At 48.7% G+C, this 52,779-nt stretch carries 50 protein-coding genes and 2 pseudogenes; 26 read left to right on the top strand and 26 right to left on the bottom strand.

Annotated features, from left to right (window positions below; genetic code table 11):
• Positions 1-253: 253 nt before the first annotated feature.
• Complete coding sequence (locus tag FTE26_RS10090) at positions 254-1,117, bottom strand: YicC/YloC family endoribonuclease (protein ID WP_000621345.1); 864 nt, start codon at positions 1,115-1,117, stop codon at positions 254-256.
• Between the two features lie 126 nt (positions 1,118-1,243).
• Between FTE26_RS10090 and rph the strand changes: the two genes are divergently transcribed.
• Both rph and pyrE read left to right on the top strand, forming a co-directional pair.
• Entirely contained in the window at positions 1,244-1,960 is a 717-nt protein-coding gene (rph, locus tag FTE26_RS10095) for a ribonuclease PH (RefSeq protein ID WP_001247093.1), read from the top strand.
• A 65-nt stretch (positions 1,961-2,025) separates the two neighbouring features.
• Entirely contained in the window at positions 2,026-2,667 is a 642-nt protein-coding gene (gene pyrE / locus FTE26_RS10100) for an orotate phosphoribosyltransferase (RefSeq protein WP_000806161.1), read from the top strand.
• Between the two features lie 36 nt (positions 2,668-2,703).
• Here the strand turns inward: pyrE and slmA are convergent, their stop codons facing one another.
• The 3 genes from slmA to coaBC form a co-directional block, all read right to left on the bottom strand.
• Positions 2,704-3,300: a nucleoid occlusion factor SlmA gene (gene slmA / locus FTE26_RS10105; protein ID WP_000818601.1), complete on the bottom strand. Its 597-nt coding sequence runs from the start codon at positions 3,298-3,300 to the stop codon at positions 2,704-2,706.
• 106 nt (positions 3,301-3,406) lie between these two features.
• Positions 3,407-3,865 (bottom strand): dUTP diphosphatase, encoded by a 459-nt coding sequence (gene dut, locus FTE26_RS10110; RefSeq protein WP_000976070.1) that lies wholly within the window; start codon positions 3,863-3,865, stop codon positions 3,407-3,409.
• Positions 3,843-5,063: a bifunctional phosphopantothenoylcysteine decarboxylase/phosphopantothenate--cysteine ligase CoaBC gene (gene coaBC, locus FTE26_RS10115; RefSeq protein WP_000050139.1), complete on the bottom strand. Its 1,221-nt coding sequence runs from the start codon at positions 5,061-5,063 to the stop codon at positions 3,843-3,845. The genes dut and coaBC overlap by 23 nt, the downstream gene beginning before the upstream one ends.
• 171 nt (positions 5,064-5,234) lie before the next feature.
• Here coaBC and radC point away from each other — a divergent pair, with 171 nt between their 5' ends.
• The 4 genes from radC to mutM all read left to right on the top strand — a co-directional run bounded on the left by radC (position 5,235) and on the right by mutM (position 7,451).
• On the top strand, positions 5,235-5,903 hold the full coding sequence (gene radC / locus FTE26_RS10120) for a RadC family protein (RefSeq protein ID WP_001297375.1): 669 nt from the start codon (positions 5,235-5,237) through the stop codon (positions 5,901-5,903).
• Positions 5,904-6,119: 216 nt separating this feature from the next.
• Positions 6,120-6,356, top strand: coding sequence for a 50S ribosomal protein L28 (gene rpmB / locus FTE26_RS10125; RefSeq protein ID WP_000091955.1), 237 nt, complete (start codon positions 6,120-6,122; stop codon positions 6,354-6,356).
• A 20-nt stretch (positions 6,357-6,376) separates the two neighbouring features.
• On the top strand, positions 6,377-6,544 hold the full coding sequence (gene rpmG, locus FTE26_RS10130; RefSeq protein WP_001051798.1) for a 50S ribosomal protein L33: 168 nt from the start codon (positions 6,377-6,379) through the stop codon (positions 6,542-6,544).
• Positions 6,545-6,641: 97 nt separating this feature from the next.
• A complete protein-coding gene (gene mutM / locus FTE26_RS10135; protein ID WP_001114533.1) occupies positions 6,642-7,451 on the top strand; it encodes a bifunctional DNA-formamidopyrimidine glycosylase/DNA-(apurinic or apyrimidinic site) lyase in 810 nt (269 codons plus the stop codon).
• Positions 7,452-7,489: 38 nt separating this feature from the next.
• On the opposite strand, the gene coaD is transcribed toward mutM, so the two are convergent.
• Together coaD and waaA are read right to left on the bottom strand one after the other, a co-directional pair.
• Positions 7,490-7,969, bottom strand: coding sequence for a pantetheine-phosphate adenylyltransferase (gene coaD / locus FTE26_RS10140; protein ID WP_001171866.1), 480 nt, complete (start codon positions 7,967-7,969; stop codon positions 7,490-7,492).
• 7 nt (positions 7,970-7,976) lie between these two features.
• Positions 7,977-9,254, bottom strand: a complete 1,278-nt coding sequence (waaA, locus tag FTE26_RS10145; protein ID WP_000891564.1) for a lipid IV(A) 3-deoxy-D-manno-octulosonic acid transferase — start codon at positions 9,252-9,254, stop codon at positions 7,977-7,979.
• Between the two features lie 412 nt (positions 9,255-9,666).
• Here waaA and rfaQ point away from each other — a divergent pair, with 412 nt between their 5' ends.
• From rfaQ to FTE26_RS10190, 9 genes are read left to right on the top strand one after another with little or no spacing between them, the layout of a single operon-like run.
• Positions 9,667-10,725, top strand: a complete 1,059-nt coding sequence (gene rfaQ / locus FTE26_RS10150) for a lipopolysaccharide core heptosyltransferase RfaQ (protein ID WP_000360413.1) — start codon at positions 9,667-9,669, stop codon at positions 10,723-10,725.
• Positions 10,722-11,846: a glycosyltransferase family 4 protein gene (locus FTE26_RS10155; RefSeq protein ID WP_000634246.1), complete on the top strand. Its 1,125-nt coding sequence runs from the start codon at positions 10,722-10,724 to the stop codon at positions 11,844-11,846. The genes rfaQ and FTE26_RS10155 overlap by 4 nt, the downstream gene beginning before the upstream one ends.
• Positions 11,839-12,636, top strand: coding sequence for a lipopolysaccharide core heptose(I) kinase RfaP (gene rfaP / locus FTE26_RS10160; RefSeq protein WP_001295235.1), 798 nt, complete (start codon positions 11,839-11,841; stop codon positions 12,634-12,636). Before FTE26_RS10155 ends, rfaP begins: the two co-directional genes overlap by 8 nt.
• A gap of 15 nt (positions 12,637-12,651) precedes the next feature.
• Positions 12,652-13,668: a lipopolysaccharide 3-alpha-galactosyltransferase gene (gene waaO, locus FTE26_RS10165; protein WP_001272734.1), complete on the top strand. Its 1,017-nt coding sequence runs from the start codon at positions 12,652-12,654 to the stop codon at positions 13,666-13,668.
• Between the two features lie 16 nt (positions 13,669-13,684).
• Positions 13,685-14,680 carry a glycosyltransferase family 8 protein gene (locus tag FTE26_RS10170; protein ID WP_001001720.1) on the top strand — a complete coding sequence of 332 codons (996 nt, stop codon included), beginning with the start codon at positions 13,685-13,687 and terminating at the stop codon, positions 14,678-14,680.
• Between the two features lie 9 nt (positions 14,681-14,689).
• Positions 14,690-15,382: a lipopolysaccharide core heptose(II) kinase RfaY gene (gene rfaY / locus FTE26_RS10175; protein WP_000633089.1), complete on the top strand. Its 693-nt coding sequence runs from the start codon at positions 14,690-14,692 to the stop codon at positions 15,380-15,382.
• Positions 15,383-15,407: 25 nt separating this feature from the next.
• The gene (locus FTE26_RS10180; protein ID WP_000364781.1) at positions 15,408-16,436 is read left to right on the top strand and encodes a UDP-galactose--(galactosyl) LPS alpha1,2-galactosyltransferase; all 1,029 of its coding nucleotides are present in this window, start codon (positions 15,408-15,410) and stop codon (positions 16,434-16,436) included.
• Positions 16,437-16,467: 31 nt separating this feature from the next.
• Positions 16,468-17,241, top strand: a complete 774-nt coding sequence (locus FTE26_RS10185) for a glycosyltransferase family 25 protein (protein WP_001052918.1) — start codon at positions 16,468-16,470, stop codon at positions 17,239-17,241.
• 34 nt (positions 17,242-17,275) lie between these two features.
• On the top strand, positions 17,276-18,529 hold the full coding sequence (locus FTE26_RS10190; RefSeq protein ID WP_000453195.1) for an O-antigen ligase family protein: 1,254 nt from the start codon (positions 17,276-17,278) through the stop codon (positions 18,527-18,529).
• A 47-nt stretch (positions 18,530-18,576) separates the two neighbouring features.
• On the opposite strand, the gene rfaC is transcribed toward FTE26_RS10190, so the two are convergent.
• Genes rfaC through rfaD form a run of 3 tightly spaced genes read right to left on the bottom strand, consistent with a single transcriptional unit; the run spans position 18,577 to position 21,528 of the window.
• The gene (rfaC, locus tag FTE26_RS10195) at positions 18,577-19,536 is read right to left on the bottom strand and encodes a lipopolysaccharide heptosyltransferase RfaC (protein ID WP_001264550.1); all 960 of its coding nucleotides are present in this window, start codon (positions 19,534-19,536) and stop codon (positions 18,577-18,579) included.
• A 3-nt stretch (positions 19,537-19,539) separates the two neighbouring features.
• Complete coding sequence (rfaF, locus tag FTE26_RS10200) at positions 19,540-20,586, bottom strand: ADP-heptose--LPS heptosyltransferase RfaF (protein WP_000699228.1); 1,047 nt, start codon at positions 20,584-20,586, stop codon at positions 19,540-19,542.
• A gap of 9 nt (positions 20,587-20,595) precedes the next feature.
• Positions 20,596-21,528, bottom strand: a complete 933-nt coding sequence (gene rfaD / locus FTE26_RS10205; RefSeq protein WP_000587750.1) for an ADP-glyceromanno-heptose 6-epimerase — start codon at positions 21,526-21,528, stop codon at positions 20,596-20,598.
• Positions 21,529-21,741: 213 nt separating this feature from the next.
• On the opposite strand from rfaD, the gene kbl reads away from it, so the two are divergent.
• From kbl to waaH, 3 genes are all read left to right on the top strand, one after another.
• Positions 21,742-22,938, top strand: coding sequence for a glycine C-acetyltransferase (gene kbl / locus FTE26_RS10210; protein WP_001213834.1), 1,197 nt, complete (start codon positions 21,742-21,744; stop codon positions 22,936-22,938).
• 9 nt (positions 22,939-22,947) lie between these two features.
• Positions 22,948-23,973, top strand: coding sequence for an L-threonine 3-dehydrogenase (gene tdh / locus FTE26_RS10215; protein WP_000646014.1), 1,026 nt, complete (start codon positions 22,948-22,950; stop codon positions 23,971-23,973).
• A gap of 238 nt (positions 23,974-24,211) precedes the next feature.
• Complete coding sequence (gene waaH, locus FTE26_RS10220) at positions 24,212-25,246, top strand: UDP-glucuronate:LPS(HepIII) glycosyltransferase (protein WP_000982091.1); 1,035 nt, start codon at positions 24,212-24,214, stop codon at positions 25,244-25,246.
• Here the strand turns inward: waaH and FTE26_RS10225 are convergent.
• The 3 genes from FTE26_RS10225 to gpmM are packed head-to-tail and all read right to left on the bottom strand — an operon-like array spanning position 25,233 to position 29,033.
• Complete coding sequence (locus tag FTE26_RS10225) at positions 25,233-26,192, bottom strand: divergent polysaccharide deacetylase family protein (protein ID WP_000483856.1); 960 nt, start codon at positions 26,190-26,192, stop codon at positions 25,233-25,235. The two genes, waaH and FTE26_RS10225, sit on opposite strands and share 14 nt — an antisense overlap.
• A 3-nt stretch (positions 26,193-26,195) precedes the next feature.
• The gene (gene envC / locus FTE26_RS10230; protein WP_000196256.1) at positions 26,196-27,455 is read right to left on the bottom strand and encodes a murein hydrolase activator EnvC; all 1,260 of its coding nucleotides are present in this window, start codon (positions 27,453-27,455) and stop codon (positions 26,196-26,198) included.
• A gap of 33 nt (positions 27,456-27,488) precedes the next feature.
• Positions 27,489-29,033: a 2,3-bisphosphoglycerate-independent phosphoglycerate mutase gene (gene gpmM, locus FTE26_RS10235; RefSeq protein WP_000116565.1), complete on the bottom strand. Its 1,545-nt coding sequence runs from the start codon at positions 29,031-29,033 to the stop codon at positions 27,489-27,491.
• Positions 29,034-29,277: 244 nt separating this feature from the next.
• Here gpmM and FTE26_RS10240 point away from each other — a divergent pair, with 244 nt between their 5' ends.
• The 5 genes from FTE26_RS10240 to cysE all read left to right on the top strand — a co-directional run bounded on the left by FTE26_RS10240 (position 29,278) and on the right by cysE (position 32,552).
• Positions 29,278-29,709: a rhodanese-like domain-containing protein gene (locus FTE26_RS10240; protein ID WP_001297451.1), complete on the top strand. Its 432-nt coding sequence runs from the start codon at positions 29,278-29,280 to the stop codon at positions 29,707-29,709.
• A gap of 141 nt (positions 29,710-29,850) precedes the next feature.
• Complete coding sequence (grxC, locus tag FTE26_RS10245) at positions 29,851-30,102, top strand: glutaredoxin 3 (protein WP_000024392.1); 252 nt, start codon at positions 29,851-29,853, stop codon at positions 30,100-30,102.
• Between the two features lie 62 nt (positions 30,103-30,164).
• The gene (gene secB, locus FTE26_RS10250; RefSeq protein WP_000003377.1) at positions 30,165-30,632 is read left to right on the top strand and encodes a protein-export chaperone SecB; all 468 of its coding nucleotides are present in this window, start codon (positions 30,165-30,167) and stop codon (positions 30,630-30,632) included.
• Entirely contained in the window at positions 30,632-31,651 is a 1,020-nt protein-coding gene (gene gpsA, locus FTE26_RS10255; protein ID WP_001076194.1) for an NAD(P)H-dependent glycerol-3-phosphate dehydrogenase, read from the top strand. The genes secB and gpsA overlap by 1 nt, the downstream gene beginning before the upstream one ends.
• A 79-nt stretch (positions 31,652-31,730) precedes the next feature.
• Positions 31,731-32,552, top strand: coding sequence for a serine O-acetyltransferase (gene cysE, locus FTE26_RS10260; protein ID WP_001277561.1), 822 nt, complete (start codon positions 31,731-31,733; stop codon positions 32,550-32,552).
• 52 nt (positions 32,553-32,604) lie between these two features.
• Here cysE and trmL read toward each other — a convergent pair whose 3' ends face one another.
• From trmL to FTE26_RS10295, 7 genes are all read right to left on the bottom strand, one after another.
• Positions 32,605-33,078, bottom strand: a complete 474-nt coding sequence (trmL, locus tag FTE26_RS10265) for a tRNA (uridine(34)/cytosine(34)/5-carboxymethylaminomethyluridine(34)-2'-O)-methyltransferase TrmL (RefSeq protein WP_000932342.1) — start codon at positions 33,076-33,078, stop codon at positions 32,605-32,607.
• Positions 33,079-33,263: 185 nt separating this feature from the next.
• Positions 33,264-34,454: a quinone-dependent L-lactate dehydrogenase gene (gene lldD / locus FTE26_RS10270; RefSeq protein ID WP_000586964.1), complete on the bottom strand. Its 1,191-nt coding sequence runs from the start codon at positions 34,452-34,454 to the stop codon at positions 33,264-33,266.
• Positions 34,451-35,227: a transcriptional regulator LldR gene (lldR, locus tag FTE26_RS10275; protein WP_001297449.1), complete on the bottom strand. Its 777-nt coding sequence runs from the start codon at positions 35,225-35,227 to the stop codon at positions 34,451-34,453. Before lldR ends, lldD begins: the two co-directional genes overlap by 4 nt.
• Positions 35,227-36,882 (bottom strand): L-lactate permease, encoded by a 1,656-nt coding sequence (lldP, locus tag FTE26_RS10280; RefSeq protein WP_001295233.1) that lies wholly within the window; start codon positions 36,880-36,882, stop codon positions 35,227-35,229. Before lldP ends, lldR begins: the two co-directional genes overlap by 1 nt.
• Positions 36,883-37,250: 368 nt before the next feature.
• The gene (locus FTE26_RS10285; RefSeq protein ID WP_001615741.1) at positions 37,251-41,867 is read right to left on the bottom strand and encodes a YadA-like family protein; all 4,617 of its coding nucleotides are present in this window, start codon (positions 41,865-41,867) and stop codon (positions 37,251-37,253) included.
• A 43-nt stretch (positions 41,868-41,910) separates the two neighbouring features.
• Positions 41,911-42,594, bottom strand: a complete 684-nt coding sequence (locus FTE26_RS10290) for a DUF3251 domain-containing protein (protein WP_001049544.1) — start codon at positions 42,592-42,594, stop codon at positions 41,911-41,913.
• A 542-nt stretch (positions 42,595-43,136) separates the two neighbouring features.
• Positions 43,137-43,499, bottom strand: coding sequence for a YibL family ribosome-associated protein (locus tag FTE26_RS10295; RefSeq protein WP_000665680.1), 363 nt, complete (start codon positions 43,497-43,499; stop codon positions 43,137-43,139).
• A gap of 284 nt (positions 43,500-43,783) precedes the next feature.
• On the opposite strand from FTE26_RS10295, the gene yibT reads away from it, so the two are divergent.
• A complete protein-coding gene (gene yibT, locus FTE26_RS10300; RefSeq protein WP_000517100.1) occupies positions 43,784-43,993 on the top strand; it encodes a protein YibT in 210 nt (69 codons plus the stop codon).
• Between the two features lie 11 nt (positions 43,994-44,004).
• Here the strand turns inward: yibT and mtlR are convergent, their stop codons facing one another.
• The 3 genes from mtlR to mtlA form a co-directional block, all read right to left on the bottom strand.
• Positions 44,005-44,592, bottom strand: a complete 588-nt coding sequence (mtlR, locus tag FTE26_RS10305) for a mannitol operon repressor MtlR (RefSeq protein ID WP_000228271.1) — start codon at positions 44,590-44,592, stop codon at positions 44,005-44,007.
• The gene (gene mtlD, locus FTE26_RS10310; protein WP_000645430.1) at positions 44,592-45,740 is read right to left on the bottom strand and encodes a mannitol-1-phosphate 5-dehydrogenase; all 1,149 of its coding nucleotides are present in this window, start codon (positions 45,738-45,740) and stop codon (positions 44,592-44,594) included. Before mtlD ends, mtlR begins: the two co-directional genes overlap by 1 nt.
• A 229-nt stretch (positions 45,741-45,969) precedes the next feature.
• Positions 45,970-47,883 (bottom strand): PTS mannitol transporter subunit IICBA, encoded by a 1,914-nt coding sequence (gene mtlA, locus FTE26_RS10315; protein ID WP_000093258.1) that lies wholly within the window; start codon positions 47,881-47,883, stop codon positions 45,970-45,972.
• A 536-nt stretch (positions 47,884-48,419) separates the two neighbouring features.
• Between mtlA and FTE26_RS10320 the strand changes: the two genes are divergently transcribed.
• Positions 48,420-48,782, top strand: a complete 363-nt coding sequence (locus tag FTE26_RS10320) for a DUF3302 domain-containing protein (RefSeq protein WP_085674828.1) — start codon at positions 48,420-48,422, stop codon at positions 48,780-48,782.
• A gap of 2 nt (positions 48,783-48,784) precedes the next feature.
• The gene (locus FTE26_RS10325) at positions 48,785-49,921 is read left to right on the top strand and encodes an HlyD family secretion protein (protein ID WP_000364939.1); all 1,137 of its coding nucleotides are present in this window, start codon (positions 48,785-48,787) and stop codon (positions 49,919-49,921) included.
• Positions 49,922-50,380: 459 nt separating this feature from the next.
• Here the strand turns inward: FTE26_RS10325 and FTE26_RS10330 are convergent.
• The 4 genes and pseudogenes from FTE26_RS10330 to FTE26_RS10340 form a co-directional block, all read right to left on the bottom strand.
• Positions 50,381-50,901, bottom strand: a pseudogene (locus FTE26_RS10330) (Imm57 family immunity protein).
• 371 nt (positions 50,902-51,272) lie between these two features.
• Positions 51,273-51,491: pseudogene (locus tag FTE26_RS20285) on the bottom strand (RHS repeat-associated core domain-containing protein); the annotation flags it as partial.
• 33 nt (positions 51,492-51,524) lie between these two features.
• Positions 51,525-51,986: a sel1 repeat family protein gene (locus tag FTE26_RS10335; protein ID WP_000642490.1), complete on the bottom strand. Its 462-nt coding sequence runs from the start codon at positions 51,984-51,986 to the stop codon at positions 51,525-51,527.
• 11 nt (positions 51,987-51,997) lie between these two features.
• Positions 51,998-52,779 (bottom strand): RHS repeat-associated core domain-containing protein (locus tag FTE26_RS10340; RefSeq protein ID WP_050439524.1); only part of this gene is annotated, 782 nt, incomplete at its 5' end.

Here is a 52,779-nt window from a genome sequence, read left to right on the forward strand (position 1 = left end):
CGCTTTAAACTGGGGGTGATGTTCCACTACGGAAAGCTGAATATGGCGTTCTGAGCCTTCCCACCATGATCGGGGAAGACCCATTTATATACAGTTGTGAGTATCTCACGTTCTCAGTGTGCTGGGCAAAAAAACATCGCAAAATCTGGAGCAGGCACGCAAAACAGAATTGAAGTTGCGGGGAAGAAAAATGCCGCTCTGTTTGAGTGGGCGGCATTTGTGAAGGCTGAAAAGTAAGAATTGGCGTTACGAGTTATTCAATGTTCTGAATCTGCTCGCGCATCTGCTCAATCAACACTTTCAGCTCAATCGCGGAGTTTGTCACTTCGGCATTGATAGACTTCGACGCAAGAGTGTTCGACTCGCGGTTGAATTCCTGCATCATAAAGTCCAGACGACGACCAACGGCTTCTTTTTTCTTCAGAATGTTGTAGGTCTCTTTGACATGCGCTTCCAGGCGGTCCAGTTCTTCGGCAACGTCAATTCGTTGTGCCAGCAGAACCAGCTCCTGCTCCAGACGGTTGTTTTCCAACTGAACCTGAGCATCTTCCAGCTTCGCGACCAGACGCTCACGCTGCCATTGCAGGATTTCCGGCATATGGGCGCGGACTTTGACCACTTCGGCGGTGACGCCTTCCAGACGCTGCTCGATCAATGCTTTCAGTGCCTGACCTTCGGTTTCGCGCGCGACAATAAAGTCGTCCAGCGTACCATCCAGCGCCGCGAGAATTTCAGCGGCAATGGCGTCAAGATCCTGCTCCTGGGCTGCCATCACGCCCGGCCAGCGTAGAATATCAACCGGGTTGATTTCCCCTTCGTCACTCTGCATTTTTACCCAGTTCGCGGCAGTTACCAGCTGTTTAGCCAGTTTTTCGTTGAGGATCATCTCACCTTGCGCGCTAACATCTGGCTCATAGCGCAGGGTACATTCCACTTTACCGCGCGTCAGGCGAGAACGAATACGCTCGCGAACGACAGGTTCAAGGCTACGGAACTGCTCCGGCAGACGAAAGTAAGTTTCCAGATAACGCTGGTTTACCGAGCGCATTTCCCAGGTTGCGCTCCCCCATTCACCCTTGATTTCACGCCGGGCGTAGGCGGTCATACTGCGGATCATAGACGTTCCTGTTTATAAAAGGAGAGGTGGAAGGATTATAGCCATCGATGCCTTGTCAGGATAGGAATAACCGCCGGAAGTCCGTATAATGCGCAGCCACATTTGTTTCAAGCCGGAGATTTCAATATGCGTCCAGCAGGCCGTAGCAATAATCAGGTGCGTCCCGTTACCCTGACTCGTAACTATACAAAACATGCAGAAGGCTCGGTGCTGGTCGAATTTGGCGATACCAAAGTGTTGTGTACCGCCTCTATTGAAGAAGGCGTGCCGCGCTTCCTGAAAGGTCAGGGCCAGGGCTGGATCACCGCAGAGTACGGCATGCTGCCACGTTCTACCCACACCCGTAACGCTCGTGAAGCGGCGAAAGGTAAGCAGGGTGGACGCACAATGGAAATCCAGCGTCTGATCGCCCGTGCTCTTCGCGCGGCAGTAGATTTGAAAGCGCTGGGTGAGTTCACCATTACGCTGGACTGCGACGTGCTTCAGGCTGATGGTGGCACGCGTACCGCGTCGATTACGGGTGCCTGCGTGGCGCTGGCAGATGCGCTACAGAAGCTGGTGGAAAACGGCAAGCTGAAAACCAATCCGATGAAAGGGATGGTAGCCGCAGTTTCTGTCGGAATTGTGAACGGCGAAGCGGTTTGCGATCTGGAATACGTTGAAGACTCTGCCGCAGAGACCGACATGAACGTAGTGATGACCGAAGACGGGCGCATCATTGAAGTGCAGGGGACGGCAGAAGGCGAGCCGTTCACCCATGAAGAGCTACTCACCTTGTTGGCTCTGGCCCGAGGGGGAATCGAATCCATTGTAGCGACGCAGAAGGCGGCGCTGGCAAACTGATTTTTAAGGCGACTGATGAGTCGCCTTTTTTTTGTCTGTAGAAAAGTAAGATGAGGAGCGAAGGCATGAAACCATATCAGCGCCAGTTTATTGAATTTGCGCTTGGCAAGCAGGTGTTAAAGTTTGGCGAGTTTACGTTGAAGTCCGGGCGCAAAAGCCCCTATTTCTTCAACGCCGGGCTGTTTAATACCGGGCGCGATCTGGCACTGTTAGGCCGTTTTTACGCTGAAGCGTTGGTGGATTCCGGCCTTGAGTTCGATCTGCTGTTTGGCCCTGCTTACAAAGGGATCCCGATTGCGACCACTACCGCCGTGGCGCTGGCGGAGCATCATGACCTTGACCTGCCGTACTGCTTTAACCGCAAAGAGGCAAAAGACCACGGTGAAGGCGGCAATCTGGTTGGTAGCGCGTTACAAGGACGCGTAATGCTGGTAGATGATGTGATCACCGCCGGAACGGCGATTCGCGAATCGATGGAGATTATTCAGGCTAATGGCGCGACGCTTGCTGGCGTATTGATTTCGCTTGATCGTCAGGAACGGGGGCGCGGCGAGATTTCGGCGATTCAGGAAGTTGAGCGTGATTACAACTGCAAAGTGATCTCTATCATCACCCTGAAAGATCTGATTGCCTATCTGGAAGAGAAGCCGGAAATGGCGGAACATCTGGCGGCGGTTAAGGCCTATCGCGAAGAGTTTGGCGTTTAAAGAAACTCGCCGGATGAAAAGTCATCCGGCGTCATATTACTGCAACTGCGCGGCAATTAGCGGCCAGCGGGCGTCAAAATCATCCGTCGGGCGGTATTTAAATTCGCTGCGGACAAAACGTGACAGCATACCTTCACAGAAGGCCAGGATCTGGCTTGCCAGCAGGGTTTCATCGGTGGTGTAACCTTCACCCTCACGCATTCTCTTTTCACGCAATACCTGACGCAGCTGCGCTTCAATACGCTCGAACAGCTGGTTGATACGCCCTTGCAGGCGATCCTGTTCAAACATTAGCGCATGACCAGTGAGGATGCGGGTCAGGCCAGGATTACGCTCACCAAAACCGAGAAGCAGCAACACAATCAGACGCAGGCGCGCTGTGGTGTCTTTCTCATCTTTCAGAATCAGGTTGATGCGAGTAATCAGGCTATCTTCGATAAACTCAATCAGGCTATCGAACATGCGGGTCTTACTGGGGAAGTGGCGATACAGTGCCGCTTCGGAAACGCCGACAGAGGCGGCCAGTTTTGCCGTCGTGATACGTTGGCTTCCATCGCTGGATTCCAGCATCAGCGCCAGAGACTGAAGTATTTCCTCGCGACGGTTCCTTTTCGCAGTTTGTTTTTCTGCCATGTTACAAAATACCCCTGAAAATAAGCACTTGCCAGGCGGCACCCACGCTATGACCGCAAACGAAATGTTTGCGGCTATGTTATGACGTTATTCGGATGCGTATGTGTTACTGACGACCAGAGTGACCAAAGCCGCCTTCACCGCGGTCGGTGGCGTCGAAATCTTCCACCAGATTAAATTCAGCCTGTACTACCGGAACAAAAATCATCTGGGCGATGCGTTCGCCAGGTTGAATGGTGAAGCTGTCCTGACCACGGTTCCACACGGAAATCATCAACTGGCCCTGATAGTCAGAATCGATCAATCCTACCAGGTTACCAAGCACGATACCGTGCTTATGTCCCAATCCGGAGCGCGGCAGCATCATTGCCGCCAGTGAAGGATCGGCAATATGAATCGCCAGCCCGGTCGGAACCAGCGTAGTGTCACCCGGAGCCAGTTCTACGGCGTCGTCGAGACAGGCACGCAGGTCAAGTCCGGCAGAGCCAGAGGTGGCATAAGTCGGGAGCGGAAATTCCTTCCCAACGCGCGGATCCAGAATCTTAACGTCGATTTTTTTCATCATAACGGGTCACGATCTCGTCGAGTAATAATTGGCCAAGGAGCTCTTTGCGCTCAAGCGGTAAGACTTTATCTCCGTCCTGCCAGAAAAGGTGTAATGCGTTGTTGTCGCTGTTAAATCCTTGAGTTGGCTGGGAAACATCGTTCGCGCAGATCAGATCAAGGTTTTTACGGATACGTTTTTGCCGGGCGTATTCTTCCACATTATTTGTTTCGGCGGCAAATCCAACGACGTAGGGTCGATGGTCTTTTAGTGCGGCAACGCCTGCGACGATATCGGGGTTTTTAACCATTTTTATTGTTAATTCATCACCCTGCGTGGCCTGCTTTTTGATTTTCTCTGGGGCCACGGTAGCTGCGCGATAATCCGCCACGGCGGCGCAACCGATAAAAATATTTTGCTGCTGTACAGAAGCATTCACGGCGGCTTCCATTTCCAGCGCAGTCATCACATCAACACGTTTAACAAACGGTGGCGTCGGTAGTGAAACCGGACCTGATACCAGCGTGACGTTCGCGCCACGACGGGCAGCGGCGGCGGCGATAGCAAAACCCATCTTGCCGGAGCTGTGATTAGAGATATAACGCACCGGATCGAGCGGTTCACGCGTCGGACCGGCGGTAATCATAATGTTCAGATGTTTCAGGTCGTTGACGGGCGAAAAATGCGCCACCGCCATATCCACAATGGTTAACGGATCGAGCATTCGCCCAGGACCGATATCACCACAAGCCTGACTGCCACTGTCTGGCCCCCAGATGAGCAAACCACGGGAAGCAAGCACCTCTAAATTATGCTGCGTGGCAGCGGCACGGTACATCTGCTGGTTCATGGCGGGGAGCACGGCTACAGGCGCAGGTGTAGCCAGACAAATCGTCGATACCAGGTCATTCGCCATTCCGGCAGCAACACGGGCAATCAAATCTGCCGTGGCAGGGGCGAGAATCACTAAATCAGCCCATTTACCCAGCTCAATATGGCCCATAGCGGCTTCGGCTGCCGGGTCCAGCAAACTGTCGGAAACGGGATAACCAGAAACCGCCTGCAAGCTAAGTGGGGTGATAAAGGCTTTTGCCGCTTCGGTCATGGCTACGCGGACGTCGGCCCCGCGATCGCGCAAACGACGCACCAGTTCAGGGGTTTTATAGGCAGCAATACCGCCGCTAACGCCGAGAACGATTTTTTTACCGGCCAGGCTCATGATGATTTTTCCTGTTGGGTGACACCAGAAGTTGGCGATTTTATCACAATACTTTTGTTGTCGTGCCTTCACCTGAGAATCACTTTGCGAGGCGCTTTCCAGGATTGAAAACTGGCCGTCGATTTAACGGAACGGCTATGACAGGATGCGAGCACCACAAAGGAGGTGAAGGTGAAAAACAATGCACAGCTGTTGATGCCGCGCGAAAAAATGCTGAAGTTTGGTATTAGCGCCTTAACGGATGTCGAGCTGCTGGCGTTATTTCTGCGTACCGGAACGCGCGGTAAAGATGTATTAACCCTGGCAAAAGAGATGCTGGAGAATTTCGGCTCTCTTTATGGCTTGTTAACCTCTGAATATGAACAATTTAGTGGCGTTCATGGAATTGGCGTAGCGAAATTTGCCCAGTTAAAGGGGATTGCTGAACTGGCGCGGCGTTACTACAACGTGCGGATGCGTGAAGAAAGCCCTTTACTCAGCCCGGAGATGACGCGGGAATTTTTACAAAGCCAGCTCACGGGTGAGGAGCGGGAGATCTTTATGGTGATCTTTCTCGACTCACAACACCGGGTTATAACGCATAGCCGTCTTTTTTCCGGCACGCTAAACCATGTTGAAGTCCATCCTCGGGAAATTATCCGCGAAGCGATAAAAATAAACGCCTCGGCGCTGATCCTTGCACATAATCACCCTTCGGGTTGTGCTGAACCCAGTAAAGCGGATAAACTCATTACTGAACGGATAATAAAGAGTTGTCAGTTCATGGATTTACGCGTGCTCGACCATATCGTGATTGGGCGTGGAGAGTATGTTTCTTTTGCCGAACGCGGCTGGATTTAACCCGCTATGCGCGATCCTTCGGGATCTTTGTCTGTTCGGGACTTGAGCACATCGCTGAGTCAGCGTATACTACGCCACCTTTGAGAATCTCGGGTTTGGCATTTGGGCCTGGCAATCGAGAGTTCACATAGAACTGCGATGACCGGGCTGTAAAGCCTGACGAGGCGCCAATACCCCATACGAAGCTCGAGCTAATTTGATTTTTGGAGAATAGACATGTCCCGAGTCTGCCAAGTTACTGGCAAGCGTCCGGTGACCGGTAACAACCGTTCCCACGCACTGAACGCGACTAAACGCCGTTTCCTGCCGAACCTGCACTCTCACCGTTTCTGGGTTGAGAGCGAGAAGCGTTTTGTCACCCTGCGCGTATCTGCTAAAGGTATGCGTGTAATCGATAAAAAAGGCATCGATACAGTTCTGGCTGAACTGCGTGCCCGTGGCGAAAAGTACTAAGTACTTAGAGGAAATAAATCATGGCTAAAGGTATTCGTGAGAAAATCAAGCTGGTTTCTTCTGCTGGTACTGGTCACTTCTATACCACTACGAAGAACAAACGTACTAAGCCGGAAAAACTGGAACTGAAAAAATTCGATCCAGTTGTTCGCCAGCACGTGATCTACAAAGAAGCGAAAATCAAATAATTCTCGCTTTGATGTAACAAAAAACCTCGCTCCGGCGGGGTTTTTTGTTATCTGCTTGCCCCCATATTGACTGCATCTGTTCATTCCTGGAGATGCTATGCCTGAATTACCCGAAGTTGAAACCAGCCGCCGCGGCATAGAACCGCATCTCGTTGGTGCAACCATTCTTCATGCGGTGGTGCGCAACGGACGCTTGCGCTGGCCGGTTTCAGAAGAGATCTACCGTTTAAGCGACCAACCAGTGCTTAGCGTGCAGCGGCGGGCTAAATATCTGCTGCTGGAGCTGCCTGAGGGCTGGATTATCATTCATTTAGGGATGTCTGGCAGCCTGCGCATCCTTCCAGAAGAACTTCCCCCTGAAAAGCATGACCATGTGGATTTGGTGATGAGCAACGGCAAAGTGCTGCGCTACACCGATCCGCGCCGCTTTGGTGCCTGGCTGTGGACCAAAGAGCTGGAAGGGCATAATGTGCTGGCCCATCTTGGACCGGAGCCGCTTAGCGACGATTTCAACGGTGAGTACCTGCATCAGAAGTGCGCGAAGAAAAAAACGGCGATTAAACCGTGGCTGATGGATAACAAGCTGGTGGTAGGGGTAGGGAATATCTATGCCAGCGAATCACTGTTTGCGGCGGGGATCCATCCGGATCGGCTGGCGTCATCACTGTCGCTGGCAGAGTGTGAATTGTTAGCTCGGGTGATTAAAGCGGTGTTGCTGCGTTCGATTGAGCAGGGCGGTACAACGCTGAAAGATTTTCTGCAAAGTGATGGTAAACCGGGCTATTTCGCACAGGAATTGCAGGTTTACGGGCGAAAAGGCGAGCCGTGTCGGGTGTGCGGTACGCCGATTGTGGCGACTAAACATGCGCAGCGGGCAACGTTTTATTGTCGGCAGTGCCAGAAGTAATTCATGCGCGCCGGATGGCATACCATCCGGCATAAACGCTACGCTAACTTCGCCATCAGCGCCTGATGGACATTCTCCGGCAGGAAATGGGTGACATCGCCCTGATGGCGCGCCACCTCTTTCACCAACGATGAAGAGATAAACGACCACTCTTTCGACGGCATCAGAAACACACTTTCCAGTTCCGGCATTAAGTGGCGATTCATATGCGCCAGCTGCATTTCATATTCAAAATCCGCCACCGCACGCAGGCCACGAATCAGCACCGTAGCGTGTTGATTACGGGCGAAGTTCGCCATCAAATCACTAAACCCGACCACTTCCACGTTCCCCAGATGCGCGGTTGCCTGCTGTGCCAGCGCCACACGCTCTTCCAGGGTAAACATCGGTTTTTTACTGGGGCTGGCGGCAATCGCCAGAATAACGTGATCGAACATTTGCGTGGCGCGCGTCACGATATCGATATGACCATTGGTAATGGGATCGAAAGTACCCGGATAAATCGCCCGTTTTTGCATAACAACCTCAATGCGTTTTCGGTGGCAGGTAAGGTTCCAGCAGTTGAAGCAGACGCTGTAGCGCGCCCTGGTTTTGATACAGTACTTCAACGGCATGACGGCCATAGAAACTACGGTAATCGGCGTCGGTGAGTAAAGAGGACACCTCTTTTGCAAGCGTAGTGGCATCGGTAACGGTAATCAGCCCGCTTGCCTGCTCCAGCCGCGCGCAAATGTCTTTAAAGTTAAAAGTATGCGGCCCCATCAATACCGGAATAGCGTGTGCGGCAGCTTCCAGCGGATTATGCCCACCACGTTCAACCAGTGAACCGCCAACAAAGGCGAGATCGGCAATGCCGTACAGTAACATCAACTCGCCCATCGTATCGCCAACCACAACCTGCGTGCTGGTGGAGGGGACTTCCCCTGAAGAGCGTGTGATATAGCTTAGTCCAGCCTGGCGGACAAGATTAATCGCATCCGGGAAGCGTTCTGGATGACGGGGTACCAGGATGAGCAATAAATTCGGGAATTGCTGTAACAATGCCTGATGTGCGGCAATGACCACGCTCTCTTCACCTTCGTGAGTGCTGGTGGCAATCCATACCGGGCGGTGTGGTGCCCACTGGCGGCGCAGCGTCACGGCTTTAGCAGCCAACTGCGGCGTTACAGAAATATCGAATTTCAGGCTACCGGTAACGGTCACCTGATTATTTTTTGCGCCCAGCGCCACAAAACGTGCACCATCTTCTTCATTTTGCGCAGCAATCAGCGTAATACGACGCAGCAAGCGACGGACGAATTTACCCAGTTTGGCATAACCTGCGGCCGAGCGGGCAGAGAGTCGCGCGTTAGCGATCACCAGCGGAATTTTACGTTTGTGTAGCGCCGCAATCAGGTTAGGCCATAGTTCGGTTTCCATAATCAACACCAGTTTGGGGTCGACTTTATTCAGGAAACGGTTGAGCGCATCGGGCAGGTCATACGGCAGATAAACGTGCTGAACATCCTTCCCGAAAGCCGATTGTACGCGCTCCGAACCGGTTGGCGTCATGGTTGTAACGGTAATCGGTAAATCAGGATAACGATGGCGCAGCGCGCGCACCAACGGGATCGCCGCCAGAGTTTCACCGACGGAGACGGAGTGCAGCATAATGCCGCCTGGTTTTAGCGGATGGCGGTAAAAACCGTAACGTTCACCCCAGCGTTTTCGATAGGCCGGAGCCTTACGTCCGCGCACCCAGAGCCGTATCCAGATCAGCGGCTGAATAAGGTAGAGAAGGGCGGTGTAAAGCAATTCGAGCATAGTAAATAGCTGACTTATGGATGTGCTGGGGATTCTATGTATTTAGCTGTGGCTTTACCATTACTTTTCCCGTTTTTGACTTAAATAGCAATTTACCCGCCAATTCTTGCTGAACATCTATACTTTTTTGGTATTTTTATGCGATTCATTGATTTCTGCTGTACGTGCAGGAAGGAATCGCAGAGCAACAGTGAAAGAATATGGTTGCTAATGATTTTATTTGATTGATTTCTTTATTGAAAATCAACAATGTGCTTAAAAATCATTCGGGTCGGATTGCCGCGAAAGAAGTGATACACTAGCGCGTCAATATCAGTGCGGTATCAGTATTCAGGTAGCTGTTGAGCCTGGGGCGGTAGCGTGCTTTTTCTGCTTCACCTTAATCGGATAATCTCAACAAAAAGAGTTACTTGTGGATAAGCCATTTCGAAGAATTTTGCTCATTAAGATGCGTTTTCATGGGGATATGTTATTAACTACTCCCGTCATTAGTTCGCTGAAAAAAAATTACCCTGACGCAAAAATCGATGTGCTGCTTTATCAGGACACCATCCCGATCCTGTCTGAAAATCCAGAGATTAACGCGCTCTACGGCATAAAAAATAAAAAAGCAAAAGCCTCAGAAAAAATTGCCAACTTTTTTCATCTCATCAAGGTATTACGTGCCAATAAGTATGACCTTATCGTCAATCTTACCGATCAATGGATGGTTGCTATACTGGTTCGCTTATTAAATACTCGTGTGAAAATTTCCCAGGATTATCATCATCGGCAGTCTGCTTTTTGGCGTAAAAGTTTCACCCATTTGGTGCCGTTGCAGGGTGGAAATGTGGTGGAAAGTAACTTATCCGTGCTGACACCATTGGGACTTGATTCGTTGGTGAAGCAGACAACCATGAGTTACCCGCCTGCAAGCTGGAAACGTATGCGTCGCGAACTTGATCACGCTGGTGTTGGACAAAATTATGTGGTTATCCAACCTACGGCGCGGCAAATCTTCAAATGCTGGGACAACGCCAAGTTTTCCGCTGTGATTGATGCCTTACATGCTCGTGGTTATGAAGTCGTTCTGACGTCCGGCCCAGATAAAGACGATCTGGCCTGCGTCAATGAAATTGCGCAGGGATGCCAGACGCCACCAGTAACGGCGCTGGCTGGAAAGGTGACCTTCCCGGAACTTGGTGCGTTAATCGATCATGCGCAGCTGTTTATTGGCGTTGATTCCGCACCGGCGCATATTGCCGCTGCAGTTAATACGCCGCTGATATCGCTGTTTGGTGCGACAGATCATATTTTCTGGCGTCCCTGGTCAAATAACATGATTCAATTCTGGGCGGGAGATTACCGGGAAATGCCAACGCGCGATCAGCGTGACCGAAATGAGATGTATCTTTCGGTTATTCCGGCGGCAGATGTCATTGCTGCTGTCGATAAATTACTGACCTCCTCCACGACAGGTACGTCGTTATGATCGTTGCTTTTTGTTTATATAAATATTTTCCCTTTGGCGGTTTGCAGCGTGATTTTATGCGTATTGCTCAGACAGTCGCCGCCCGAGGTCATCATGTTCGGGTTTATACCCAGTCGTGGGAAGGCGAATGCCCTGATGTATTTGAACTGATCAAAGTGCCGGTTAAATCGCATACCAATCACGGGCGCAATGCGGAGTATTTTGCCTGGGTGCAAAAACATTTACGCGAACATCCCGTCGATAAAGTCGTTGGATTCAACAAAATGCCGGGGCTGGACGTTTATTATGCCGCTGATGTTTGTTATGCCGAGAAAGTAGCGCAGGAAAAAGGCTTTTTCTATCGCCTGACGTCACGTTATCGCCATTATGCCGCCTTTGAGCGGGCAACCTTCGAACAGGGTAAGCCGACACAGTTGCTGATGCTGACAGATAAGCAAATCGCCGATTTCCAGAAACATTATCAGACTGAAGCGGAGCGTTTTCATATTCTGCCACCGGGGATTTATCCTGATCGTAAATATAGCCAGCAGCCAGCCAATAGCCGTGAAATCTTCCGTAAGAAGAATGGAATAACCGAACAACAATATTTATTGTTGCAGGTCGGTTCAGACTTCACGCGTAAAGGTGTCGATCGTTCCATTGAAGCACTTGCTTCGTTACCGGATTCGCTGCGCCACAACACATTGCTATATGTTGTTGGGCAGGATAAACCGCGAAAATTTGAGGCGCTGGCAGAAAAACGCGGCGTGCGCAGTAATGTTCACTTTTTCTCGGGGCGCAATGATGTCTCGGAATTAATGGCGGCGGCGGATTTATTACTGCATCCTGCCTACCAGGAAGCGGCGGGAATTGTGCTGCTGGAAGCGATTACTGCAGGATTACCGGTACTAACAACAGCCGTTTGTGGCTATGCGCATTATATTGTCGACGCTAATTGCGGCGAGGCTATTGCTGAGCCATTCCGCCAGGAAACATTGAATGAGATTTTACGCAAAGCGTTAACGCAATCTTCATTGCGCCAGGCCTGGGCGGAAAATGCGCGACATTATGCTGATACACAAGATTTATACAGTCTGCCAGAGAAAGCGGCGGATATCATAACGGGTGGTCTGGATGGTTGAACTTAAAGAGCCGTTTGCCACGTTATGGCGCGGCAAAGATCCTTTTGAGGAAGTTAAAACCTTGCAGGGTGAGGTATTTCGTGAACTGGAAACTCGCCGTACTCTGCGCTTTGAAATGGCGGGCAAAAGCTATTTTCTCAAATGGCATCGCGGCACGACCCTGAAAGAGATAATCAAAAATTTACTCTCATTGCGGATGCCAGTATTAGGCGCAGACCGCGAATGGAATGCGATTCATCGACTGCGGGATGTCGGCGTTGATACTATGTATGGGGTGGCATTCGGCGAAAAAGGCATGAATCCGCTGACCAGAACCTCGTTTATTATTACCGAAGATCTGACACCAACCATCAGTCTGGAAGATTACTGTGCTGACTGGGCGACCAACCCACCAGATGTTCGCGTAAAGCGTATGCTTATTAAGCGTGTCGCGACGATGGTGCGCGATATGCATGCTGCGGGCATTAACCATCGTGACTGTTATATCTGTCATTTCCTGCTGCACTTGCCTTTTTCCGGTAAGGAAGAGGAGTTAAAAATTTCGGTAATTGACCTACACCGGGCGCAGCTTCGCACGCGCGTTCCACGTCGTTGGCGCGATAAAGATCTTATAGGGCTTTATTTTTCTTCAATGAATATCGGCCTGACTCAGCGGGATATCTGGCGGTTTATGAAAGTGTATTTTGCCGCCCCGCTTAAAGACATTCTCAAGCAGGAACAAGGACTGCTGTCGCAAGCAGAAGCAAAAGCCACAAAAATCAGGGAAAGAACGATTCGAAAATCGTTGTAATTTCCGGAGAGAAATATGAGTGCCCACTATTTTAATCCACAAGAGATGATCAATAAGACAATCATCTTCGATGAAAGGCCAGCGGCGTCAGTGGCATCATCATTCCATGTTGCTTATGGCATTGATAAAAACTTTCTTTTTGGTTGTGGTGTTTCAATCACGTCAGTTTTGTTACATAACAACGACGTGAGTTTTGTTTTCCACGTTTTTATTGATGATATCCCTGAAGCCGATATCCAGCGTTTAGCCCAATTGGCGAAAAGCTATCGTACCTGTATCCAGATCCATCTAGTAAATTGTGAACGGCTTAAGGCATTACCGACGACCAAAAATTGGTCTATTGCCATGTATTTCCGTTTTGTAATTGCAGATTACTTTATTGATCAACAAGATAAGATCCTTTACCTGGATGCTGATATCGCCTGTCAGGGAAACTTAAAGCCGCTGATAACAATGGATCTTGCCAATAACGTTGCTGCTGTTGTTACTGAACGCGATGCTAACTGGTGGTCGTTACGGGGTCAAAGTCTGCAGTGTAATGAACTTGAAAAGGGTTACTTTAATTCAGGTGTCCTGTTAATTAATACACTAGCGTGGGCGCAGGAGTCCGTTTCTGCTAAAGCGATGTCGATGCTTGCTGATAAAGCCATCGTTTCCCGTTTAACCTATATGGATCAAGATATCCTTAATCTTATCCTGTTAGGGAAAGTTAAATTCATTGATGCTAAATACAATACGCAATTTAGTTTAAATTATGAATTAAAAAAATCATTTGTTTGTCCAATTAATGATGAAACCGTATTAATTCATTATGTCGGCCCGACAAAACCCTGGCATTACTGGGCCGGTTATCCAAGTGCGCAACCTTTTATCAAAGCCAAAGAAGCATCGCCCTGGAAAAATGAACCGTTAATGCGGCCAGTTAACTCAAACTATGCTCGTTATTGCGCCAAGCATAATTTTAAACAAAACAAACCAATTAACGGGATAATGAATTATATTTATTATTTTTATTTAAAGATAATAAAATGAAATTGAGAAAAGTTAAATGAATGAATTTATAAAAGAACGGTTTTCGTATTTAGCAGATAATAAAAAAGAAAACGCCCCAGAGCTAAATGTTTCCTACGGTATCGATAAGAATTTTTTGTATGGTGCTGGCGTTTCAATTTCTTCCGTTTTGATTAATAATTCAGATATTAATTTTGTCTTTCATGTTTTCACTGATTATGTGGATGATGATTATTTAAAGTCATTTAATGAAACAGCAAAACAATTTAATACCTCAATTATTGTATATTTAATTGACCCCAAATACTTTGCTGATCTGCCGACGTCACAGTTTTGGTCGTACGCGACATACTTCAGGGTATTGTCTTTTGAATATCTGAGTGAAAGTATTTCCACACTGCTGTATCTGGATGCCGATGTTGTTTGTAAAGGAAGCCTGAAACCTCTCACAGAAATTATATTTAAAGATGAGTTTGCTGCGGTCATTCCTGACAATGATAGTACTCAGGCGGCATGTGCAAAACGCCTCAACATTCCCGAAATGAATGGACGTTATTTCAATGCAGGCGTTATCTATGTCAATCTTAAAAAATGGCATGAAGCAAATTTGACACCGTATTTACTCAAACTTTTACGAGGGGAAACTAAATATGGCTCTCTTAAATATTTAGATCAGGATGCGTTGAATATCGCATTTAATATGAATAATATCTACCTTGCGAAGGATTTTGATACTATTTATACCCTGAAAAACGAACTTTATGATCGTAGTCATCGAAAGTATCAGCAAACCATTACCGATAAAACAGTGTTGATTCACTATACAGGGATAACTAAACCATGGCATAGCTGGGCTGGATATCCGTCTGCATCATACTTTAATATCGCGCGTGAACAATCTCCTTGGAAGAAATATCCTCTTAAAGAGGCGCGGACTGTTGCAGAAATGCAGAAACAATATAAGCATCTGTTTGCCCATGGTGAGTATATAAAAGGCATAACTTCATTAATTAAGTACAAGCTTAAGAAATAAATTACTCTTATGATTACAAGTATACGTTATCGCGGCTTCTCATTTTATTACAAAGATAATGATAATAAATATAAAGAAATCTTTGATGAAATACTGGCCTATAATTTTAAAACAGTAAAAGTATTACGTAATATTGATGATACCAAAGTATCTTTGATTGATACGAAATATGGTCGCTATGTTTTTAAAGTCTTTGCTCCGAAAACGAAAAGGAATGAACGTTTTTTAAAATCTTTTGTAAAAGGTGACTACTATCAGAATTTGATCGTTGAAACCGATCGTGTCAGAAGTGCAGGTCTTACTTTTCCTAATGATTTTTATTTTCTGGCTGAGCGTAAAATTTTCAACTATGCCAGTGTTTTTATCATGCTTATCGAGTATGTCGAGGGCGTAGAGCTCAATGATATGCCGATTATTCCAGAAAATGTTAAAGCAGAAATTAAGGCTTCAATGGAAAAATTGCATGCCTTAAATATGCTATCGGGCGACCCACACCGGGGTAACTTTATCGTTAGTAAAGATGGTGTCAGGATAATTGACCTATCCGGTAAAAGCTGTACGGCAGAGCGTAAAGCTCGTGATCGTCTGGCCATGGAACGTCACCTGGGTATTGTCAACGAAATAAAAGATTATGGCTACTATTCAGTAATCTACAGAACCAAACTACGCAAATTTATTAAAAAATTAAAAGGCAAAGCGTAAACCACACAGTCAAAACGGAACCAACATGGATTTATTAGCTGAGAGTATTACTGAAGTCGCTGTCTCTGGGGAAATTGCTAACACCGATCGTGTGTTAAATATCGCTTACGGTATTGACCGTAACTTTTTATTTGGTGCGGCAGTATCTATGCAATCAGTTGTTATGCATAACCCGGACCTTGCGGTTAAGTTTCATCTCTTTACCGACTACATTGATGAAGATTATCTACAACGTGTTAATGCTTTTACCAGCAAAAATGCTAACGTTGAAGTAATAATTTATAAAGTCTCCAATGCCTTTATTGATATCTTCCCCAGCCTGAAACAGTGGTCTTATGCAACATTCTTCCGTTTAGTTGCGTTCCAGTATTTGAGTGAAACTATTGAAAATCTGTTATATATCGATGCTGATGTCATCTGTAAAGGCTCATTAGCTGGATTGCTTGATATTAATTTTGATGAGGATAAGTTCGCAGCTGTTATTAAAGATGTGCCTTTTATGCAGGAAAAACCAGCGAAGCGTCTGGCTATAGAGGGACTTCCAGGGAATTATTTCAACGCCGGTGTAGTATATCTGCAGCTTGAAGCATGGGCGAAAAATGATTTTATGAATAAAGCCATTGCTATGCTGGCAAGTGACCCGCAGCACACGAAGTATAAATGCCTTGATCAGGATATTTTAAATATTCTGTTCTTTGGTCATTGTATTTTTATTAGCGGCGATTATGATTGCTTTTATGGCATTGACTATGAGTTAAAAAATAAAAGCGATGAAGATTATAAAAAGACCATTACCGATGATACTAAGCTGATTCATTATGTTGGCGTAACGAAGCCCTGGAACGACTGGACGAATTATCCCTGCCAGAAGTATTTTAATGAGGCTTATCAGGCTTCTTGCTGGAATGATGTGGCGTTTATTCCAGCCACGAATGAAAAGCAGTATCAAGTGAAATCCAGACATTTGAAAAGAAATGGTAATATTGCATCTTCATTTTACTATTTCATCCTCTATTATAGTAAGAAAATAGCGCGTAAGCATTTTTCCAAATAATTATTAAGATTAATCACCCAGAGATTTTTTAATGAACTTGCCCATTTATATTGTCTCACTTAAAAGAGATATTGAGCGAAGAAATAAAATAAATGATGTTTTTCATCGATTAAATATTAATTTTGATTTTTTTGATGCCATAGATGCTAAAGACCCTCAAAATAAAGAAATTATTGATAAAATGAGATTAAGTGGTGTCGGCGCAGAAATGACTGATGGAGAAATTGCTTGTACATTAAGTCATCAGCTTATATATAAGGATATGATAGATAAAAATATAGAATGGGCAGTCATTCTCGAGGATGATGTTATCGTCAATGAGAAGTTTAAAAAATTTCTGCAATATTTTAATCTTTCTGAAAAAGACAAGTTAAAACATAATAATTTGTATTTGCTTGGAGGACAAAAAGGATTACATGATTATCCGGTATTGGGGCAAAGCCTTTTTAGTAAAGTTAAGGTAAGTACTTGTACTTTTCGGCGTGTTAATTTCAATAAAAATAAAATTCGTCGTACATGTTCATATTTGATGAATAAAGATATGGCACAAAAGTTGCTCAAATTGACAAAGGATTATGGCACCTATCGAGCTGATAGCTGGAAGTTAATGCATCAACATAATATTATAAAAGAGTTTTATTTAGACGAAATAATATTACATCCTATTTTAAATGAGTTTAATAGTCATCTTGAAAGTGAAAGGCTATTAACATCGGAAAAAAAACAACCCAGAACAAGGCTTCAGAAAAGAATGAAGTTTATACGCTCCTGGATAAAGGTGGCTTTTTTTTCTCTTTTGAAATGAGATTGTTAATTTCAATTTGTTGTGAGATATTAACGTGGAAGTAAAAATTGAGCAATTTCGAAATAATAGCTGTAATTTTATTTTTTTATTGTATTTAATCGGTTTGTTGTTTGTGCCAATTGATCTTAATATCACCACTAAAATAATTAATGCGACAGGTGCATTTTCTCTTTTCTTATTAATTGTAAATAAAAAGCATAATTATAATAAAAATGTCATTATATTAATTCTTGGTTTACTTCTTTTGGGTGCAATGAACCTTATATGGTATGAATTTTATAAAACAGAAGATGTAGTATATAGAAATGCTTATCGAGGCTACCTTGAGTCTGGAAAACTATTAGTATTTAGCTCGTTGACATTTTTATTACTAAGTAAAAATAAATTCAGGCAAAATGAAAAACTACATTTTATTTCAGCTATCTTAGTTCAAATAATCATGCTATGTAGAGCATATTATCAAGGGATATATTTGCATGCAGACCGCATTCCCCTCTCCGCCATGAATGGGAATATTGGTCAGATGGGGGCAGCGACTATTGCGGCTTATGTGATTACATTTACAACTTTATATTCTTCAATTGTATTCATCAAAATGCAATCGAAATATAAATGGTTTCTATTTTATGCTAACTTTGCTTTAAGCTTTGCAGCAGTAATGATGACTGGGACGCGTGCGGCATTTTTCACATTCCCACTTATGATTATGGTCATATTATTTCTCCAGCACCGTGATCAAAAAGTTTTTTTATTTAAAGGATTGAGTGGTGTTTTTATATTGCTGCTTGCTTGTGGTTTGATATTTAATAAGGAAATTGAGAGGCGAATTAATTCATTAAAAGTTGATGTTATTTCATATACAACAAAAAATAACAGCCAATCCTCGGTCGGGGCACGTTTTGCAATGATTAATGCAGGAATCAAAGGAAGTCCTGATGGTTTTAATTGGCAATCTCTTGAGCAACGTGCTGAAAATATAAAAGCATTAAGTTCAGAAAATAATATTTATAGTGGAGCTTTATTATTCCTTGATGTACATATGCATAACGAAATTGTGGAATCTCTTTCCACGAAAGGAAAAATTGGTCTTCTTGTTCTTATTATGTTCTATGTTGCAATGATCTATTACTGTATCCGGGAGAAAAAGTATATACTCTTGGTTTTCCCTGCTTCTATTATGTTATTTGGCATTAGTGATGTCATTACACATGCTAAACCAATACCGGCATCGTGGATTGTGTGCCTCTTCCTGTCTATATCGTTTTTGAGTAAAAAAGAACCACAATAATAAAAGCGTTGACTAAGTAAGTGGGTATAATGCCCACTTACTATTTATTAAATCAATGTGATTTTTTTATAAACAGCCGCTGCTTCTAAATTATTTAAATTCATTAGCGGAGCCCTACAAACCATCTGATTCTTCCCATACCCGCCAATTAATCCCGGATCGGTAGGTCCATAAACCGTGATATTGGGTCTATCCAGTGCCGCCGTTAAATGGCTTAACCCCGTATCCACCGACACTACAAATTTAGCCCCGGCCAGCACGCGGGCAACGCCTTCCAGACTCATCTTCGGCAATACTTCAACATAAGCAAATCCTTCCGCCAGTCGTTTCGCCCGTTCTTCCTCATGCGGCGCGCCCCACGGAAGTTTAATCCGTATTCCTGAATCAGCCAGTAAACCAATCAATTCTCGCCAGTGTTCTTCCGGCCAGTGTTTATCATCACGGGTCGTCGCATGAAGAAATACGGCATATTCGCCAGCATCTGTAGGCAGGTTCGTCAGGAAATGCTGTGCAATAGCATAATCGCCCTGGGTTTGCGGTTTGCTATAGCCCAGACTTTTGGCAAACAGTTCGCGGGTGCGTTCTACGGCGTGCTGCTGTTTTGCAATATGATGCTTACGATTGTAAAACAGACTGGCTAAAGGTTCGCGAGCGGTTTGCCAGTCCATTCCATGCTTTACGCCATGCGCCAGACGCGTCACCAGCGCCGCGCTTTTTACCAGCCCCTGAGCGTCGATAACTGCGTCATAGTTCTCTGCTTGTAGCGCTTCACGAAACGCTTTGCGTTCCGCTTTTATGGGGGCCGAGAACCAGGCTTTACGCCAGCGACGTATTGCCACAGGAATAACTCGCTCAACGGCAGCGTGCCAGGAAGGAATCTGTGCGAACCCTTCTTCCACCACCCAGTCAAATTTAATCTCTGGAATTGCCTGCTGGGCATCAGTGAGTGCGGGCAGCGTGTGGAGAACATCGCCCATCGACGATGTTTTAACGATCAAAACCCGCATCCGTCAGGCTTCCTCTTGTAACAATAGTGCGTTGAGTTCTTCCAGTACGCGCTGGGGAGTAATGTCGATCAGACTCTGGTGATATCCTTCTGCGGCATCGCCTTTACGCACTTTGTGATAGCCGGTAATCAAACGGATCACGCGCGCTTTATGGGATAGCGGCGGTGTGAAGTCCGGGCTACTTGGACCATACAGGGCAACCAGCGGACGATTGAGCGCCGCCGCAACGTGCATCAGGCCAGAATCGTTAGTGACAATGGCTTTACAGGCTGCAATCAGGATAACCGCTTGATCAAGCTGTGTTTCCCCCGCCAGGTTCCGACACCATGCCTGCTGCTCGGTATTCAAAGCGGCAAGAATCTCATTGCCCGCTTCATGATCTTTCGCAGAGCCAAACAGAACCACCTGATAACCTTCATCAATCAGCTGCTTTGCCAGCTCCGCATAGTGGTAGTGTGGCCAGCGTTTTGCCGGACCAAACTCCGCACCCGGGCAAAAGCCAATCATCGGACGTTCTGATGAAAGCGAAAATTGATTACAGGTATATGATTTTTCACCTTCGCTCACCTGCAACTGCGGCCATAACAATGGCTGCGGCAGATCTTGTGCGGTACGCATAATGCCTTTGTCATAGGCCAGCGCGACATAGCGTTCCACCATTAGCGGCCAGGCTTCTTTATCGAGCACGCGTACATCGTTGAGTAAACCGTAGCGCATCTCGCCGCGCCAGCCAGTGCGATGAGGAATACCCGCGAAGAAAGGCACTAATGCAGATTTGAAGGAGTTTGGTAAGACGTAGGCGCGGTCGTAGCGCTTTTCACGCAGGCTATGACCCAGTTTGCGGCGTTCGCCGATTTCCAGCGCTCCGTGACCGAGAGGCATAGGGATAGCTTCGTTAACTTCCGGCATCCGCGATAATAATGGACGGCACCATGCCGGTGCCATCACATCGATTATCGCCTGGGGATAGCGCGCCTGGAGCGTGCGATAGAGACTTTGCGACATCATCATGTCGCCAACCCAAGACGGGCCGATCACCAGTATTTTCATGCAGAGCTCTTATGCGTCGCGATTCAGCCAGGCCATGTATTCCGTTACACCTTCAGCAACGGTTTTGAACGGTTTGTCGTAACCCGCCGCGCGCAGATTTGTCAGATCTGCCTGAGTGAACGCCTGATAGCGGCCTTTCAGTTTATCCGGGAACGGAATGTATTCGATCTGGCCTTTCTTGTGATAAGCCAGCGTAGCATCAGCTACAGCCTGGAAGGATTCCGCACGACCGGTGCCGAGGTTGAAGATGCCGGAAACGCCATTTTCCAGGAACCACAGGTTTACATCTGCCACGTCGCCCACATAGACGAAGTCACGTTTGAAGTTCTCGCTACCTTCGAACAGTTTTGGCGATTCACCGTTGTTAAGCTGGGTGTTGAGATGGAAAGCGACGCTCGCCATGCTGCCTTTATGGCCTTCACGCGGTCCATAAACGTTGAAATAACGGAAGCCAACAATCTGCGAGTTCGCTTCAGGCAGGATTTGACGAACATATTCATCAAACAGGAATTTTGAGTAACCGTAGACGTTCAACGGTTTTTCGTACTCGCGGGATTCAATAAAGTCGGAGGTGCGTCCGCCGTAGGTGGCTGCGGAAGAAGCGTACAGGAACGGGATTTCGCGCTCCAGGCAGTAGTGCAGCAGCTCCTTGGAGTATTGATAGTTGTTATCCATCATATACTTGCCGTCCCACTCGGTGGTGGAAGAGCATGCGCCTTCGTGGAAAATCGCTTCGACATCGCCGAACTCTTCGCCAGCCATAATCTGGATCAGGAAGTCTTCCTTATCCATATAGTCCGCGATATCCAGATCCACCAGGTTCACAAACTTGGTGCCGTCTTTCAGGTTGTCCACCACCAGAATATCGGTGATGCCTTTATCATTCAGGGCCTTAACGATGTTGCTGCCGATAAAGCCCGCGCCGCCGGTAACGATGATCATAACTGTAACCTTCGAATTATGGAGTCAGAGACAATCTCAGACACGAATACTTCTATCATATCACTACACGGCGTTGGCTTCAGCCATTCGCCAAAAGTGAGATTGATGGACGTTATTTATCCTGAATTTTGCAGAAGTGTTAACGCGTCATCTCGTCGCGACCTATAAGTTTGGGTAATATGTGCTGGAATTTGCCCTGTCTGGAGAATCGCAATGCGTGGAGAATTTTATCAGCAGTTAACCAACGATCTGGAAACCGCACGGGCGGAAGGGTTGTTTAAAGAAGAGCGCATTATTACGTCTGCGCAGCAAGCAGATATCACCGTGGCTGATGGAAGCCACGTCATTAACTTTTGTGCCAACAACTATCTCGGGCTGGCGAATCATCCGGATCTGATTGCGGCAGCAAAGGCGGGAATGGATTCTCACGGTTTCGGCATGGCTTCGGTGCGTTTTATTTGCGGCACTCAGGACAGCCATAAAGAGCTTGAACAAAAACTGGCGGCATTCCTGGGGATGGAAGATGCGATTCTCTACTCTTCCTGCTTTGATGCTAACGGTGGCCTGTTTGAAACGCTGCTGGGCGCGGAAGACGCCATTATCTCCGACGCACTGAACCACGCGTCTATTATTGATGGTGTGCGTCTGTGTAAAGCTAAACGCTATCGCTATGCCAACAACGATATGCAGGAGCTTGAAGCTCGTCTGAAAGAAGCGCGTGAAGCCGGTGCGCGTCATGTGCTGATTGCCACCGATGGTGTATTCTCGATGGACGGTGTGATTGCCAATCTGAAGGGCGTTTGCGATCTGGCAGATAAATACGATGCCCTGGTGATGGTAGACGACTCCCACGCGGTCGGTTTTGTCGGTGAAAACGGTCGTGGTTCCCATGAATACTGCGATGTGATGGGCCGGGTCGATATTATCACCGGCACACTTGGTAAAGCGCTGGGCGGGGCTTCTGGTGGTTATACCGCGGCGCGCAAAGAGGTGGTTGAGTGGCTGCGCCAGCGTTCTCGTCCGTACCTGTTCTCCAACTCGCTGGCACCGGCCATTGTTGCCGCGTCCATCAAAGTACTGGAGATGGTCGAAGCGGGCAGCGAACTGCGTGACCGTCTGTGGGCGAACGCGCGCCAGTTCCGTGAGCAAATGTCGGCGGCGGGCTTTACCCTGGCGGGAGCCGATCATGCCATTATTCCGGTCATGCTTGGCGATGCAGTAGTGGCGCAGAAATTTGCCCGTGAGCTGCAAAAAGAGGGCATTTACGTCACCGGTTTCTTCTATCCGGTCGTTCCGAAAGGTCAGGCGCGTATTCGTACCCAGATGTCTGCGGCGCATACCCCTGAGCAAATTACGCGTGCAGTAGAAGCATTCACGCGTATTGGTAAACAACTGGGCGTTATCGCCTGAGGATGTGAGATGAAAGCGTTATCCAAACTGAAAGCGGAAGAGGGCATCTGGATGACCGACGTTCCTGTACCGGAACTCGGGCATAACGATCTGCTGATTAAAATCCGTAAAACAGCCATCTGCGGGACTGACGTTCACATCTATAACTGGGATGAGTGGTCGCAAAAAACCATCCCGGTGCCGATGGTCGTAGGCCATGAATATGTCGGTGAAGTGGTAGGTATTGGTCAGGAAGTGAAAGGCTTCAAAATCGGCGATCGCGTTTCTGGCGAAGGCCATATCACCTGCGGTCACTGTCGCAACTGTCGTGGCGGTCGTACCCATCTGTGCCGCAACACGATCGGCGTCGGCGTTAACCGTCCGGGCTGCTTCGCCGAATATCTGGTGATCCCGGCGTTCAACGCCTTCAAAATCCCAGACAATATCTCCGACGACCTGGCTTCCATTTTTGATCCCTTCGGTAACGCCGTGCATACCGCGCTGTCGTTCGATCTGGTGGGCGAAGATGTGCTGGTTTCTGGTGCAGGTCCGATAGGTATTATGGCTGCGGCGGTGGCGAAACACGTTGGTGCACGCAATGTGGTGATCACCGATGTTAACGAATACCGCCTTGAGCTGGCGCGCAAAATGGGTATCACCCGTGCGGTTAACGTCGCGAAAGAAAACCTTAATGATGTGATGGCTGAACTGGGCATGACCGAAGGCTTTGATGTCGGTCTGGAAATGTCCGGCGCGCCGCCAGCGTTTCGTACCATGCTCGATACCATGAACCACGGCGGTCGTATTGCGATGCTGGGTATTCCACCGTCCGATATGTCTATCGACTGGACCAAAGTAATCTTTAAAGGCTTGTTCATTAAAGGTATTTACGGTCGTGAGATGTTTGAAACCTGGTACAAGATGGCGGCGCTGATTCAGTCAGGTCTGGATCTCTCGCCGATCATTACCCATCGTTTCTCTATCGATGATTTCCAGAAGGGCTTTGACGCTATGCGTTCGGGCCAGTCCGGGAAAGTAATTCTGAGTTGGGATTAACACGAACAAGGGCTGGTATTCCAGCCCTTTTGCCTGAGGATAATCCGTTAAATATGTAAAATCCTGTCAGTGTAATAAAGATATCGTAATTGCGCTGATCTCTTATATAGCTGCTCTCATTATCTCTCTACCCTGAAGTGACTCTCTCACCTGTAAAAATAATATCTCACAGGCTTAATAGTTTCTTAATACAAAGCCTGTAAAACGTCAGGATAACTTCAGAGGTCGTCGGTAATTTATGATGAACAGCACCAATAAACTTAGTGTTATTATTCCGTTATATAATGCGGGCGATGATTTCCGCACTTGTATGGAATCTTTAATTACGCAAACCTGGACTGCTCTGGAAATCATTATTATTAACGATGGTTCAACGGATAATTCTGTTGAAATAGCAAAGCATTACGCAGAAAACTATCCGCACGTTCGTTTGTTGCATCAGGCGAATGCTGGCGCATCGGTAGCGCGTAATCGTGGGATCGAGGTGGCGACGGGCAAATATGTCGCTTTTGTCGATGCTGACGATGAGGTCTATCCCACCATGTACGAAACGCTGATGACCATGGCGTTAGAGGATGACCTCGACGTGGCGCAGTGCAACGCTGACTGGTGTTTTCGTGAAACGGGAGAAACCTGGCAATCCATCCCCAGCGATCGCCTTCGCTCAACCGGCGTATTAACCGGCCCGGACTGGCTGCGGATGGGGCTTTCTTCGCGCCGTTGGACTCACGTTGTCTGGATGGGGGTTTATCGCCGTGATGTTATTGTTAAAAATAACATTAAATTTATTGCCGGATTACATCATCAGGATATTGTCTGGACAACAGAATTCATGTTTAACGCGCTGCGTGCGCGATATACCGAGCAATCATTATATAAATATTATCTGCATAATACGTCAGTGAGTCGGTTGCATAGACAAGGGAATAAAAACCTTAATTATCAACGTCACTATATTAAGATTACCCGCCTGCTGGAGAAATTAAATCGAAATTATGCCGACAAAATTACGATTTATCCGGAATTTCATCAGCAAATAACTTACGAAGCATTGCGTGTTTGCCATGCGGTGCGCAAAGAGCCGGATATTCTTACCCGCCAACGGATGATTGCCGAGATATTTACTTCCGGTATGTATAAGCGCCTGATTACCAATGTGCGCAGCGTGAAGGTCGGTTACCAGGCGTTACTGTGGTCTTTCCGCTTATGGCAATGGCGCGACAAAACGCGGTCGCACCATCGCATTACGCGTAGCGCCTTTAATTTGCGCTAGCGTTAAACTTCGCCGCTTCGGGCTGTTTGCCCCAGCCTTGCCACTGATGCTGGAAGTAAACGATCAGCGTGCTCTGGCTGATGCTTTCGCTTAATACTTCAAAGAAGCGATTAGCATAAACAGGTTCTATCGGTTTCTTCGGTTTGCACAGCTTCACGCCACGGAACGGATTACGCGGTGCATCAGGCACAGCGTTTTTCGGCGGTGTAGAAGTATCAACCTGCGGTTCATTCAGCAAGCTGCTGGCTTTCACCAGCGTAATGTCTGGCGGCAGGTTATAAACCATCTGTTGTAGCACGCGTACCGTTGAAGGGTGAGGATGCCCAATGGCAATGGTTGAACCGTTGCGACGCGCCAGATCAATTGCGCGATTAAATTGCACACGGATGTCCGCTTCGTTCTGCGAATCGTCGAGGAACACCTTCCGTTTGATCACCTTCACGCCAGTACCTTGCGCGGCGCGCATCGCCTGGGTATTACCGATGGTTACGCTGTCGAGGAAGTAAAGATTGTAACGCTCCAGTGCCTGCATCACTTTCTGCATACCAAACAGGTTAGAGGTCATCTTGCTACCCATGTGGTTGTTGATCCCCACGGCATAGGGCACGTTATTGACCGCACTACGAATAATGCGCTCAATTTCGTCGCTGCTCATCTCCGGGCGCAGCGTATTTTTCTCCAGCGGCTGTTTACTCAGTGGTGCCATCGGGAGATGAATCAACACTTCGTGCCCGCTGTTATGCGCTTTGGTCGCCATCTCTCTGGCGTGCGGTGAATCGGGTAATACAGCGACGGAGATAGCGGAGGGCATCGCCAGCACCTGGTTTTCGTTGTGCGGGCGATACCCAAAATCATCAATGACGATGGCAAGTTTGCCAGCAAGTACGGGGGAGGAGAGCGCCAACAGAGCGGCAAATGCAAGAACGTTACGACGAAATGGAAACAAAACTTATCTTCCCAACCACGGCTGTGGATTGACCGCCTGACCCTGGCGGCGAATTTCGAAATAGAGTGAAGGCCGACCCTGACCGCCACTGCTGCCCACCAGTGCAATTGGCTGGCCCGCGCGAACCTGCGAACCAACGCTCACCAGTGCGCTCTGATTATAGCCGTAAAGACTCATGTCGCCTTTACCGTGCTCAACCACCACCACCAGACCGTAACCTTGCAGCCAGTCAGCCAGAATCACCCGACCGTCGGCAATCGCTTTAACTTCAGTACCTTCAGAGGCACCGATAACCATTCCTTTCCAGCGTAGTTCGCCCTGTAGCTGTTCACCATAGCGATGCAGCGTCGGCCCGCGAACCGGCCAGAATGCCTGACCACGCGGCGCACCCAGGCCACCAGTTCGGGACATCAGCGATTTTTCGCTTTCGGTCGGTTTGTAGGTGGTGCCTTTGCGCGTCGCTTCTTTCTGGCGGTCGCGAACCGCCTGGGCCTCACGCGCTTCTCGTTCAGCACGCGCTTTCGCCGCGGCTTCCGCACGGGCAATGCTGTTACGCAGACGGGATTCGTTGGCACGCAGTTCACTTAGCTGCTGCTGACCTTGCTGGATGGAAGATTCCAGCCCCGCCAGCGTCTTTTTACGCTCGTTCAGAGCCTGAGTCAGTTTCGCCTGTTGGGCGCGCTGTTCATATAACAGCGTTTGTTGCTCGCTTTGTTTCTCTTCCAGTTCAGCACGCTGCATGGCGACTTCTTCACGCGTTTGCTTCAACTGGGCAATGGTTTCTTGTCGCGCCTGGTTGAGATAGCCGAAATAAGCCTGTAAACGCTGTCCACGCTGGCTTTCTTCACCGCTGAGAATTAGCTGAATACCGGTATGCTCGCCCTGACGGAATGCGGCATCCAGTTGTGCGGCGAGGCTGCGCTCCTGGGCGGCTTTTTGCTGCTCCAGTTTGGCAATCGACGCGTTCATCTCATCAATCTGTTTATTGAGTTGATTGAGAGTGTTTTGCGTTTCGCGCAGCTTACGGGTGGCTTCAGAGATCGCTTCTTCCTGCTTTTTCAATTGTGCGAGCAGGCTTGCGCGTTGTTGTTGCTTTTGGCGTACCGCGCGCTCTTTCGCGGCGATATCGGCCTGAATAGATTTGAGTTGGTCACGCTCATCCGCGTGGGCGGAAAAGGCGCACAACAATACGCCAGCGCTAAGAACGCTGGCGTAGATGATGGGCCTGATTGCAAACCTGCGCGGTTTCACGGCCCGTGTCATGGTATTAATCGCCTTTCCCCTCATGGGGAGGGATTATTCCACGATGAACAGCGGCTTACCAGTCATCTCTTGCGGGATTTCCATACCCATCAGCGACAACATGGTCGGCGCGATGTCAGAAAGTTTGCCGCCTGCAACCGCTTTCACGTTCTTATCACCAACGTAAATCAGCGGAACTGGCAGGTTGGTGTGTGCCGTGTGTGCCTGACCCGTTGCCGGATCGCGCATCTGTTCAGCGTTACCGTGGTCAGCGGTGATCAGCAGTTGTCCACCCACGGACTCAACCGCTTTCGCGACTTCTTCCACGCAGTGATCCAGTGCTTCAACCGCTTTAACCGCCGCTTCCATCACCCCGGTGTGACCTACCATGTCGCCGTTCGGATAGTTACAGATAATGGTGTCGTATTTGCCGCTCTTGATGGCCGCAACCAGTTTTTCGGTCAGCTCTGCGGAGCTCATTTCCGGTTGCAGATCGTAGGTAGCCACTTTCGGTGAGTTGATCAGAATGCGATCTTCGCCTTTGAACGACTCTTCTACGCCACCGTTGAAGAAGAAAGTAACGTGGGCATATTTTTCGGTTTCGGAAATACGCAACTGAGTTTTGTCGTTTTTCGCCATCCACTCGCCGAAGGTGTTAACCAGGGAAGCGGGTGGGTAAGCAACCGCAGTTTTGATGTCAGCGGCGTATTCGGTCAGCATCACGAAATCGACGTTAACCACTTTCTTACGCGCGAAGCCGTCGAAATCTGCGTTTACGAATGCACGAGTGATTTCGCGCGCGCGGTCAGCACGGAAGTTCATGAAAATCAGCGCATCGCCGTCTTCCATTGCCGCATCTGGCTGACCTTCTGCACGAATAACGGTCGCTTTCACGAACTCGTCGTTTTCGTCGCGAGCATAAGCTGCCTGCAAACCAGCAACGGCAGTATCGGCCTGGAACTCACCCTGCGCCAGAGTCAGCAGGTCATAGGCTTTTTCAACGCGATCCCAACGGTTATCGCGGTCCATCGCGTAGTAACGACCAATGATGGACGCTACGCGGCCTTTACCCAGCGCAGCAAATTTCTCTTCAAATTTTTTCAGCGAGGATTCAGCACTGCGCGGCGGGGTGTCGCGACCGTCAAGGAATGCGTGCAGGTAGATTTTTTCTGCGCCGCGTTCAGCTGCCAGTTCTACCATCGCCATGATGTGATCTTCGTGGCTGTGTACGCCGCCTGCGGAGAGCAGACCCATAATGTGTACTGCTTTACCTGCGTTTTTCGCTTTATCTACCGCGCCAGTCAGCACTGGATTAGCAAAGAAAGCGCGATCTTTGATTTCAACGTCCAGACGAGTCAGGTCCTGATACACGATGCGGCCGGCACCCAGGTTAACGTGGCCTACTTCGGAGTTACCCATCTGACGGTCAGGCAGACCGACTTCCAGACCGGAAGCGTCGATCAGGGTATGCGGACGATTGGCCCACAGTGCATCCATTACCGGGGTTTTAGCACTAAAAATGGCGTTATCCTGCTGTTCTTCACGATAGCCATAGCCATCCAGAATCACCAGTACCATAGGTTTTTTAGAAACCGACATTGCGACAACCTCATACTCAAGAGTCAAAATTTGCGTAATTTTACTACAGCTGAATCGATAAAATAGCCTCTGAAGATCAAAATATACGACCGCTCGCGGCAAGCCGATGCCAGATTTGCGCTTTTTTTTCGTCGTGCCCCGCAAAATTGCATTCCAGTTAACGCGCTGGCTGTATTTGCCGCACCGCGCAGGTATACTCCTTTCCTGGTTTTTTTAATCACTACGTCGGGAGTTGTTACCCCCCATGCAAGAAATTATGCAATTTGTTGGCCGTCATCCCATACTGAGTATCGCCTGGATCGCGTTACTGGTGGCGGTTCTTGTGACTACGTTTAAGAGCCTGACCTCGAAAGTGAAGGTGATTACTCGTGGTGAAGCTACGCGTCTGATCAACAAAGAAGACGCTGTGGTTGTGGATTTACGTCAGCGTGATGACTTCCGTAAAGGCCATATCGCAGGTTCTATCAATCTGTTGCCGAGCGAAATCAAAGCCAACAATGTTGGTGAGCTTGAGAAGCACAAAGACAAACCGGTTATCGTGATAGACGGTTCTGGCATGCAGTGCCAGGAGCCTGCAAACGCGCTGACGAAAGCTGGTTTTGCGCAAGTATTCGTGCTGAAAGAAGGCGTCGCTGGCTGGGCTGGCGAAAACTTGCCTTTGGTGCGCGGCAAATAATTTACCTGTCGTCTTTCATGATGCAGGCCGTTAGCTGCAATTAGGCCCCCAGCGACTTATTGTTATAAGCTTCTGGGGACACTCCATTTTGCAGCCGCCCTGCAACATGAAATTTCAGGGTAAAAAAACAGGAGCTAAATTATGGCCAATGTTGAAATCTATACCAAAGAAACCTGCCCGTATTGCCATCGTGCAAAAGCACTGCTGAGCAGCAAGGGCGTGAGTTTTCAGGAGTTGCCGATCGATGGCAATGCCGCCAAGCGTGAAGAGATGATCAAACGCAGCGGTCGCACCACGGTTCCCCAGATTTTTATTGACGCACAGCACATTGGCGGCTGTGATGACTTGTATGCATTGGATGCACGTGGTGGACTGGATCCCCTGCTGAAATAACGTGTGAACGTTGGCATTACATTGCGCAGTATTTAAGGACAACACTTAAGGGTTTTCTACACATGTCAGAACAAAACAACACTGAAATGACTTTCCAGATCCAACGTATTTATACCAAGGATATCTCTTTCGAAGCGCCGAACGCGCCGCACGTTTTCCAGAAAGATTGGCAACCAGAAGTTAAACTTGATCTGGATACGGCATCTTCCCAACTGGCAGATGACGTATACGAAGTGGTACTGCGTGTTACCGTAACGGCCTCCCTGGGCGAAGAAACCGCGTTCCTGTGTGAAGTTCAGCAGGGCGGTATTTTCTCCATCGCGGGTATCGAAGGCACCCAGATGGCACATTGCCTGGGCGCATACTGCCCGAACATTCTGTTCCCGTATGCTCGTGAGTGCATCACCAGCATGGTATCCCGCGGTACATTCCCGCAACTGAACCTTGCGCCGGTTAACTTCGATGCGCTGTTCATGAACTATTTGCAGCAGCAGGCTGGCGAAGGTACTGAAGAACATCAGGATGCCTGATGAACCAACGTAATGCTTCAATGACTGTGATCGGTGCCGGCTCGTACGGCACCGCTCTTGCCATCACCCTGGCAAGAAATGGCCACGAGGTTGTCCTCTGGGGCCATGACCCTGAACATATCGCAACGCTTGAACGCGACCGCTGTAACGCCGCGTTTCTCCCCGATGTGCCTTTTCCCGATACGCTCCATCTTGAAAGCGATCTCGCCACTGCGCTGGCAGCCAGCCGTAATATTCTCGTCGTCGTACCCAGCCATGTCTTTGGTGAAGTGCTGCGCCAGATTAAACCGCTGATGCGTCCTGATGCGCGTCTGGTGTGGGCGACCAAAGGGCTGGAAGCGGAAACCGGACGTCTGTTACAGGACGTGGCGCGTGAGGCCTTAGGCGATCAAATTCCGCTGGCGGTTATCTCTGGCCCAACGTTTGCGAAAGAACTGGCGGCAGGTTTACCGACGGCTATTTCGTTGGCCTCTACCGACCAGACCTTTGCCGATGATCTCCAACAATTGCTGCACTGTGGCAAAAGTTTCCGCGTTTACAGCAACCCGGATTTCATCGGCGTGCAGCTTGGCGGTGCGGTGAAAAACGTCATTGCCATTGGCGCGGGGATGTCCGACGGTATCGGTTTTGGTGCGAATGCGCGTACGGCGCTGATCACCCGTGGGCTGGCTGAAATGTCGCGTCTTGGTGCGGCGCTGGGTGCCGATCCTGCCACCTTTATGGGCATGGCGGGGCTTGGCGATCTGGTGCTTACCTGTACCGACAACCAGTCGCGTAACCGCCGTTTTGGCATGATGCTCGGTCAGGGCATGGATGTACAAAGCGCGCAGGAGAAGATTGGTCAGGTGGTGGAAGGCTACCGCAATACGAAAGAAGTCCGCGAACTGGCGCATCGCTTCGGCGTTGAAATGCCAATAACCGAGGAAATTTATCAAGTATTATATTGCGGAAAAAACGCGCGCGAGGCAGCATTGACGTTATTAGGTCGTGCACGCAAGGACGAGCGCAGCAGCCACTAACCCCAGGGAACCTTTGTTACCGCTATGACCCGGCCCGCGCAGAACGGGCCGGTCATTATCTCATCGTGTGGAGTAAGCAATGTCGTGTGAAGAACTGGAAATTGTCTGGAACAATATTAAAGCCGAAGCCAGAACGCTGGCGGACTGTGAGCCAATGCTGGCCAGTTTTTACCACGCGACGCTACTCAAGCACGAAAACCTTGGTAGTGCACTGAGCTACATGCTGGCGAACAAGCTGTCATCGCCAATTATGCCTGCTATTGCTATCCGTGAAGTGGTGGAAGAAGCCTACGCCGCTGACCCGGAAATGATCGCCTCTGCGGCCTGTGATATTCAGGCGGTGCGTACCCGCGACCCGGCAGTCGATAAATACTCAACCCCGTTGTTATACCTGAAGGGTTTTCATGCCTTGCAGGCCTATCGCATCGGTCACTGGTTGTGGAATCAGGGGCGTCGCGCATTGGCAATCTTTCTGCAAAACCAGGTTTCTGTGACGTTCCAGGTCGATATTCACCCGGCAGCAAAAATTGGCCGTGGCATTATGCTCGACCACGCCACGGGCATCGTTGTGGGTGAAACGGCGGTAATTGAAAACGACGTATCGATTCTGCAATCTGTGACGCTTGGCGGTACGGGTAAATCTGGTGGTGACCGTCACCCGAAAATTCGTGAAGGTGTGATGATTGGCGCGGGCGCGAAAATCCTCGGCAATATTGAAGTTGGTCGCGGCGCGAAGATTGGCGCAGGTTCCGTGGTGCTGCAACCGGTGCCGCCGCATACAACCGCCGCTGGCGTTCCGGCTCGTATTGTCGGTAAACCAGACAGCGATAAGCCATCAATGGATATGGACCAGCATTTCAACGGTATTAACCATACATTTGAGTATGGGGATGGGATCTGATGTCCTGTGATCGTGCCGGATGCGATGTAATCATCTATCCGGCATACAGTAACTAATCTCTCAACAACGCTCCCGGATATCCCAGCTGCCTCCAGGCTTCATACACCACAACTGACACCGCATTGGACAGGTTCATGCTGCGGCTGTCCGGCACCATCGGAATGCGAATTTTTTGTTCAGCGGGCAGGGCATCAAGAATGCTCGCTGGCAGGCCGCGTGTTTCCGGGCCGAACATCAGATAATCGCCATCCTGATAGTTTACGGCGCTGTGAGCAGGCGTACCTTTCGTGGTGAGGGCAAACAGGCGCTGGGGATTTTCTGCTTCGAGGAATGCGCGAAAGTCATGATGACGCGTAACGGCGGTAAACTCGTGATAGTCCAGCCCCGCGCGGCGCAGGCGCTTATCGTCCCAGGCAAATCCCATCGGTTCGATGATATGCAGACGAAAGCCGGTATTAGCGCAAAGACGGATGATATTGCCAGTATTTGGCGGAATTTCTGGTTCGTAAAGTACGATGTTTAGCATACTGCCCCCTTAGTGCGGGGGCAGGATAGCAGAAAATTGGTGAGCAGTGCGGCCTTTTCCCCTCACCCCGGAGGGGCGAGGGAGAAAAAAAGAGTGCGGTGTCGTTTCAGAGTGAGGGAGTACATACAGCGCCGAACGGTCCCCACTCCCTGAGGGAGAGGGTTAGGGTGAGGGGGCTCAAACGACTATGCCGCATTCCCTTTCGCCATCGGAGCCAGTGCCGTAGGCAACTCTTTACCCAGCCCCTGCACCAGCGAATCTTGCGTAATTTCACTGATCGATTTCGCGCCAGTCAGCGTCATTGCCACTTTCATCTCTTTCTCGATCAGATTTAGCAGGTTAGCTACACCCGCCTGGCCCGCTGTTGCCAGCGCATACAGGAAAGCACGACCCAGAAGTACGGTGTCGGCACCGAGCGCAATCATACGCACGACATCAAGCCCGTTACGAATTCCGCTATCCGCCAGAATGGCGATATCACCTTTCACCGCATCTGCAATAGCGGGCAACGCACGAGCGGAAGAGAGTACACCGTCCAGCTGGCGGCCACCGTGGTTAGAAACCACAATTCCATCAGCACCAAAACGTACTGCATCGCGCGCATCTTCCGGATCGAGGATCCCTTTGATCACCATCGGGCCATCCCAGAAATCGCGGATCCACTCAAGGTCTTTCCATGAGATGGACGGATCGAAGTTATTCCCCAGCCAGCCGATGTAATCTTCCAGTCCGGTCGGTTTGCCGAGATAAGCTGAGATATTACCTAAATCATGTGGACGACCGTTCAGGCCCACATCCCACGCCCATTGCGGATGCGTCACCGCCTGCAAGTAGCGGCGCATTGCCGCATTTGGGCCGCTCATACCTGAATGCGCATCACGGTAGCGTGCGCCCGGTGTCGGCATATCCACGGTGAAAACCAGCGTCGAACAACCCGCTGCTTTTGCTCGCTCCAGCGCGTTACGCATAAAGCCGCGATCGCGCAGTACATAAAGCTGGAACCACATTGGGCGCTTGATGGCTGGCGCGACTTCTTCAATCGGGCAAACGGAAACCGTCGAGAGAGTAAACGGAATGCCATGCGCGTCCGCCGCTTTGGCTGCCTGAACTTCGCCACGACGCGCATACATGCCACACAAACCCACCGGTGCCAGTGCTACCGGCATCGACAATTTCTCATTAAACAGCGTCGTTTCCAGGCTTAAGTCAGACATGTTTTTCAGAATACGCTGGCGCAGTGCCACTTCTGACAAATCTTCCACGTTGCGGCGCAGCGTGTATTCAGAATATGCACCACCATCCATATAGTGGAACAGGAACGGCGGCAGAATGCGTTGCGCTGCGGCGCGATAATCGCTGGCTGCGGAAATAATCATGCGTTTTTCTCCCTCGAATGCTCATAATGCTCACCGGGCAGGCGGGTAATCCGTGCGTGGCGAGCCTGATCTTCATCGAATCGTTTCATGGTGGTGTGAACAAAACTAAGGTGCGCCATCATTGCTTTACGCGCCCCGTCGGCATCACCAGCAAAAATGGCGTCAATGACAGCCTGATGTTGTTCGGTCAGTTGTGAAAAAACCGGTGGCACCAGATACATCCGCTGACGGCTATGCTTCACTGAGGATTGCAGGACATCGAAGAAACCGCGCATGGTTTGCAGCAGCACGATGTTATGTGAGGCTTCGGCAATCGCCAGATGAAAACGAACGTCCGCTTGTGAGGCGATATCCGGGTCTTCACTTAGCGTTGCTTCAAAGCAAAGCTGAATCTTTTCTTTGTCGCCAGGTGTGGCGCGCATTGCCGCATGCCATGCGGTGCTGGCTTCAATGGCGTAGCGGGCTTCCAGAATATCGAAACTGTAATCCGGATCATCGGCCATCAGTGTTTTTAGCGGCTGGACGATGTTTTGCTCCGACCATGTGTCATGACGCCAGCGAATAAACGTCCCGCCGCCGCGTCGACTGAGCAGCACGCCTTCACTCACCAGTTTTGCCAGCGCCTCGCGCAGTGAATTACGTGATACGCCGAGTTGCATCGCCAGTTGGCGCTCAGCGGGCAACTTCATGCCCGCTTCCAGGTTTTTTTCATCAATCAGCGCCCGCACACGATCGGCAACCTCGTCTGACAGGCGTCTGGGTAAAACAATCATTAAGGAATCATCCACGTTAAGACATAAGCCTGAAGCGTGGTGATCACGCCCACTATACAGGTGAAGATCAGGCTGTGTTTGACAGTAAAGCGGAACAAATCAGACTCTTTGCCCACCAGGCCTACCGCCGCACAGGCGATAGCGATAGATTGCGGGGAGATCATCTTACCGGTGACGCCACCGGTGGTATTGGCGGCAACCAGCAACAGATCAGAGACGCCAATTTGTTGTGCTGCGGTGGCTTGCAGCGCGGCGAACAGGGCGTTAGATGAGGTATCCGACCCGGTCAGGAATACCCCCAGCCAGCCGAGGAACGGCGAGAAGAAGGTGAATGCATGACCGGTGTGCGCCAGTGCCAGCGCCAGTGTTGATGACAGTCCGGAATAGTTCGAAATAAAGGCGAATGCCAGCACCATACCGATGGAGTAGATGGGCAGAGCCAGTTCTTTCAGCGTGCTGCCGAAGGTGCTGATAGCGTCAGACGGTTTCATCTTCAGCCAGACAATCGAGAGCAGTGCAGCAAACAGAATGGCGGTGCCGGTGGCAGAGAACCAGTCAAACTTAAACACGGCGGCATAGGCTGTAGCCTCGCTGACCACTGGCGGCATACGGGCAACCAGTTTATCGAGGTACGGCACCGGAATATTGATCACCCACTCATACAGCGCGCCACCCGATGCGAACAGGGCTTTAAACGGCGGGATACTCCACAGTGTTACGGTAGCTGTCAGGAACAGGAACGGTGTCCAGGCACGTAACACCTGACCCGCAGTGTAACCGGTGTGGGCCAGCGTCATATCAACCTGTGACGCCCCCAAATCACCAAAACGGAATACACGCACTGGCTGCCAGCGTTTGAGGAACAGCGTCAGGCAGAGCAGTGATACCAGCGAAGAGATAATGTCCGGCAGCTCCGGCCCAATGAAGTTAGAGCTAAGGTACTGAGCGATGGCAAACGAGCCGCCCGCAACCACGACCGCAGGCCACGTCTCTTTGATACCGCGCCAGCCGTCCATAATCGCCATGATCCAGAACAGCACGATAATGGTCATAAACGGTAGCTGCCGCCCCACCATCTGACCAATCTCAAAGCTGTCGATACCTGTTACCTGTCCGGCAACCAGGATTGGAATGCCCATCGCACCAAATGCCACTGGCGCGGTGTTAACAATCAGGCACAGCCCGGCGGCGTACAGCGGTTTAAAACCCAGGCCGACCAGCAATGCGGCGGTAATTGCTACCGGTGCGCCAAAGCCTGCGGCTCCTTCAAGGAACGCGCCGAAACAGAAACCGACGATCAGCATTTGCAGACGCTGGTCAGGGGTTATCGAAAGAATAGACGAGCGAATGATGTCAAACTGCCCGGTTTTCACCGAGATCTTATAGACGAACACCGCTGCAATAATGATCCACGCGATGGGCCACAACCCGTAGAAGAAACCATAAACCACCGAGGCCAGCGCGTTAGCGACCGGCATTTTATAGAACAGCAAAGCCACGGCAAGGGCGATTGCCACCGTCCACGAGGCGGCGACGTATCCTTTCAGTTTGAGCTTAATCAGCGCAAAGAAGAAAAACAGGATGGGAAGCGATGCTATCAGACTGGAAAGCCAGATATTCCCGGCGGGATCGTAGTTTTGTTGCCAGAGATTCATTGCAGGTCTCCTGGAGTCCACGCACATCGTGTAATGAGTCTGTTGCTCATCTCCTTGTCACACGTTGTGTAAAAGTGGCACTGCCAATTGTGTTGTGTAGGGATAATGACAATGAATGGTTAACTAAATGTTATGTATTGGCAATATTGATGTGAGTTTTAATTGGGGAATTGTGAACCAGAGGTCAGATAAGCGAAGAATTGGTAGGGCCAATTCTTGTGGGGGGAGATGTCTGGTAAAGAAAAAGGGCAATCCTCATCAGAGAATTGCCCTTAGATTGTTGACCCGGAGCGCCTTATCTTGCCTGATGCGCGTAACGCATCAGGCAATTTGGCGTTTGCCCTTAGTCACACTAACTTAATGGATCATTACCACTGAATACCGGCACCGAGTGCGGCGGAGTATTCACCCTGGCTATTGGTACTACCTTGTAATTTGTAGACCCAACGACCATTGGCGCTCACCATCGATACACCTAAAGCAACTGCCGATTCACCGTTGTAAGTACCGCCACCAATAGAAGCCATGCTGGCACCCGGTGTATAAGCCTGCGGCAGACCGGTCATTGCCATTGCAGAAGCGATACCACCGCTCAACTTGCTTTCAGTTTTAGACAGTTTGTTATCCATCTCAACCATTCGCTGATCGGTGTATTGCTTCGTTTCCTGCACGCTTTGCTTCAACTGCGCGTAATTCACCGCGTCGTTGTTGTTGACGCCAGCGGAGACGTTGCTGATACGAGTCGTACCGCCGTTGCCGCCACCGAGGGTGATATTGCTATAGTCGATAGAACCATCAGCTTTGGTGTCGTAACGCACACCGCCAGCTTCGGAAGACTTCAACTGTGCCACGTTAACAGCATCGGTGTCGTTTTTACCTGCGGCTACGTTGGTGATACGACGTTGATTAGTAGATGAGCCTACAGAGATCGTATTTTCTTCGGTTGCCACAGACCCTGTACCCAGTGCGACGCTGTTATCCGCGGCAGCAATGGAGCCAGAACCAATCGCGACGCTATCTTTACCCTGCGCGCTGGCATCTACACCATCGGTATTGGTCTTGAAGTACTTGGTGCTACCGGTGGTGACGATATCGCCAATACCGTTTTCGATATTGGTGACGCGTGAATCAAGATTCGTTACCCGATTATCCAGGTTAGTAATGCTCTGGGTATTCTGGGAAACCTGCGCATCCGTTACTTTCAACTGACCCACGTTGACCGCATCGGTATCAGCCGAACCTGCTGCGACGTTAGTGATCTGACGTTGACCATCCGCACTACCGACTGAGAATTCACCGACAGAGTTCTGCGGTGCGTCCATGTTGTAGGCGGTATAATTGGTTTGAGCGCCACGAGTGGTCGTAGAACCATTACCTATCGCAATACTGTTGACATGAATGACTTGCGCATTGCTACCAATGGCAATGCCGTTAAGTGCATTCGCGTCCACGTAGGCACCATAACCGATACCAATACCTTTATCGCCATTCACGATGGTTTTCGCACCCATTGCCAGCGAGTCAGTTCCCACTGCCAGTGAATCTTCTTCCGTTGAATTAGCGTGGAAGTATTTAGTCGGCGTGGTTGCGACCGCACCAATCGCATTCTGCAATTGACGAACCGTAACGGCGTCATGGGCTTCGGAACCATCGGCTACGTTGATGATTTGACGATATTTACCGTCATCACCGATAGACAATGCACCGAGCAGTTCGCCATCCGTGGTGTCGTAACCAATAACAACGCCATTTTCCGTTATGCTGGTGTCACGGGAGCCTTTGGCAATCACTCGGCTGGAAACAGAGCTGCTACCCAGGGCGATACCCGTATCAACGTCGCTGTAGCTGCCCTGACCAATAGCTACGCTGCTATCGCCTTTGGCGACAGAGTTATAACCTATAGCTGTAGCGCCAACACCCTGTGCGCTGGCGTCGTTGAACGCTAAGCCGTCGTCGTTAGTACGCACATAGTTAATACCCGCACCGTTTTCTTGGATATAGGTTGCGTCGGTGTTACCAGCGAGCTGATTGATAATTTGGGTGTTCTGCTCAATCATCATATTCGTCGCATTCAACTGAGAACCGTTCACTGCATCGGTACTGTCCTCACTAATACTGCCATTAGCGACATTAGTGATGATGCTGGCTTTACCGTCATGGCTGGCATTGTAGGCTCCAGCACCGCCATTGGCAGTCTCATCCCACAGCAGGGCGTTATCATCAAGCGCATCCAGGGCGTCACCGACGTTGTTGTACTCGGCGTTCGCAATGGTGTAAGTCGGTGCGGTGATGGTGCCGTCAGCGTTGACTTCTGCGTCACCACCCAGCGCATCAGCGATGTACTTATTGGTGGTATAGAGTTGTGAGCCGTTAATCGCGTCGCTGCTGGCAGCAGAGATTGCACCGTTAGCGACGTTAGTGATTACACTGGCAGTTTTATCTTTTCCGTGAGCGGCGCTAAATGCACCATTTTCACCGGCGTCCGCATCCCAGAGCAGAGCGTCGTCAAGAGTGGTATCGATAGCATTCAGGGCATCACCGACATTATCGTAATCAGCATTAGCAATGGTGTACGTCGGCGCAGTGATGGTGCCGTCTGCATTGACTTCGGCACCACCCCCCAGCGCATCAACAACATAACTGCTCACGCCGTGGAGTTGTGAGCCGTTTACTGCGTCAGAACTGGAGTCTGAAATTTCACCATCTGCGACATCAGTGATCACGCTTGCGTCACCATTAGTACCGTGTTTGGCACTGAATTTACCTGCGGTGGCATCCCAAAGCAGAGCATCGCCGAGAGACGTGCTAAATGAGGAGTTAATCGCAGCCAGTGCATCGCCGACGTTATAATAATTTGTTTCACCGATTTTGTAGGTTGGACCGGTAAACACACCGTCAGTATTCACAGAAGCATTGCCGCCGAAGTAGGTGGCGATATTGCTGCTTAAGTCATAAAGCTGGCTACCGTTAATGGCATCGGAACTGGTTGCAGTGACTGTGCCGTCCAGGATATTGGTGATTTTGCTGGCGGTATTGTTGCCATGAGCTGCAGTGAAGACACCATTGTCCTTATCCCATTTCAGCGCATCCTCACCAAGATTAGTCACCGTCTCAGTCAGATTAGAGATGTTGGTGGTGTTAGTGGCAATATTGGAAGTGTTATTGGCGATATTGGTGGTATTCGTCGCCACAGCATCGTTGGTGGTTTTCAGCTGAGAGCCGTTAACAGCATCAGTGCTGTCAGCCGTCAGGTCGGCATCTTTAACGTTGGTGATTTTGCTGGTGGTATCCTGGCCGTGAGCTGCACTGAATGCCTTTTTAGTTTCGTTCCAGAGCAGGGCATCAGCCTGAAGGTCACCAACGGAATCCGTCAGGTTGGTGATATTGGTGGTATTGGTGGCAATATTTGCCGTATTCGTGGCAATGTTGCTGGTATTAGTAGCGATATTGGCGGTATTGGCTTCGACATCGTCATTGGTAGCTTTCAGTTGGGAACCGTTAACCGCATCCTTACTGGAGGCTGAAATCGTGCCATCCGCAACATCGGTGATTACGCTGGCAGTTGGGCTACTAGTACCATGAGCAGCGCTGTATTTGCCTTTGGTTTGGTCCCATTGCAGGGTGTTTTCATCAAGTACAGCGAGCGCAGCCCCTACGTTATTTTTGCTACCATTTTTTAAATTGTAGGTTGGTGCTGTAACAGTACCGTCATCAACATCTACTGCAGCCCCTCCTCCAAGCCTTTTTGCTACCGAGTCGCTAATGGCATAAAGCTGTGAACCATTAATGGCATCGTAACTGTCAGACTTGATCGCGCCATTTTTCACATTAACGATCTTGCGTTTTAATGAACTATTGCCGACAGAGACGGTATTGTCTAAATCCGCAATGGAATCTGCGCCCAGCGCGACAGAGTTAATACCGTTGGCACTGCTATTACTACCAAGCGCAAGACTCTTATCACCAGTTGCATTACTGGCTGTGCCTAAGGCAATGGTGTTTAAGCCTCTCGACTGGCTACCATTACCCAGAGCGATGGCATCCACGCCATCAGCTTTGTTGCCCTGGCCTATGGCGATTGCATTATCTGCCAGAGCCTGGCTGCCATTTCCTAATGCGATAGTATTGACTTTATCGGCAAGGCTTCCGAACCCCATTGCCATGCTATTAGTCCCTTTTGCCTTCGCATTATTGCCAATAGCAGTTGCATTTTCAGCGGCTTCGGTCTCAGCACCTATCGCAATAGCGTTCGCTGCGCTGGCAAGTGATTGTCTGCCAAATGCGAGGCTGTCAGTACCGCTAGCTACACTGCTACGCCCCAGGGCAATTGCGTTTTCTTCAGATGCGACGCTACTTGCTCCCAGCGCCATTGAATACGCTTTTGACGCATTGGCGGTGTCGCCAAGAGCAATACTCATAATCTCAGTAGCTTTAGTGGCATTTCCCAGGGCAATGGCGTTTGCTCCTTCCGCTTTGGAAGAGTCCCCCATAGCAATAGACAATTTACCCAATGCTTTTGAATAACGGCCGAGGGCCATTGAGTATTGGCCCAATGAATACGAAGAGGCACCCAGTGCTATACTTCTATCGCCTTCTGATATTGCACTAACCCCAAAGGCCATTGATGCACCGCCAATCGCATGGGTTTTTGACCCGATGGCAGAGCTATATTGGCCTTCAGCTATAGCGTCATAACCCACAGCAGTACTGGAACCACTGGTGTTCATAAAAGTATTTGCTTTCGCCCCTTTGCCTATAGCAACCCAGCCGTCGCCAGCTGATCCACTACCGTAATCAACACCCTGACCGTTGTCATTCCCGGCATTCGCCAATGCCCCAAACGACGACAACATTCCACCCGCAACCAGCGCAGAAATTAACAGCTTACTGCGCCCAGATTTCTTGCCACGGCTTTTTGCCGTTTCGCTGGTAACAGTATAATTCCCTGTCGCAGGGTTCCAGATAACTTTAAATATTTTGTTCATTAATGATGCTCGCTATTCCTTGTTATAAGCGTACTAACTGCATTTATTTTTTGCTTCTTTTCTGCCGATTTTCAGCAGAGGGAAGATTGTCGAACTGAATATTTTCCATGTTGATGGCTAACTTTAGATATCCCAGGTTATTGGGCGATACACCCTTCAGGGTCAAATTAATGTCTTGCCATTGACCTGGTAATAATTTCAATGTGGATTTCATTGATGTGTTGAAAAGTAATTGTTGCCACCGGGCAAACTCTTTGGCATCGACAGGTTTTTCACCACCCCATGTCGCATTAAAACCAATGTTTGAGATAGGTGTACTTAATAAGTTGACCAGTGAGATATGAATAACACTACCATTCTCTGTGGCGTCAATGGATAACACTCGACCCGCTAAAGCCACCGAACCGTTGTTCAGGATGAAATACTTCGTTTTTGCTGGGTTAAACTCGGTAAAAATAAAAGTATTTTGTTGGTCTTTAACGGATTTAATTACGTGAGTTAAAGTCTTTGTACTGTTTATTATGCCAGTTTGTTGTTTTTGAATAGTTTCGAGTTGACTCTTTAGCTGTGCTTGTTGTTTTTCAAGTAGCACAATTTTATTATTATGTTCTTCTTGTTGTTTCAGTAAACTACTTTCTGGCTTGCCTTCTTCAATGTAGTCACATCCCGTTAATGCGCAGAGAACTGAAACAGTGACAGCACTGAAAAAAATCTTCTTCAAGTTCATGTAAAAATCCTTATTTCCTCCGACCAGCGATCAATGCCGGTAGAGTTGTCCATTGTATTATTGGTGATCTATGTTGCTTTACATTAATGACAGTGATGTGTGTCGATTAAATATTGTTTTAAGCATTCATCATAAAAATGTATCATTCGTTTCAAAAGATGTCTGTGTTTGTATGAATATATTATTTTCGTGGATTCTAATGATGATTATTAATAAATGTCAAATATGAAAGAAACCATGTCTGGGAAAAAATTTACAGATAATTTATTGTATGAATATGATGATTAAAATTTCACAATTAAATCCGAAAAAAAGAGACGTAAATGCTTGTTAATTAATAAATGATATCTTCTATATATTTTTATTGTTTATAGGTGGCTATTTCGGTAAAAATGCATTTTCAGAATATCAACCAGCGGTAAATCGACGTAAAGGGAGTGAATTGTTTGGTAATTAGGCGAGTAGACAGGAGAGTCCCCGCATTGACCAGCTAAGGCAAGCCAGATGCGGGTTGATATGATCGAACCAGTCGTCTGAGGCGCTTAAAACGCAGTCTTAGAGAATCCAGTCATCTCCTGCAGGCCCATTTCACGGCCCAGCGCGGTCATTGGGTGCACAACCACCAGTCCGCGAACACTTTTCTTCAGCTTGCCCATATCAGCCTGCTCTTTTTTGGTAATTGCGCGCTGAAACGGCATCTTCATCAGCTTCTGTGCTTCTTTACTCAGTTTTTGGCTATGAACCTCACGCAGGCGAGCAATTTCTGCTTCCAGCGTGGCTTTCTCTTTTTCCAGCTCGGCATATTTGTCTGCGGCTTCAACCAGCGACAGATCGGCCTGCTGGTGGCGGATGGCGTCCAGGCGATCGCTGAGACGTTTGATTTCGTTTTTTTCGACTTCTTTCATGTGATGGCTTCTGATAAAGATAAATTTATAGCCCCTAGTATGCGCGACCAGGTGCTTTGTTCACAACTGATGACATTGTAATAGTTCTGCAACGTAATCATTAACATGCTCAAAAACTACGCAATTCGTTGATTAATTAAGAAATCTATAGAAAAAAGATAATAAACAGCAGCGGATGATTATTGAGGATTCAGCACGTTTTCCTTAATGTCATCTTTACCGGGAACCTAAACTAAAATTGGCGGCCGCGCATTCCCGGCGCGGGGTAATACGGAGATATCATCATGGGCAAATTAGGTGAAAACGTTCCGCTTCTTATCGATAAAGCCGTAGATTTCATGGCATCAAGCCAGGCGTTCCGGGAGTATCTGAAAAAACTTCCTCCCCGTAACGCGATTCCGTCCGGAATACCCGATGAAAGCGTGCCGTTATATCTACAACGTCTGGAGTATTATCGTCGGCTTTATCGGCCGAAGCAGGTAGAGGGGCAGTAAGCAGACGTTGCTTACTTTTGAAAGGCTTTTTTTAAGCTGATTCTGGAAATCAGCTCAGTCAGTGAAAGGACCATTGTTGATCGCACAGCCTGTTGATAGCGCTGAATTTGCATTGCATACAAACTGGAGTCTGCTGGTTCAAACTGTGGCGGCGGTGGTAACGCCGCCACGCAGTGCAGTTCACCAAAGGGTCCAAGGATCTCGTCGTCGGTAAAGGCGTACTCGTTGCCGTCGTGATTTAGTTCTTCACGCAATGCCATCAGCAGCTCCGCATCTTCGTATTCCTGGCGGTTAATGACGCCCAACCCGTAAATGAGTTTTAAACGCACAGAAAGATCGCCCAGCGGACCGTCGCCGTCGAGTAACGGTTCTACAGCATACTTCACCGCGTAATCGTCTTTGCGGAATACCTGAAGCACCAGAAGATTTACCGCCTCGGTCAAAAGCTCGACGGCGGTGATCAGAAAGCTTCGCACGGTTTTGCCAGCATTCAGACGCTCAAGCACACGGTTTTCAAAGGCCTGGGTTTGTTCCATTGTTGCCTGCATATCTGACAATCTGTTATTCGGGCGCAGGGTGTCCTGCGCCTGGTCCACCATTATTGCATTGCTTTATAAGCGGTTACCGCCTCGGATACAACCTCGCTGTTGGCATCAAGACCGGAAATCTGTGCCAGCGCCGCCTGCGGACCTTTGTCAGCGATCAGTGCTGCCAGTTCCTGAGCCTGCGGATCATCTTCACTGCGGAAGTGCATTGCACCAGCAATCCCCTGAATCAGATTCTTGTGCGGAAGGCTGTATTCCAGCGTACCGAGCAGTGGCTTGATCAGACGGTCGCCAGCACTCAGTTTACGCAGCGGCTGACGGCCTACGCGCTCTACATCATCTTTCAGATACGGGTTCTCAAAACGACCGAGGATTTTCTGGATGTACGCCGCATGTTTGTCTGCGTCAAAGCCGTAGCGCTTGATCAGTACCGCACCACTTTCTTCCATCGCACCTTTTACCACCGCGCGGATTTTCTCGTCGAGAATAGCGTCACGAATGGTCTGATGACCGGCCAGTTTTCCGAGGTACGCGGTTATAGCATGACCCGTGTTCAGGGTGAAGAGTTTACGTTCGACAAATGCCATCAGGTTGTCGGTTAACTCCATGCCTGGGATGTTCGGCAGTGTGCCTTTGAACTGCGTTTTATCGACAATCCATTCGCTGAAAGTTTCTACCGTCACTTCCAGCGGATCGTTAGTTGCCGAAGCCGAAGGCGGTACGATGCGGTCAACGGCGGAATCGACAAAGCCAACGTGTTCTTCTACCCACGCTTTGGCGTCTTCCGGCAGGGCGTTCATCACATGGCCTTTCAGCTGCGTGGTACCGCGTACCATGTTTTCACAGGCGATGATGTTCAGCGGGGATTCATTACCTTGTTCTTTGCGTTTCACCAGCCCTTTGGCGATAGCCGGAGCAATACGTTCCAGCACAACCGGGCCAACGGCGGTAGTGACTAAATCGACCTGAGCAATCAGATCAACGACATCATCACCAATGCTGCTGACAGCATTGACGCCGGAAACGGTATCTACCTGCTCGGTTTCACCAACCACATGAACCTGATAGCTATGACGGGCATTCAGGGCATCAAGTACCACCTGATTGACATCGGCAAACGTCAGTTGGATACCCGCGTCTGCCAGCAGTTTACCGATAAAGCCACGACCGATATTACCTGCGCCAAAATGTAATGCTTTCATAGTATTAACCTTCATCAATGTTTTTACCCGAGAGGGCTGGGGTGAGGCTTTTCCCTCACCCAAACCCTCTCCGTGAGGAGAGGGGCCGCGCCGGATGCGGCGTAAGCGCCTTATCCGGCCTACAAGAACGTGCAAATTCAACAAATTGTGATGCATCCTGTAGGCCTGATAAGCGTAGCGCATCAGGCAATTAACCCCACCTTCTCCATGTGGAGAGGGTGGGATTGGATTACTTACGACCTGCCAGCAGTTCCAGCACTTCATCCACGCTGGTGGTGTGTGCCAGACGCTCGATGACGGACTCATCATCCAGTGCATTGGTCAGGCTGGTGATAACCTGAATGTGCTCGTTGTTACGGGCTGCAATACCAATCACCAGACGGGCAATGTCATCTTCTTCTTCACCGAAGCGCACGCCTTCCGGGTACTGGCAGAACACCACGCCCGTTTTCAGTACGCGATCTTTCGCTTCAACCGTACCGTGTGGCACCGCGATAGACTCACCCAGATAAGTCGGGGTCAGTTTTTCACGATCCAGCATCGCCTGAACGTATTCCGGCTCAACGTAACCGCCTTTCACCAGCTGCTCGCCAGCAAAACGAATCGCTTCTTCTTTGGTTGCTGCTTTGCGACCGAGGAAGATGTTCTCCGCGCCCAGTTTGAACAGGTTAGCACTGGAATCGTCAAAGCTGTCTTTCAGACTGTCTTTCACTTTCACTTCGTTTTCAGTATGGCGCTGGGCAGCAACGAGACGTTCGGTTAGGCTGGTGTACAGGCCGCTGTCGAGGAAGTTGGTCAGCGAAATATGCTGCGCCTGCGGAACCTGGCGCATAGCGCGTTCGGTCAGGTCACGGTGAGTGATGACGAGGTCCACATCTGGCGGCAGGTTGTTGATCGCGCTGTTAGTGACCGAAATCTGTGACAGACCTGCATCCTGAATTTTCTTACGCAGCACGCCTGCGCCCATCGCACTTGAACCCATACCGGCGTCACAGGCAACGATGATTTTACGTACGTGGCTCAGGTCGTTAGTCACATCGCCCGCAGACAGCGGAGATGTGCCTTTAGACTCAGCTTTCATGTCCTGCATACGACGAGTTGCTGCTTCAATATCATCTTCTTCTTTCACTTTGCTGGTTTTCAGCAAAATAGCAGAGACAACGAAGGAGACAGCCATCGCCGCACACACACCCGCGATGTTAGCGAAATAAGCACCTTTTGGTGTCATCGCCAGTACAGCAAGGATAGAACCCGGAGATGCCGGAGAAACCAGACCACCGCCCAGGATAGTCAGCGTGAACACGCCAGTCATACCGCCGAGGATGACTGCGAGGATCAGACGCGGATTCATCAGCACATACGGGAAGTAGATTTCGTGGATACCACCCAGGAAGTGGATGATTGCCGCACCGCCCGCAGACTGTTTAGCGCTACCACGACCAAAGAACATGTACGCCAGCAGCACGCCCATACCTGGACCTGGGTTAGCTTCAATCAGGAAGAAGATTGATTTACCCAGTTCATGGGACTGCTGAATACCCAGCGGCGAGAAGATACCGTGGTTAATGGCGTTGTTGAGGAACAGGATTTTCGCCGGTTCAACAAAGATAGACGCCAGCGGCAGCATGTCATGGACAACCATGAAGTTAACGCCCGCAGCCAGCATTTTGGACAGGGCTTCAACAATCGGGCCAATGCCGAGGAATGCCAGAATAGCGAGGATCATCCCGATGATGCCTGCGGAGAAGTTATTCACCAGCATCTCAAAACCGGATTTGATCTTACCGTCTACCCAGCGGTCGAAGTGCTTAATGCACCAGCCGCCCAGCGGACCTGCAATCATAGAACCGAGGAACATCGGCATGTCTGCGCCGACGATAACGCCCATGGTGGTGATGGCACCGACTACGCCGCCACGTTCGCCGCCTACCAGCTTACCACCGGTATAACCGATCAGCAGCGGCAGGAGATAAGTGATCATCGGCCCGACCAGCTTCGCCAGCGTCTCGTTCGGTAACCACCCTGTTGGAATAAATAACGCGGTGATGATACCCCACGCGATAAACGCGCCGATATTTGGCATCACCATGTTGCTGAGGAAACGACCAAAGCTTTGCACTTTGATCTTAATATCGGATGACATAAAAACACCCCTTCTTATGTTTGCTGTCGCGCAGGCTGGAAGCCCGAGGTTTTTTGTTAATGTGGCGGCAGAGGTAGCCGGACCTTGTAGATACTGCGAAATCTGGCACTGAATCGGTTAACTGTCCAGTCGACGGCCTTTTGTGTGATATCAATCACATAAATATAGGGGGTAGAGAGGTAATTGACGTGACGTTCATCACAAAACGCTTGTGTAAAAAAGCAACAAGGCGGCGATTTTCGCTAAAAATGGCATTTAAATGTGAGTAGTGTCACATTTTTGTTTTGATGGTTTGTTGAATCTTTGTGATCTGAATCACAAGATATTTTCTTACGGCGTTCACCTGATGTGATCTACAGCATGTTATGCCTTCGTCATACAATCGTTATGTAACTAAGCAACTCATCACCTCTAAAAATTATTCTTTGGTGTTATGGCGAGAATCGCGAACCCGGATTATTGTCAAAATATCAGCCTGACTCCCTTCTGGCTGCCAGCCCAAAAACAACACTGATAAACGTGAATCCGAGGCAGATATGTTTCTAAACTATTTCGCGTTGGGAGTGCTGTTCTTCGTCTTTCTGGTGATTTTTTATGGAATCATCGCGATACATGACATCCCTTATCTGATTGCCAAAAAGCGCAACCATCCCCATGCCGACGCTATTCATACGGCGGGCTGGGTGAGCCTGTTTACTCTGCATGTTATCTGGCCGTTTCTGTGGATCTGGGCGACGCTCTATCAACCGGAGCGTGGCTGGGGTATGCAGTCACATGTTGCGTCGCAGGAGAAAGCGACTGACCCGGAAATCGCCGCACTTTCTGACCGAATTTCCCGGCTGGAGCATCAACTCGCCGCCGAGAAAAAGACTGACTATTCCACGTTCCCGGAGATCTAATTATGGATCTATTGATTGTTTTAACTTACGTGGCGCTGGCGTGGGCGGTCTTTAAAATCTTTCGTATTCCGGTGAATCAGTGGACGCTGGCGACGGCGGCGCTGGGTGGCGTGTTTCTGGTGAGTGGTTTGATTTTGTTGATGAACTACAACCACCCTTACACTTTTACCGCGCAAAAGGCAGTGATAGCGATCCCCATCACGCCACAGGTGACGGGAATTGTTACTGAAGTCACTGACAAGAATAATCAGCTTATTCAAAAGGGCGAGGTGCTTTTTAAGCTCGACCCGGTTCGTTACCAGGCGCGAGTTGACAGACTTCAGGCTGACCTGATGACGGCGACGCATAATATAAAGACGCTGCGTGCGCAGCTCACTGAAGCGCAGGCCAACACCACCCAGGTTTCAGCGGAGCGCGACCGTCTGTTTAAAAATTATCAACGTTACTTGAAAGGCAGCCAGGCGGCGGTGAATCCGTTCTCGGAACGTGACATCGACGATGCGCGGCAAAATTTCCTCGCGCAGGATGCGCTGGTGAAAGGCTCGGTGGCGGAGCAGGCGCAGATCCAGAGCCAGCTCGACAGTATGGTTAACGGCGAGCAATCGCAGATTGTGAGCTTAAGAGCGCAACTTACTGAAGCAAAATATAACCTTGAGCAGACTGTCATTCGCGCGCCGAGCAATGGCTACGTTACTCAGGTACTGATCCGCCCAGGTACATACGCAGCTGCCTTGCCGCTGCGTCCGGTGATGGTCTTCATCCCCGAGCAAAAACGGCAAATTGTCGCCCAATTTCGGCAAAACTCGCTGTTACGTCTGAAACCCGGCGATGATGCGGAAGTGGTGTTTAACGCGCTACCTGGGCAGGTGTTTCACGGCAAACTGACTAGTATTTTACCTGTCGTGCCAGGCGGTTCTTATCAGGCGCAGGGGGTATTGCAATCATTAACGGTCGTGCCCGGCACGGACGGTGTGCTGGGAACCATTGAACTGGACCCTAACGATGATATCGATGCCTTACCCGACGGCATCTACGCCCAGGTGGCGGTTTACTCCGACCATTTCAGCCATGTTTCGGTGATGCGGAAAGTGCTGCTAAGAATGACCAGCTGGATGCATTATCTTTATTTGGATCATTGAGGGGGAGGGGGGAGATTATGGAACTTTGCTCCTTGTAAGGACTAATTATTTTTGCATATTACTTCATTAGCTGCGATGATTTTTCTTTAATATTCATTATGTTAATAAGTTCTGGATGAGTGTGCTCTCATTGGATTTTTTATCCGTCTTGTTCTGCCGCAGGATGAGACTATACATCGTCGAGATCGCAATGATGATATGAGTTGTTCCTCCTGCGACGGCTCTAATCAAAAAAGAGCAGGAGTGCTTTTCCATCTATTGCGATGATGGCTTTATTATCTGAAGGATGACAGTCACATTTAAAAAATATTTAATCTATAGATCACAATGTAGGGTCATGGAATATATGTATACAACTATTTTCTTCTTCACTTTTAATTATCGTATTCATTATAAAACTAAGTTAAAAAAACTCCTGGAGAGTGAGTTATTAATATATTTTTAAATAAAATTAAGTTATCATTCATCGATGCACTTTATAGAATCATCAATGGCCATAATAGTACTATTAACTCTCAATTTTATATTTTTATCATCACTACAAATATTAACTGAATTTATATCAATAATTTTTTTATTCTTATCTTTTATTTTATTTACTGTTTCAATGCAATCAGCGGCAAGTTGGAGTGGATTTAGATTTTTCAGATATGGTCTTATGATCTTTCCCTTACTTAATAAATAGCATGTATAGGATTCGGAAAGTCCAGCATCTATTTTGTACCTCATTATATTAGATAAGGATGTGAGAAATTCCTTGTTATCATTCGCAGCCATATATGCCAGTCCGAGTTCAGCCTCTGCGGCCTTACAGGCAAAATAGCTTAGTGAACACGCTTTTCGTCCCTCTTTATTACTGGCTGATATTAGTGCCCATAATATTGCTTTGTCTGCCAAATCTAACTCTCTCTGAAATTGTCTTGCAGTAACTGCACTCGCAGAAATAGAGAAAAAAATACAATTGTTAATAACCTTGCCATATTTTTTAGTCCGTAACTGTTAATGTGCTATCTGGCTCTGAAAATATTAACTCATTTAATTTTTGCATGTCATTAGATAAACCAGTTATACAACCCTCGGAACAGAATCGAGGTCCTAAAGACGGACCAAAATCGTTTAAACAACTATGTATTGAAAATCCATTGCGATTATAAGTTCCTGTATTAACTGACGGTACTAATCGTATGCCGTCAGGTTTTCTATTGCTTGCTCCCGGGTCATTAACATTCCAACTCCATAGGCCTTGAGGTATTGGCCATCTATTTATAAATGTGTACAACGGGGATTATTTTTACATTGCATATTATTACCAGAAGCGACTGGAATACTAAGCACATCATAAAAATTATCATCACATGGTATATCTGAAACACACGAAAGCATACCTAAAGTTATACTGTATAAACAGGTGGCTAATCCCAAGGGGATCGATTCCAGAAATCGGGTTCAACGGATACTGATAAAAATTCCACCTACCTTCCAGCCCAATCGGAGCCTGAGTGTTATACCGCCCCTGCTGCGGTTAATGTTACCGATAATAGTTATAGTACAGCCCTGATTCATCATCATACTACTGCTGCGGCAGTCTGATGAACTATTGCTTTTACGGATTCTCCTTATTCTTCCTTCTATCCATTCGCTTTAGCTTTTTGAGCTCTTGAAGTTTGCTCTTTGTATCAATATTACCGTTATTTACAGCGAATTCCATCCAATAAATAGCTCTATTCAAATTATAATATTCTGATAATGTTGGATTTGTATCTGATAAAAAGACCCCATAATTAAACTGCGCTGTAACATTCCCCTGAGATGCTGATCTTTCCAAGAATCGCAATTGTTTATCAATATTATTTTTAGTAAAGCAGTAATATTGATATAGTCGAAATGATGCCTCTGAATCACCATGTTGTGATTTATACTTCAGTTTCATCAGCTTTTCTTCACTTAAATCATAGGTCATTGCTGTAGATCCCATCACACTTTCGTTTTCTTTTATTTTCACATCAGCACCATGCAATTGACCAATAAGAGAAAAATAAAAAAATAGTAACAAGCATGCTTTCATACATCTACAACCTATCTTATATCACTGGGTTTTTCTGGCGTACCTTGCATATTAGAAATGGGGTGCCCAGATGGCCCATATGTTATCCAATTACCAAGGTCTTTTGTTGTTATAGCCATTAGATCCTTATTTGAATTAAGGTTCGTTGGTGCTGTTAGCACTGTATCCATTTTTAACTTACCATTAGTTCCTCGCCCCCACCACGTCCATAGCGTGTCAGGTCCTATTACATTTGTATGTAACTCTTTAGCTAATTGGCTAGCAAATGAATTTTGTCCTTTACCTGTATTACAAGAAAATAACCAAACTGTCATCCCATCTTTATAATTCCCATCAAATTTAATTAGATATGCTAGATCTTTAGCTGTCATGATACTGCGCGTTGCGGATTCAATAGATGTGGGGGTACCATGCCCCCCGATTGTGAAAACGCCTGGGATATTAATCTCATCAGCTACAGAATGGATAAGATCACTTTCGGGGTATAAATTTATATCAACCAAACCTTGCGGATCTACATTTATGACCGGATTCAACGGATACTGATAAAAATTCCATCCCCCCTTCAGCCCAATCGGATCCTGAGTGATATACCGCCCCTGCAGCGGGTCATAATAGCGGTGGCGGTTGTAATACAGGCCGGACTCCTCATCATACTGCTGACCCGGCAGGCGAATGAGCTGCTGCAGATGATGCGGGTTCTCATCACTCAGCAGGTTGCCCCATTCATCATATTCTGCGCACCACGCTGTTGCCCCTTCCGTGCTGATGAGCGCCAGCGGCAGGCCGCGAT

This window comes from Escherichia sp. S10b (genome assembly GCF_028421345.1).
In the GTDB taxonomy this organism is placed as follows: domain Bacteria; phylum Pseudomonadota; class Gammaproteobacteria; order Enterobacterales; family Enterobacteriaceae; genus ECMA0423.

Bases quoted from the DNA above. Each gene is read 5' to 3' on its own strand.
- waaH (WP_000982091.1), top strand. From the start codon at position 24,212: ATGATGAACAGCACCAATAAACTTAGTGTTATTATTCCGTTATATAAT.
- kbl (WP_001213834.1), top strand. From the start codon at position 21,742: ATGCGTGGAGAATTTTATCAGCAGTTAACCAACGATCTGGAAACCGCA.
- FTE26_RS10290 (WP_001049544.1), bottom strand. From the start codon at position 42,594: ATGAACTTGAAGAAGATTTTTTTCAGTGCTGTCACTGTTTCAGTTCTC.
- rpmG (WP_001051798.1), top strand. From the start codon at position 6,377: ATGGCTAAAGGTATTCGTGAGAAAATCAAGCTGGTTTCTTCTGCTGGT.
- waaA (WP_000891564.1), bottom strand. From the start codon at position 9,254: ATGCTCGAATTGCTTTACACCGCCCTTCTCTACCTTATTCAGCCGCTG.
- rph (WP_001247093.1), top strand. From the start codon at position 1,244: ATGCGTCCAGCAGGCCGTAGCAATAATCAGGTGCGTCCCGTTACCCTG.
- rpmB (WP_000091955.1), top strand. From the start codon at position 6,120: ATGTCCCGAGTCTGCCAAGTTACTGGCAAGCGTCCGGTGACCGGTAAC.
- FTE26_RS10180 (WP_000364781.1), top strand. From the start codon at position 15,408: ATGGATTTATTAGCTGAGAGTATTACTGAAGTCGCTGTCTCTGGGGAA.
- gpsA (WP_001076194.1), top strand. From the start codon at position 30,632: ATGAACCAACGTAATGCTTCAATGACTGTGATCGGTGCCGGCTCGTAC.
- FTE26_RS10285 (WP_001615741.1), bottom strand. From the start codon at position 41,867: ATGAACAAAATATTTAAAGTTATCTGGAACCCTGCGACAGGGAATTAT.
- rfaY (WP_000633089.1), top strand. From the start codon at position 14,690: ATGATTACAAGTATACGTTATCGCGGCTTCTCATTTTATTACAAAGAT.
- waaO (WP_001272734.1), top strand. From the start codon at position 12,652: ATGAGTGCCCACTATTTTAATCCACAAGAGATGATCAATAAGACAATC.
- FTE26_RS10325 (WP_000364939.1), top strand. From the start codon at position 48,785: ATGGATCTATTGATTGTTTTAACTTACGTGGCGCTGGCGTGGGCGGTC.
- secB (WP_000003377.1), top strand. From the start codon at position 30,165: ATGTCAGAACAAAACAACACTGAAATGACTTTCCAGATCCAACGTATT.
- envC (WP_000196256.1), bottom strand. From the start codon at position 27,455: ATGACACGGGCCGTGAAACCGCGCAGGTTTGCAATCAGGCCCATCATC.
- yibT (WP_000517100.1), top strand. From the start codon at position 43,784: ATGGGCAAATTAGGTGAAAACGTTCCGCTTCTTATCGATAAAGCCGTA.
- FTE26_RS10155 (WP_000634246.1), top strand. From the start codon at position 10,722: ATGATCGTTGCTTTTTGTTTATATAAATATTTTCCCTTTGGCGGTTTG.
- pyrE (WP_000806161.1), top strand. From the start codon at position 2,026: ATGAAACCATATCAGCGCCAGTTTATTGAATTTGCGCTTGGCAAGCAG.
- lldR (WP_001297449.1), bottom strand. From the start codon at position 35,227: ATGATTGTTTTACCCAGACGCCTGTCAGACGAGGTTGCCGATCGTGTG.
- mtlR (WP_000228271.1), bottom strand. From the start codon at position 44,592: ATGGTGGACCAGGCGCAGGACACCCTGCGCCCGAATAACAGATTGTCA.
- cysE (WP_001277561.1), top strand. From the start codon at position 31,731: ATGTCGTGTGAAGAACTGGAAATTGTCTGGAACAATATTAAAGCCGAA.
- grxC (WP_000024392.1), top strand. From the start codon at position 29,851: ATGGCCAATGTTGAAATCTATACCAAAGAAACCTGCCCGTATTGCCAT.
- coaBC (WP_000050139.1), bottom strand. From the start codon at position 5,063: ATGAGCCTGGCCGGTAAAAAAATCGTTCTCGGCGTTAGCGGCGGTATT.
- FTE26_RS10170 (WP_001001720.1), top strand. From the start codon at position 13,685: ATGAATGAATTTATAAAAGAACGGTTTTCGTATTTAGCAGATAATAAA.
- lldP (WP_001295233.1), bottom strand. From the start codon at position 36,882: ATGAATCTCTGGCAACAAAACTACGATCCCGCCGGGAATATCTGGCTT.
- mtlA (WP_000093258.1), bottom strand. From the start codon at position 47,883: ATGTCATCCGATATTAAGATCAAAGTGCAAAGCTTTGGTCGTTTCCTC.
- lldD (WP_000586964.1), bottom strand. From the start codon at position 34,454: ATGATTATTTCCGCAGCCAGCGATTATCGCGCCGCAGCGCAACGCATT.
- rfaC (WP_001264550.1), bottom strand. From the start codon at position 19,536: ATGCGGGTTTTGATCGTTAAAACATCGTCGATGGGCGATGTTCTCCAC.
- coaD (WP_001171866.1), bottom strand. From the start codon at position 7,969: ATGCAAAAACGGGCGATTTATCCGGGTACTTTCGATCCCATTACCAAT.
- FTE26_RS10320 (WP_085674828.1), top strand. From the start codon at position 48,420: ATGTTTCTAAACTATTTCGCGTTGGGAGTGCTGTTCTTCGTCTTTCTG.
- trmL (WP_000932342.1), bottom strand. From the start codon at position 33,078: ATGCTAAACATCGTACTTTACGAACCAGAAATTCCGCCAAATACTGGC.
- FTE26_RS10335 (WP_000642490.1), bottom strand. From the start codon at position 51,986: ATGAAAGCATGCTTGTTACTATTTTTTTATTTTTCTCTTATTGGTCAA.
- FTE26_RS10185 (WP_001052918.1), top strand. From the start codon at position 16,468: ATGAACTTGCCCATTTATATTGTCTCACTTAAAAGAGATATTGAGCGA.
- tdh (WP_000646014.1), top strand. From the start codon at position 22,948: ATGAAAGCGTTATCCAAACTGAAAGCGGAAGAGGGCATCTGGATGACC.
- gpmM (WP_000116565.1), bottom strand. From the start codon at position 29,033: ATGTCGGTTTCTAAAAAACCTATGGTACTGGTGATTCTGGATGGCTAT.
- rfaD (WP_000587750.1), bottom strand. From the start codon at position 21,528: ATGATCATCGTTACCGGCGGCGCGGGCTTTATCGGCAGCAACATCGTT.
- dut (WP_000976070.1), bottom strand. From the start codon at position 3,865: ATGATGAAAAAAATCGACGTTAAGATTCTGGATCCGCGCGTTGGGAAG.
- slmA (WP_000818601.1), bottom strand. From the start codon at position 3,300: ATGGCAGAAAAACAAACTGCGAAAAGGAACCGTCGCGAGGAAATACTT.
- rfaP (WP_001295235.1), top strand. From the start codon at position 11,839: ATGGTTGAACTTAAAGAGCCGTTTGCCACGTTATGGCGCGGCAAAGAT.
- FTE26_RS10295 (WP_000665680.1), bottom strand. From the start codon at position 43,499: ATGAAAGAAGTCGAAAAAAACGAAATCAAACGTCTCAGCGATCGCCTG.
- mutM (WP_001114533.1), top strand. From the start codon at position 6,642: ATGCCTGAATTACCCGAAGTTGAAACCAGCCGCCGCGGCATAGAACCG.
- mtlD (WP_000645430.1), bottom strand. From the start codon at position 45,740: ATGAAAGCATTACATTTTGGCGCAGGTAATATCGGTCGTGGCTTTATC.
- FTE26_RS10090 (WP_000621345.1), bottom strand. From the start codon at position 1,117: ATGATCCGCAGTATGACCGCCTACGCCCGGCGTGAAATCAAGGGTGAA.
- FTE26_RS10240 (WP_001297451.1), top strand. From the start codon at position 29,278: ATGCAAGAAATTATGCAATTTGTTGGCCGTCATCCCATACTGAGTATC.
- rfaF (WP_000699228.1), bottom strand. From the start codon at position 20,586: ATGAAAATACTGGTGATCGGCCCGTCTTGGGTTGGCGACATGATGATG.